The organism is Bradyrhizobium sp. SZCCHNRI20481 (assembly GCF_032485055.1).
Taxonomy (GTDB): domain Bacteria; phylum Pseudomonadota; class Alphaproteobacteria; order Rhizobiales; family Xanthobacteraceae; genus Bradyrhizobium.
The window spans coordinates 56287-98830 of the sequence record NZ_JAUEUE010000025.1 but is presented as its reverse complement, the minus strand read 5'-3'; the positions used below and the strand labels follow the sequence as shown (position 1 = coordinate 98830).

The 42544-nt window shown below is 65.2% G+C and carries 39 protein-coding genes (1 of these 39 cut by a window edge); 19 read left to right on the top strand and 20 right to left on the bottom strand.

From position 1 onward, the window contains the following. Positions 1-280 precede the first annotated feature (280 nt). Positions 281-2782, bottom strand: a complete 2502-nt coding sequence (gene bamA, locus QX132_RS31595) for an outer membrane protein assembly factor BamA (protein ID WP_316163706.1) — start codon at positions 2780-2782, stop codon at positions 281-283. On the opposite strand from bamA, the gene QX132_RS31590 reads away from it, so the two are divergent. From QX132_RS31590 to QX132_RS31575, 4 genes are all read left to right on the top strand, one after another. Further along, the gene (locus QX132_RS31590) at positions 2733-2921 is read left to right on the top strand and encodes a hypothetical protein (protein WP_315716967.1); all 189 of its coding nucleotides are present in this window, start codon (positions 2733-2735) and stop codon (positions 2919-2921) included. The two genes, bamA and QX132_RS31590, sit on opposite strands and share 50 nt — an antisense overlap. A 669-nt stretch (positions 2922-3590) precedes the next feature. Continuing rightward, positions 3591-4805 carry an aminotransferase class I/II-fold pyridoxal phosphate-dependent enzyme gene (locus tag QX132_RS31585; protein WP_316163705.1) on the top strand — a complete coding sequence of 405 codons (1215 nt, stop codon included), beginning with the start codon at positions 3591-3593 and terminating at the stop codon, positions 4803-4805. Positions 4806-4816: 11 nt separating this feature from the next. Next, positions 4817-7291 (top strand): DNA translocase FtsK, encoded by a 2475-nt coding sequence (locus QX132_RS31580; protein ID WP_316163704.1) that lies wholly within the window; start codon positions 4817-4819, stop codon positions 7289-7291. Positions 7292-7414: 123 nt separating this feature from the next. Then, complete coding sequence (locus QX132_RS31575; protein WP_410052925.1) at positions 7415-8248, top strand: outer membrane lipoprotein carrier protein LolA; 834 nt, start codon at positions 7415-7417, stop codon at positions 8246-8248. Between the two features lie 19 nt (positions 8249-8267). Here QX132_RS31575 and QX132_RS31570 read toward each other — a convergent pair whose 3' ends face one another. Continuing rightward, positions 8268-9338 carry a DUF2336 domain-containing protein gene (locus tag QX132_RS31570; protein ID WP_315798569.1) on the bottom strand — a complete coding sequence of 357 codons (1071 nt, stop codon included), beginning with the start codon at positions 9336-9338 and terminating at the stop codon, positions 8268-8270. A gap of 229 nt (positions 9339-9567) precedes the next feature. Here QX132_RS31570 and QX132_RS31565 point away from each other — a divergent pair, with 229 nt between their 5' ends. Then, complete coding sequence (locus QX132_RS31565) at positions 9568-11109, top strand: YifB family Mg chelatase-like AAA ATPase (protein ID WP_315813442.1); 1542 nt, start codon at positions 9568-9570, stop codon at positions 11107-11109. Between the two features lie 514 nt (positions 11110-11623). Here QX132_RS31565 and QX132_RS31560 read toward each other — a convergent pair. Further along, the gene (locus QX132_RS31560) at positions 11624-12190 is read right to left on the bottom strand and encodes a Panacea domain-containing protein (protein ID WP_315813443.1); all 567 of its coding nucleotides are present in this window, start codon (positions 12188-12190) and stop codon (positions 11624-11626) included. Between the two features lie 295 nt (positions 12191-12485). Here QX132_RS31560 and QX132_RS31555 point away from each other — a divergent pair, with 295 nt between their 5' ends. Together QX132_RS31555 and QX132_RS31550 are read left to right on the top strand one after the other, a co-directional pair. Beyond that, positions 12486-12713: a hypothetical protein gene (locus QX132_RS31555; protein ID WP_315813444.1), complete on the top strand. Its 228-nt coding sequence runs from the start codon at positions 12486-12488 to the stop codon at positions 12711-12713. Positions 12714-12840: 127 nt separating this feature from the next. Next, a complete protein-coding gene (locus tag QX132_RS31550; RefSeq protein ID WP_316163703.1) occupies positions 12841-15081 on the top strand; it encodes a PAS domain-containing hybrid sensor histidine kinase/response regulator in 2241 nt (746 codons plus the stop codon). Between the two features lie 48 nt (positions 15082-15129). Here the strand turns inward: QX132_RS31550 and coaA are convergent, their stop codons facing one another. The 7 genes from coaA to hisB all read right to left on the bottom strand — a co-directional run bounded on the left by coaA (position 15130) and on the right by hisB (position 19895). Beyond that, positions 15130-16086, bottom strand: coding sequence for a type I pantothenate kinase (gene coaA, locus QX132_RS31545; protein WP_315740433.1), 957 nt, complete (start codon positions 16084-16086; stop codon positions 15130-15132). Positions 16087-16119: 33 nt separating this feature from the next. After that, positions 16120-16443, bottom strand: coding sequence for a phosphoribosyl-ATP diphosphatase (locus QX132_RS31540; RefSeq protein ID WP_257167618.1), 324 nt, complete (start codon positions 16441-16443; stop codon positions 16120-16122). 78 nt (positions 16444-16521) lie between these two features. After that, positions 16522-17298: an imidazole glycerol phosphate synthase subunit HisF gene (gene hisF / locus QX132_RS31535; RefSeq protein ID WP_315813446.1), complete on the bottom strand. Its 777-nt coding sequence runs from the start codon at positions 17296-17298 to the stop codon at positions 16522-16524. Positions 17299-17309: 11 nt separating this feature from the next. Next, positions 17310-18044, bottom strand: a complete 735-nt coding sequence (gene hisA / locus QX132_RS31530; RefSeq protein ID WP_315813447.1) for a 1-(5-phosphoribosyl)-5-[(5-phosphoribosylamino)methylideneamino]imidazole-4-carboxamide isomerase — start codon at positions 18042-18044, stop codon at positions 17310-17312. A gap of 60 nt (positions 18045-18104) precedes the next feature. Then, entirely contained in the window at positions 18105-18755 is a 651-nt protein-coding gene (hisH, locus tag QX132_RS31525) for an imidazole glycerol phosphate synthase subunit HisH (RefSeq protein WP_315813448.1), read from the bottom strand. After that, positions 18752-19276 carry a DUF2628 domain-containing protein gene (locus QX132_RS31520; RefSeq protein ID WP_315813449.1) on the bottom strand — a complete coding sequence of 175 codons (525 nt, stop codon included), beginning with the start codon at positions 19274-19276 and terminating at the stop codon, positions 18752-18754. The genes hisH and QX132_RS31520 overlap by 4 nt, the downstream gene beginning before the upstream one ends. A gap of 25 nt (positions 19277-19301) precedes the next feature. Continuing rightward, positions 19302-19895, bottom strand: coding sequence for an imidazoleglycerol-phosphate dehydratase HisB (gene hisB, locus QX132_RS31515; protein ID WP_315740428.1), 594 nt, complete (start codon positions 19893-19895; stop codon positions 19302-19304). A 195-nt stretch (positions 19896-20090) separates the two neighbouring features. On the opposite strand from hisB, the gene hslV reads away from it, so the two are divergent. From hslV to QX132_RS31495, 4 genes are all read left to right on the top strand, one after another. After that, entirely contained in the window at positions 20091-20651 is a 561-nt protein-coding gene (hslV, locus tag QX132_RS31510; RefSeq protein WP_315778162.1) for an ATP-dependent protease subunit HslV, read from the top strand. 3 nt (positions 20652-20654) lie between these two features. After that, entirely contained in the window at positions 20655-21254 is a 600-nt protein-coding gene (locus tag QX132_RS31505) for a DUF2585 domain-containing protein (protein ID WP_316163702.1), read from the top strand. Between the two features lie 51 nt (positions 21255-21305). Further along, complete coding sequence (gene hslU / locus QX132_RS31500) at positions 21306-22610, top strand: ATP-dependent protease ATPase subunit HslU (RefSeq protein WP_316163701.1); 1305 nt, start codon at positions 21306-21308, stop codon at positions 22608-22610. 217 nt (positions 22611-22827) lie between these two features. Beyond that, entirely contained in the window at positions 22828-23949 is a 1122-nt protein-coding gene (locus QX132_RS31495; RefSeq protein ID WP_316163700.1) for a hypothetical protein, read from the top strand. Positions 23950-23952: 3 nt separating this feature from the next. On the opposite strand, the gene QX132_RS31490 is transcribed toward QX132_RS31495, so the two are convergent. The 3 genes from QX132_RS31490 to QX132_RS31480 all read right to left on the bottom strand — a co-directional run bounded on the left by QX132_RS31490 (position 23953) and on the right by QX132_RS31480 (position 27043). Further along, a complete protein-coding gene (locus tag QX132_RS31490; RefSeq protein ID WP_316163699.1) occupies positions 23953-24528 on the bottom strand; it encodes a Smr/MutS family protein in 576 nt (191 codons plus the stop codon). 12 nt (positions 24529-24540) lie between these two features. Then, the gene (locus QX132_RS31485) at positions 24541-26175 is read right to left on the bottom strand and encodes a murein transglycosylase A (protein WP_316163698.1); all 1635 of its coding nucleotides are present in this window, start codon (positions 26173-26175) and stop codon (positions 24541-24543) included. Positions 26176-26341: 166 nt separating this feature from the next. Next, positions 26342-27043, bottom strand: coding sequence for a Tim44/TimA family putative adaptor protein (locus QX132_RS31480; protein WP_315740421.1), 702 nt, complete (start codon positions 27041-27043; stop codon positions 26342-26344). Between the two features lie 385 nt (positions 27044-27428). Between QX132_RS31480 and secB the strand changes: the two genes are divergently transcribed. After that, on the top strand, positions 27429-27917 hold the full coding sequence (secB, locus tag QX132_RS31475; RefSeq protein WP_315740420.1) for a protein-export chaperone SecB: 489 nt from the start codon (positions 27429-27431) through the stop codon (positions 27915-27917). 58 nt (positions 27918-27975) lie between these two features. Here secB and dnaQ read toward each other — a convergent pair whose 3' ends face one another. Genes dnaQ through QX132_RS31455 form a run of 4 tightly spaced genes read right to left on the bottom strand, consistent with a single transcriptional unit; the run spans position 27976 to position 30814 of the window. Beyond that, on the bottom strand, positions 27976-28674 hold the full coding sequence (dnaQ, locus tag QX132_RS31470; RefSeq protein WP_315759081.1) for a DNA polymerase III subunit epsilon: 699 nt from the start codon (positions 28672-28674) through the stop codon (positions 27976-27978). A 42-nt stretch (positions 28675-28716) separates the two neighbouring features. Next, on the bottom strand, positions 28717-29316 hold the full coding sequence (gene coaE / locus QX132_RS31465; RefSeq protein ID WP_316163697.1) for a dephospho-CoA kinase: 600 nt from the start codon (positions 29314-29316) through the stop codon (positions 28717-28719). 38 nt (positions 29317-29354) lie between these two features. Continuing rightward, positions 29355-29963: a Maf family protein gene (locus QX132_RS31460; RefSeq protein WP_315740417.1), complete on the bottom strand. Its 609-nt coding sequence runs from the start codon at positions 29961-29963 to the stop codon at positions 29355-29357. 11 nt (positions 29964-29974) lie between these two features. Beyond that, positions 29975-30814 (bottom strand): pyruvate, water dikinase regulatory protein, encoded by an 840-nt coding sequence (locus tag QX132_RS31455; RefSeq protein WP_315740416.1) that lies wholly within the window; start codon positions 30812-30814, stop codon positions 29975-29977. A 414-nt stretch (positions 30815-31228) separates the two neighbouring features. Between QX132_RS31455 and hemJ the strand changes: the two genes are divergently transcribed. From hemJ to QX132_RS31420, 7 genes are all read left to right on the top strand, one after another. Beyond that, positions 31229-31651 carry a protoporphyrinogen oxidase HemJ gene (gene hemJ, locus QX132_RS31450; RefSeq protein ID WP_316163696.1) on the top strand — a complete coding sequence of 141 codons (423 nt, stop codon included), beginning with the start codon at positions 31229-31231 and terminating at the stop codon, positions 31649-31651. 240 nt (positions 31652-31891) lie between these two features. Further along, complete coding sequence (gene rho / locus QX132_RS31445) at positions 31892-33157, top strand: transcription termination factor Rho (RefSeq protein ID WP_315740414.1); 1266 nt, start codon at positions 31892-31894, stop codon at positions 33155-33157. A gap of 179 nt (positions 33158-33336) precedes the next feature. Further along, the gene (gene mnmE / locus QX132_RS31440) at positions 33337-34674 is read left to right on the top strand and encodes a tRNA uridine-5-carboxymethylaminomethyl(34) synthesis GTPase MnmE (RefSeq protein ID WP_316163695.1); all 1338 of its coding nucleotides are present in this window, start codon (positions 33337-33339) and stop codon (positions 34672-34674) included. Positions 34675-34903: 229 nt separating this feature from the next. Beyond that, positions 34904-36781 carry a tRNA uridine-5-carboxymethylaminomethyl(34) synthesis enzyme MnmG gene (gene mnmG / locus QX132_RS31435; RefSeq protein ID WP_316163694.1) on the top strand — a complete coding sequence of 626 codons (1878 nt, stop codon included), beginning with the start codon at positions 34904-34906 and terminating at the stop codon, positions 36779-36781. Positions 36782-36791: 10 nt separating this feature from the next. Next, positions 36792-37460, top strand: coding sequence for a 16S rRNA (guanine(527)-N(7))-methyltransferase RsmG (rsmG, locus tag QX132_RS31430; RefSeq protein ID WP_410052923.1), 669 nt, complete (start codon positions 36792-36794; stop codon positions 37458-37460). A 34-nt stretch (positions 37461-37494) separates the two neighbouring features. Beyond that, entirely contained in the window at positions 37495-38346 is an 852-nt protein-coding gene (locus tag QX132_RS31425; protein WP_315798580.1) for a ParA family protein, read from the top strand. A gap of 153 nt (positions 38347-38499) precedes the next feature. Beyond that, positions 38500-39396, top strand: coding sequence for a ParB/RepB/Spo0J family partition protein (locus QX132_RS31420; protein WP_315740410.1), 897 nt, complete (start codon positions 38500-38502; stop codon positions 39394-39396). A gap of 386 nt (positions 39397-39782) precedes the next feature. Here QX132_RS31420 and holA read toward each other — a convergent pair whose 3' ends face one another. The 3 genes in view from holA to leuS are tightly spaced (at most 18 nt apart) and all read right to left on the bottom strand, a layout consistent with a single transcriptional unit that may run on beyond the window. Beyond that, positions 39783-40811 carry a DNA polymerase III subunit delta gene (holA, locus tag QX132_RS31415; RefSeq protein WP_316163693.1) on the bottom strand — a complete coding sequence of 343 codons (1029 nt, stop codon included), beginning with the start codon at positions 40809-40811 and terminating at the stop codon, positions 39783-39785. An 18-nt stretch (positions 40812-40829) separates the two neighbouring features. Beyond that, positions 40830-41381, bottom strand: a complete 552-nt coding sequence (gene lptE / locus QX132_RS31410; RefSeq protein WP_315740408.1) for an LPS assembly lipoprotein LptE — start codon at positions 41379-41381, stop codon at positions 40830-40832. Beyond that, a protein-coding gene (gene leuS, locus QX132_RS31405; protein ID WP_315784989.1) for a leucine--tRNA ligase crosses the window boundary here: on the bottom strand, positions 41368-42544 show its 3' portion. Its footprint extends 1448 nt past the window's final position; only the last 1177 of its 2625 coding nucleotides appear in the window; the start codon falls outside the window, past its right edge — the gene reads right to left on this strand; the stop codon is at positions 41368-41370. Before leuS ends, lptE begins: the two co-directional genes overlap by 14 nt.

Sequence of the window (42544 nt, the reverse complement as noted above, 5' to 3'; positions counted from 1 at the left end):
AACACAGCAGTGATCGAATAGTGTCAGGGATCAGCCCGGTCCAAAATGTCAGGGATCAACCCGGTCGGTCAGGGCGCTGACTTCAGTGGCGTGAACGCCGGGCGAACAGCAAGCGGCGCTATCGCCGATATCAGGGCATGGGCTTTGACTCTCATGTCGAGCATGATTCGTGGACCCCCACCCCCGACCCCTCCCCGCAAGGGGGAGGGGAGCGCACCGCCGCTGGCGTCAAGGCGAGATTCCAACGCTCGCAGATCAATCAAGCCTGCTTCATCCGCACTCAGAACGACGTGCCGCCGCCGAACCTGAACTCCTGGACGGTGTCGTATTTGCCCTTGGACAGCGGCACCGCGTAGTCGAAGCGGAGCGGGCCGAAGGGCGAGGCCCAGATCAGGCCGACGCCGACGGAGGAGCGCACCACCTTGCTGTCATCGTACAGCAGGCCGCATTTGCAGGTCGCGGTGTTGACCTCGCCGGTCGCCGCCCAGGAGGTCGGGCCCTGATAGCCCCACAGCGAACCGGCATCGGCATAGACGGCGCCCTTCAAGCCCACTTCCTTCGGCAGGAACCAGAACGGCATCTGCAGCTCCGCCGAGGCGCCCCAATATTTGGTGCCCCCGAGCGCGTCGCCAGTCGCGCCGAGGCTCGCATAAGTGATGTCGCGCGCCCCGATTCCGTTCGAGGCGAAGCCACGCACCAGGCTCGGTCCCATCTGGAAGTGGTCGAGCATCCGCAGATCCTTGTCGCCGATCTTGTTCAGCATGCCGCCCTGCAGGTGGATGATGCCGACGATATCGGCCACCAGCGGCGAGTAATACTTCGCGTCGACCGCCGACTTGAGGTAGCTGACGTTGCCGCCGACGCCGGCGAAATCCTGCTTCCAGTCGATCAGCAGACCATCCGTCGGGTTCTTGTTGTTGTCGAGCGTGTTGTAGCTGAGCGTGTAGCCGAGCGCGGAGGTCAGCGCGGCGCCGTCGCTCAGCTCCTTGCGGACCGGCAGGCTCGATTCGCCATCGCCGTAGCAGCCCCAGCCATAATAGCCCGAGCTGGTCGAATTGGTCGGATCGACGCCGCCGAGCACGCTCTTGATGTAGGCCGGGGTCGGGTTGAAGGCGAGCAGGCTGTTGGCGGCGTTGTTGTTGCAGTTCTTGTAGTAGGACGGCAGCGATATCTCCTGGCGGTAGAGCGAGTATCGCAGCTGGAGCGAGAGGTCTTCGCGCAACTGGAAGCCGAGCCGCGGGCTGAAGCCGATCGTCGTCACGCCATAGCTCGTATAGCTGTTCGCCAGCTGCTGCTTGTAGTAGACATCCAGGCCGAGCGCGATCCGGTTGTCGAGCAGATAGGGCTCGACGAAGGACAGCGAGACGCCCCTGCTGTATTGGCCGTAGCTCACGGACGCCTTGGCGTACAGACCGCGGCCGAGGAAGTTGCGCTCCGAAATCGAGACCTCACCCAGCGCGCCATCGGTGGTCGAATAGCCGCCGGAAACGGAGAGGTCGCCGGTCGACTTCTCCTCCAGATTGACCACGAGGATGACGCGGTCGGAGGACGAGCCCGGCTCGGCGGTGATCTTCACCTCTTTGAAGAAGTCGAGGTTCTTCAGCCGGCGCTCGGCGCGGTCGACCAGCGCGCGGTTGTAGGCGTCGCCCTCGGACAGATCGAACTCGCGCCGGATCACGTAGTCGCGGGTGCGGGTGTTGCCGCGGATGGTGATGCGCTCGATATAGGTGCGCGGGCCCTCGTCGACCTGGAACACGATCGCGACCGTATGCGCTTCCAGATTGCGGTCGCCGCGCGGACGCACGACGGCGAAGGCAAAGCCGCGACGCGAGGCCTCGATCTGCATCTCCTCGACCGATTTCTCGAGCTGCTCGACGTTGTAGAGCGCGCCGACATTGACGCGCGAATAGCCGCGCAGCGTGTTGGCGTCGAGCGCCGCGACGCTCGACTGGAACTGCACCGAGCTGACGCGGTATTGCTGGCCTTCCTCGATCTGGAACGTGACCAGGAAGCCCTTCTGGTCCGGGTCATATTCGCTGAGCGCCGCGACGACCTGAACGTCGGCGTAGCCGTTCTTCAGATAGAAGCGGCGGATGAGGTCGCGGTCGGCCTCGACGCGATCGGGGTCATAGACGTCGTTGTTGCCGAGGAAGCTGAGCCAGTTCGTTGCGTGCGTCTTGATGACGTCGCGCAGGCGCGCGGCGGAATAGGTGTTGTTGCCGACGAAGCTGATCGACTTCACGCCCGTCTTGACGCCCTCTTCGATGGTGAAGACGAGGTCGACGCGGTTGTTGGGCTGCTCGATGATCTCGGGCGTGACGCGCACGTCGTAGCGGCCGGAGCGGCGATAGATCTCGGCGATGCGCTGCGCGTCCGACTGCACCATCGGACGGGACAGCGTGCCACGCGGCTTCGACTGCACTTCCGCCGTGAGCTGTTCGTCCTTGACCTTCTTGTTGCCCTCGAAGGCGACGCGGCCGATCACGGGATTCTCGACCACGCGCACGATCAGCCGGCCGCCCTGCCGGTCGATCTTCACGTCGGCGAACAGGCCGGTCTGGACCAGGGCCTTGAGGCCGTCGTCGACCTGGCCGGCATCGAGCGTGCCGGTGGGACCCGGCTTGAAATAGGAGCGGATGGTGTCGGATTCGACGCGCCTGTTACCCTCGACGGTGATCGCGCTGGCGACGGCGGGTGCCGCCGCGGCCATACGGGGCAGCGAGGAAACGGGCATGGCCAGCAGCATCAGGGCAAGCACGCCCGGCAGTCTCAGACGCATCATCGACGCTCTTTCGAAAGTCAGAGTCCTCGGCGCGCAGACGTTCGTCGGCACGCCACCGGAATCGCTGATGCCCGTCAAAGATGGTCGCGATGCGCCGATCTCGTTTCGTGAAATGTCTGATGATGCTGGATGTGACTGAATGTTTCCGGTCAGACAAGATTCTCGGGCCAACCGAGCGGCAGAGGGCATGAGCTGCTAATAAGTGCGTCGCCCGCGCTGCGACCAGAAAGCCACGGCTGAGACGGACATCTCCGTTAAGCAATCGGCCCGGCCGCGCCGCATTCGGTGGCTTCCGAAATCAAATTCTACAAATCTTCGGAAGTTGGCAATACGAGGGAAAAACGAGGGTGCTAATTGATCGTCATCCGAACTAAGCCCCCAAGTAGTTCGGCCAAGGCCCGGTGCGCGTAGATTCCCATTGATATTCCGGCGCACCGGGCCGCCCTTTTCCCTCGCGCGCGAGCCGATGGCCCGTAGGATGGGCGGAGGCGGTAGTGCCGCGGCTCCATCCGAGGTCGCGGCAGCGCCATGCCCACGGTCTGACCGCGAATGCGCTGCTCGGCGGTGTGCAGGCCACCGCCTTCGGCGGTCGCCTTGCCCTCCTACGGTTCCCGCCGCCCCACCCGAATCGCGACAATGTCCGCCGCTGTTGCGAAATTGCCTCTGGATCGGGCCGGAAAAACCGATCAAAACGGGCGGCAGCGCCGATGGTTAATCGCGTCTTAACCTCGCCCCACCTATGGTGACCACAAAGGCACCGGTTCATGGGCGATCGGCGGCTTCCACTGGTTTGGCGCGCGTTTTACGTATGGCAATGACCGCTTCATCCCCCGCGCCCGCTGGCGCCAGCCATTCGGAGAGCGAACGCTCGCCGTTTGCGCGGCTGAACGAGCTGCTCGCCCCCTACAAGCCGGGCAAGCCGATGATCACGCTCGCCGTCGGCGAGCCGCAGCATCCGGTGCCGGGCTTCGTCGGGCCGGTGCTGGCCCAGCACATCGCCGAGTTCGGCCGCTACCCGGCCGCCAAGGGCATCGAGCCGTTCCGCAAGGCGGCCGCCGGCTGGCTGGCGCGGCGATTCGCGCTGCCGCGCGCGATCGATCCCGAGCACGAGATTCTGGTCCTGAACGGCAGCCGCGAGGGCCTGTTCTTCGCCGCCCATGCGGCGCTCCGCCATGTCGGCCCGCGCCGCGGACGGCCCGCGATCCTGATGCCGAACCCGTTCTATCCGGTGTATGGCGTCGGCGCCCGCACCGCCGGCTGCGACTCCATCTATCTGCCGACCACGCGCGACAACGGCTTCCTGCCCGATCTCGATGCGATCGACGAGGCGACCTTGGCGCGCACCGTCGCCTTCTACATCGCCACGCCAGCCAACCCACAAGGCTCGGTGGCCAGCCCGGACTACATGCGCAAGCTGGTCCGGCTCGCCGACCGCTGGGGCTTTCTGATCTTCAGCGACGAGTGCTATTCGGAGATCTACACGCGACAGGCGCCCGGCAGCATGCTCGAGCATGCCGGCCCCGACTACGCCAACGTCGTCGCGTTCCAATCGCTGTCGAAGCGCTCCAACGTGCCGGGCATGCGCATCGGCTTCGCCGCCGGCGACCGCAGATTCCTCGCGGGCTTTCACGAGCTGCGCAACGTCGCGGCGCCGCAGGTGCCGGTGCCGCTGCAGCACGTCGCGGTGGCCGCCTATGGCGACGAGGCACATGTCGAGGACAACCGGCGGCTGTACCGCGCCAAGTTCGACCTCGCCGACCAGATCATCGGCAACCGTTATGGCTACAGGCGGCCCGATGGCGGCTTTTGCGTCTGGCTCGACGTCGCCGATCGCGGCGGCGACGAGGAGGTGACGCTGCGGCTGTATCGCGACGCCGGCGTGCGGGTAGTGCCCGGCAGCTACTTGGCGCGGCCGCAAGCCGACGGCTTCAATCCAGGCGTCGGCTATATCCGGCTGGCGCTGGTGGCCGATGCCGACTCCACCGGTGAGGCGTTGCACCGGCTGGTCGAGGTCCTGGGATAATCGCGGGGCTGATGCAGATGCCGGCGATCGAACGAGTCATTCCCCTGGTCAACCACCTGCCGACGTCGCTGCGCGACGCGCTGGTGCGGCGGCTGCGCGAGCTCGCGGGCCTCGCGCTGATTGGCCTGTCCGGCATCGCCGCGGCGGCGCTGATGACCTGGTCGGTGCAGGACCCGAGCCTGAGCCACGCCACCTCGCGCGCGATCCGCAACATCGTCGGCTATCCCGGCGCGATCGGCGCCGATCTCCTGATGCAGATCTTCGGCCTCGGCGCCATCATGGTCATCCTGCCGATCGCGATCCGCGGCTGGCGCATGATGACGCACCGGCCGTTCGATCGCGAGGCGCTGCGCTTCGGCGCCTGGGTGCTCGGCGCCGTCATCGCCGCCGGACTTGCCAGCTGCTGGCCGCGCTCGCACGCCTGGCCGCTGCCGACCGGTCTCGGCGGCGTGGTCGGCGACGCCCTGGTGCGCGCACCGGCCGTGGTGTTCGGGCCGCCCGGTGTGATCTATCGGCTGGTGCTCGGCGCCCTTCTTCTGGTTGCGATGATCGGCTGCCTGCTGGTGGCCGGCGGCATGGGCGCGAAGGAAGCCGATCCGAGCCTGCTCGCGGATGAGGACGACGACACGCCGCTGGCCGACCCCGAGGACGACGACGACCGCAAGGCGATCCGGCTCGGCTGGGTGTTCCACGCCATCATGAGCGCCAAGGCGCAGGTCGTCTGGTTCCTGAGCACGGCCTACCGCGCACTGGTGTCATCAGGCCCGCAGCCGCGCGCCGCCGCCGCAAGCCGGCAGGAGCCGAGCCTGGGCCGCGGCCAGGGCAAGCCGACGCTCGCGCCCGAGATGGACGAGAACGGCGGCGACGAGGAAGAGGCCGACGAGGGCGAGGACGACGAGGAGGAAGAGGAGCCCGCTCCCCGCGCCCGCAAGAAGCCCGCGGCCAAGACGCCGGCGCGCAAGTCCAACGACAAATACGACCTGCCCTCGGTCTCGATGCTGGCGGCGCCGAAATCGTCCGATCGCCAGCCGCTGTCGAAGAGCGAGCTGGAGGCCAATTCGCGCGCGCTGGAGGGCGTGCTGCAGGATTTCGGCGTGCGCGGCGAGATCGTCAAGGCGCATCCCGGTCCGGTCGTCACGCTGTACGAGCTGGAGCCGGCGCCGGGCATCAAATCGTCGCGCGTCATCGGCCTCGCCGACGACATCGCCCGCTCGATGAGCGCGCTGTCTGCGCGCGTCGCCGTCGTGCCCGGCCGCAATGCCATCGGCATCGAGCTGCCCAACGCGCATCGCGAGAAGGTGTACCTGCGCGAGTTGCTCGTCGCCAAGGAGGCCACCGAGAGCGTCGCCAAGCTGCCGCTGTGCCTCGGAAAGAACATCGGCGGCGAATCCATCATCATCGATCTCGCCCGCACCCCGCACATGCTGATCGCCGGCACCACCGGCTCGGGCAAGTCGGTCGCGATCAACACCATGATCCTGAGCCTGGTCTACCGGCTCCGGCCGGACCAGTGCCGGCTGATCATGGTCGATCCGAAGATGCTCGAATTGTCGGTCTATGACGGCATTCCGCATCTCCTCACGCCGGTCGTCACCGATCCGAAGAAGGCCGTCGTCGCGCTGAAATGGGCCGTGCGCGAGATGGAGGAGCGCTACAAGAAAATGGCCAAGCTCGGCGTGCGCAACATCGACGGCTACAATGCCCGTCTGGGCGAAGCGCGCGCCAAGGGCGAGGAGCTGACGCGCACCGTCCATACCGGCTTCGACAAGGAAACCGGCAAGGCGATCTACGAGGAGGAGAAGCTCGACCTCGATCCTCTGCCCTACATCGTCATCATCGTCGACGAGATGGCCGACCTGATGATGGTCGCCGGCAAGGACATCGAGGGCACGGTGCAGCGCCTCGCCCAGATGGCGCGCGCCGCCGGCCTGCACGTCATCCTGGCAACGCAGCGCCCGTCGGTCGACGTCATCACCGGCACCATCAAGGCGAACTTCCCGACCCGCATCTCCTTCCAGGTCACGTCCAAGATCGACAGCCGCACCATTCTCGGCGAGATGGGCGCCGAGCAGCTGCTCGGCCAGGGCGACATGCTCTACATGGCCGGCGGCGGCCGCATCAGCCGCGTGCACGGCCCGTTCTGCTCCGACGAGGAGGTCGAGAAGGTCGTCAAGCATCTGAAGGCACAGGGCTCGCCGGAATATCTCGAGGCGGTCACCGCCGAGGAGCCGAGCGAGGAGGATGGCGCCGTGTTCGATGCCACCGGCATGGGCGGCGGCGGTGGCGACGACCTGTTCTCCCAGGCGGTCGCCGTGGTCAAGCGCGACCGCAAGGCCTCCACCAGCTACATTCAACGCCGGCTGCAGATCGGCTATAACAAGGCCGCTTCGCTGATGGAGCGGATGGAACAGGAAGGCATCGTCGGCCAGGCCAACCACGCCGGCAAGCGCGAGATCCTGGTGCCCGAGGAGGAAGGCGGATTCTGACGGCCCCGATGGCCGCAGAAACGCCGCTTCGGTGCCCGATCTTCACGCGATTACGATCACGCTGCCCGCCCGATCCGGGATAGAACGCGTAAAACTCAGGACGTCGTTTTGAAAAGCTCCTTGTTGAACAGCACGTTTTCGTATCACGCAGCTTCGCGCGGGCGCCGGATCGGCGCCTGGCTGGTCGCCTGCGCCGTGGCGACATGCTCTGTCGCCGGTGCGTCCGGTCACGCCGCCGCGCAGGGCACGCCGGCTCCGAAATCAGGCCCGAAGAGCGGCTCCCAGCTCAGCGCCTCCGACCAGCAGCGGGCCGGCCAGAGCCCCTCGACCACCCAGACGGCCCCGCCCAATCCGGTCATTCCCGATCCCCGGCGCAATGTGCCGGCCAGCATCTTCACCTCGTTCGACGCCAACCAGAAGGCGCAGGCGGCCAAGGTCAGCGCCTATCTGTCGTCGCTGCAGACCCTGGTCGGGAACTTCGTCCAGGTCGGCCCGGACGGCAGCAAGACCAAGGGCGATTTCTACATCCAGAAGCCGGGCAAGGTCCGCTTCGAATACGAGCCGCCGACGCCGATCGACATCATCGCCGACGGCTCCTCGCTGGTCGTGCGCGACCGCAAGCTCGCGACCCAGGACGTCTATCCGCTGTCGCAGACGCCGCTGCGCTATCTGCTGTCGGACCGCATCGACCTGCTCAAGGACACCAACGTGATCGCGGTCGCGGCCGACGACCTCTACGTCACGATCACGATCGAGGAGAAGCAGGCGCTGATCGGCACCAGCCGGCTGATGCTGATGCTCGGCGTCAAGGACGGCCAGCTCAAGCAGTGGACCGTGACCGATCCGCAGGGCTACGACACCACCATCGCCGTCTACAATCTCGATACGACCAAGAAGCTCGATCCGGCGATGTTCAAGATCGACTTCACGGCCTATCCGAGCACGCCGCCGGGCTGACGCCGCCTCTCGCGCTCGCTCAGCGCGATTCGAGCCCGCGCACCTTCCATTGCGCTTCGGACAGTGCAAGCTTCTCGAAGCGCTTGCGCGCCTCCTCGAGGTCATCGGCCGGAAGCGCGTCGCAGCCGGGCCGGCCGCGCAGGATCATCGACGTCGTCGCCCAGCTCAGCCGCGCCGCCTTGCAGGCCAGCAGCAGATCCGTGAGACGGTCCTCCTCCAGCAGCGCTTCGATCGTCTCGATGGTGACGACGCAGAGCAGCGCCAGCGCTGCGATCACGGCAGGGAAATCGCCGGTGGCGCAGAAGCGGTTGACGGCGGAGTCGCCGAGCTTGCCGGTGCGGCTGAGGGCGGCAACCTCGGCCTTGACCTGCTGATAATCCCAGATCGCGCGCATTGCCGCGCCGGGCGAGCGGGTCGGCGTCGCCTGCAGGGTGGCGCGGGTCGCCGGCGGTGCGGCCTTGATGAAGCGGGCGCGGGCGCCCTCGCTCGCCGCGGCGACGAAGGCCCGCGACAGCTTGGCCGGCAGATCTGTGCGCAGCGCGAGCTTTTCGGCGAGATCCTCGTCGCGCTCGGCGATCTTGAACAGGCTGCGATAGCCATCCTCGGACAGCCGGGCGGAGAGGTTCTGTGCCAGCGCCATGCGCACCGCCGGAAAGCCGCGTGCAATCAGCTGCGTCGTGAGGCTGTCGCCAATGCCCCTGCGGCTGGCGAGCGCGACGAGATGCGCCGGGCTGCCGGTGCGGATGAACTCGGCGAGGTCGCGCTCGGTCAGCACCGCCGCCTTGGCCAGCATCGGCCCGGCGACGCGCAATTCGGGGTGAACGGCGAGCAGCCGCGCCGTGGCGTAAGGCGCGCGCTCGACGCCGGCGAGCGCCATGCTCAGCTCGGCCAGCAGCTCGGTCGCGACCTGCGGCATCAGCCGAGCGAACATCTGATCGTAGAGATCGAGCTGCTCGTCCGATGCGGGCCGCGGACCGGCCAGGAACAGGCTGGTCGTCCGGCGCAGCAAGTCGGTGGCGAGCTCGGACACCGTCCGCGCATCACCGGCGGGCGTCTTGGCGGTCGGAGCTGCCGCAGGCGCTGGAGGCATCGCACGTCCCTCGTTGGGCGCCTCTTGGCTATGACAGAGGCGCGGGTCGATCATCAATTGAGGAAGAATGCGAAGGCCGGACTAAAGGGGCGTTAAGCCCGGCGGACGGAGCTGCAACCCGCGCGGCTGTCGTTAATGGATTGCAACAGAGCGTGGCAACGACCGTGTTCCTGTATTGTTCTTGCGAACAATCCCTGCTTCCGCTAGCTTGGTCGCTGGGAGGGGCATCATGGTCCAGCGCGTTTCCACCGTCGCCTTCGAGGGGATCGAGGCCCGCGCGGTCGACGTGCAGGTCCAGGTCGCACCCGGCCTGCCGGCGTTTGCGATCGTCGGCCTGCCGGACAAGGCGGTGTCGGAAGCGCGCGAGCGGGTGCGCTCGGCGCTGATCGCCTCGGGCCTGGCGCTGCCGGCGCGGCGCATCACCGTGAACCTCGCGCCGGCCGACGTGCCCAAGGAAGGCAGCCATTACGACCTGCCGATCGCGCTGGGGCTGATGGCCGCGATCGGCGCCATTCCGCCGGATGCCCTCGGCGGCTTCACCGTGCTGGGCGAGCTCGGCCTCGACGGCTCGATCGCGCCAGTCGCCGGCGTGCTGCCCGCGGCCATCGGCGCCAATGCGCGCGAGGAAGGATTGATCTGCCCGGCCGCCTGCGGCGCCGAGGCGGCGTGGGCGAGCCCGGACCTGCAGATCATCGCGGCGAGCTCGCTGATCCAGATCGCCAACCATTTCAAGGGCACGCAGGTGCTGTCGCGGCCGCAGCCGAAGATCCAGGAGGCACCCGCAAGCCTGCTCGACCTGCGCGACATCAAGGGCCAGGAGAGCGGCAAGCGCGCGCTCGAGATCGCGGCCGCCGGCGGGCATCATCTGCTGATGATCGGCTCGCCCGGTGCCGGCAAGTCGATGCTGGCGGCGCGACTGCCGTCGATCCTGCCGCCGCTGTCGCCGGCAGAACTCTTGGAAGTTTCGATGATCGCCTCGGTCGCCGGCGAGATCGAGGGCGGCGCGCTGACGTCGCGGCGGCCGTTCCGCAGCCCGCATCATTCCGCCAGCATGGCGGCGCTGACCGGCGGCGGCCTGCGCGCCCGCCCCGGCGAGATCTCGCTGGCGCATCAGGGCGTGCTGTTCCTCGACGAGCTGCCGGAGTTCGATCCGCGCGTGCTCGATTCGCTGCGCCAGCCGCTGGAGAATGGCGAGGTCTCGATCTCGCGCGCCAATCACCGGGTCACCTACCCTGCCCGCTTCATGCTGGTCGCCGCGATGAATCCGTGCCGTTGCGGCAACGCCTTCGAGCCCGGCTATGCCTGCAAGCGCGGCCGCATCGACCGCTGCACCGCCGACTACCAGATGCGCATCTCCGGCCCGTTGATGGACCGCATCGACCTGCGCATCGAGGTGCCCGCGGTCACCGCCGCCGACCTGATCCTGCCGCCGTCCAAGGAAGGCTCGACCGAGGTCGCGGCCCGCGTCGCGGCCGCGCGCGACCTGCAGCGCGCCCGCTATGCCAAAGCCGGCCTGCCGCACATCCGGACCAACGCCGAGGCGCCGGCCGCCGTGCTCGACGAGATCGCCAGGCTCGATGCGCCCAGCCAGAAGCTGCTGCGCGAGGCCGCCGAGACGATGCGGCTGTCCGCCCGCGGCTATCACCGCGTGCTGCGCGTGGCGCGGACGCTCGCCGATCTCGATCATGCCGAGACCATCGGCCGGCTGCATCTGGCCGAGGCGCTGTCGTATCGCGCGCTGGCCGAGGACAGTCGCCATGCGGCCGCGTAGATTTACCGCTGAGCTCAAGACGCGATCAAGCTTACCCTGTCGCATCGATAGTCAGAGGAAACTCAATGGCAACCGAAGCGCCACTACAGGATATCCCGAATTGTGAGCGATTGTGCCGGAGTCAACAACCAGCGTAGTTTTTGACCTTTCGTGGCGTCTGGAGGGAAGCGCAGATTCCTTCTAGAATCTTTGCGACCAAAGCTTCCGAGGCTGGGTCACGTGGTACGAACAGGCCAGCAGCCACCCCGGCGGCAAGTGCCGCTCCACTCTCGATTCGAGCCTTTCGATAGAAAATGTAAGAATCCTTTGTGATGAACGGATGGTCCCCAACTCCAAGCCGTGTAGTTCCGTCGCACAGATGATTCTGCCATTCAGTTACGGAGACAATAATGTGATTACCAGCCTCGCACGCGTCCGTGCAGACTATGAAAAGGTGCTTTCGGTTGGGATCGTTGTAAGTGCCGGATGGTAACAGTAACGTCTGGCACCTGCAGGCAACGTACGTCGCCATGGCTCATCCACGAAGTGACTGAAAAACCTTGTCCAGATATCTGTTTTCCTCAATCAGTGAGGCTTGTACGTCCGCGTCCTTGAATCCAAGAGCAGTTAGTATGCGCTCTACCGGAATCGGCTTCGAACTCCCGTTAGGGTCCTCCCATTCGGGAATGTTGTTACGGTCATGGGTATAGTTGACCAGCTGCCATTTACCCATCTGCCCGAACTCATTCCATACCGCATCTAAGCACTGGATATCTGCATCGCTCAGCTCATCAAGCTCGCCAATATCAATTTGCTTCTTGGCTCCGATAAGATGATTGGCGCGGTCTTCCAAGAGTTCGGACCAGCCACAGGCCTCCAGATCATATTCACCATTTGCGTGGCTATACGTGGTGGAGTTTACGGGCCCATGCGGCATCGAAACTCGCGGCTCATCCAGTATCGGGAATCCGAATGCTTTTAGGCTTTGTCTATCAGACAGATAGACCAGCTTGATCGCCTTCAAAATGTTGAGGGCGTTCTGGCCATTTCTTGCAATAAAGAATGCGATGACCTGTGAGGCCTTTCTTGCATTAAAGGTCATAGGAAGAGCCCCTCTGCAAGAGGAAAAGAACGAAACAAGAACATAGTCTCTATGTAAACTATAGTTTTTCAGTGTCAACGGATATAGGCCGATTCTCCGTCAATAGTATTTTTGTCAATTTCTCGTTACTGTTGCGATTTTGCTACGGCGGCAGTGGCATCCGAGCGTACCGTTTCGTCTACTCGTTCAGGGGCCTCCGGACGCCCCCTCAACACTCTGGTAACGACTTCTCTTTACGCTCCGACAACCATAGGGTCCGCGTTCCGTCATCAGGCCTTCCGCGTCGGTGCGTATCATGTTGCGTTTCAAGGTCCTCGTTTCGGCCGTGCCGCTGATCGCGGCGGCGGTCATCGCCAGACTCGAACTGGCGCCCTCCCCGCAGCCCTGCATTGCCGTCGGTGCCGACGGCGTCTCGCTCGGCTCCGCGCCCTTTCACGCCGATCTCCATGTCGACTTCACCGACGATCCCGCGCGCGCAACCACGCCTCATCACCGACCGATCCGGTTCTGTGAGCCGGGCTAACGCCCGGTTCACCATCTCTGCACGGCAGAATCGCGCGTGCACGACCTTTCAAAGTCTCAGCAATACCGACGCCGCATGGTGCGGGCCGGCCATGACATTGGGATCGAAATCGTCGGGGGTGATCGAGATGGGACCGATTTTTCACGTCAGGCTGCGCCTGCGCCGGTTCATGCGCCGTCACCGCACCATCTTCGCCATCCTGCGCTCGCTGATGATCTTCTCCGCCGGCTTCGGCGGCGCGTACGGCTTCATCAGGGCCAGCATCTCCGAGAACTCCGGCTATAACCCGCACACGTTCGCGATCGGAGCCAGCTTCCTGTTCGCGCTCGCCTGCGTCGGCCTCGCCACGCTCAGCATGCGGCTGCGCTTCGTCGCCAGGAAGATGCACAAGATTGCGCTCCACAACGAGGTGCTGGCCGACCGGAACTGGGAGCTGCAGGAAGCCGAGCAGCGCGCCCGCAATCTGTTCGAGCAGCAGGGCGACCTCATCGTCATGCGCGCGCGCGACGGCAGCATCATCTTCGTCAACGACGCCTATTGCCGGATGGCCGGCCTCGATCGCGACAAGCTGCTCGGCAGCGCGTTCACCTTCGAGCTGATCGAGCAGGGCGACAGCGCGCTGGAGCCGAACGGCACGCGCGTCCACGACCAGCGCATCGAGAGCGCGATCGGGCCGCGCTGGATCGCATGGCGCGAGGCACTGGTGCGTTCCGACGCCGGCCAGCCCGCCGTGCTGCAATGTGTCGGCCGCGACGTCACCGACCGCACCGAGACCGAGCGCGCGCTGGCGGAGGCGCGCGACCAGGCCAATGCGGCGAACCGCGCCAAGTCGCGTTTCCTGGCGATGGCGAGCCACGAGATCCGCACACCGCTGAACGGCATCCTCGGCATGAGCGGCCTGCTGCTCGAGACGCAGCTGACGCCGGAGCAGACCACCTACGCCAAGGCGGTTCGCACCTCGGGTGAAGCCTTGATGTCGCTGATCGACGAGCTGCTCGACTATTCCAAGATCGAGGCCGGCAAGCTGGCGCTGGAGGCGCAGCCATTCTCGCTGGCGACGCTGATCGAGGAGGTCACCGAGCTGCTGGCGCCGCGGGCGCAGGCCAAGCAATTGGAGATCGCGGCCTATCTCGACGAGCGGCTGCCGACCTGGGTGACCGGCGACGCCGCGCGGCTGCGCCAGGTGCTGCTCAACCTCGCCGGCAACGCCATCAAGTTCACGGCTTCGGGCGGCGTCGCGCTGATCGCCGAGCCCGGGATCTGGCCGAACGAGATCAGCTTCCAGGTGCGCGATACCGGCATCGGCATCGCAGCCGACGCCCAGGAGCGCATCTTCCGCGAATTCGAGCAGGCCGACGACAGCGTGGCGCGCAGCTTCGGCGGCACCGGGCTTGGCCTGGCGATCTCCGACCGGATCGTCAAACGCATGGGCGGCCGCATCGCGCTGCAGAGCCAGCTCGGCGCCGGCTCGACCTTCGAGGTGTCGGTGCCGCTGCCGCCGGCGCTGGAGCGCGGCGAGCAGAACAGCTTCCGCGGCCCCGACCTCGCGGGACAGTCGGTCATGCTGGTCGCGCCGGCCGGGCTGCAGGCCGAGCTGATCGAACGGCGCCTGCAGAACTGGGGCGCGCAGACCTGCCTGGTCGCCGAGGCCGAGGTGGCGGAAGCCCTGCTGCCCGAACGCGCCTGGCACGCCGTGCTGGTCGACGACGCCATCGGCAGCGACGCGTCGCTCCGTCTGGGCGGGGCCGCGCAACATCACACGACACGGCTGATCGTGCTGGTCACGCCGGCGAGCCGCCACGAGCTGACACCCGCGGCGCCGTTCAACGGCTATCTGGTCAAGCCGCTGCGGGCCGCCTCGCTCGCCGCGCGCGTGAGCTTCGACACCGATGGCACGGTTCCGGCACTCGCTGACGATCCAATCCCGACGATCGCGCCGCCGATTGCGGTTCAGGCCGGCGGGAGCCTGTCCATCCTCGTCGCCGAGGACAATGACATCAACGCGCTGCTGATGCGCTCGCTGCTGACCAAGCTCGGCCACCACGCCGACATCGCCGTGCATGGCGAAGCCGCGCTGGACTCCTGGCTCGCGGCGCGCTCGGCCGGCGCGCCCTATGATCTGATCCTGATGGATGTGCAGATGCCGAAGCTCGACGGCATTGCTGCCGCCAAGCGCATCCGCGCCATCGAGGCCAGCGAGCCCGGCCGGCGCACGCCGATCCTGGCGCTCACGGCCAATGCCCTGGTCGAGGACCGCTACGCCTGCTTCGAGGCCGGCATGGATGGCTTCCTGGTCAAGCCGATCGATCGCGACAAGCTGGACGTGGCGCTGGCGAATCTGGCGGCGGCGCGACAGGTGGCGGCGTAAGTAATTAGTTGGAGCGGATCAGTTCAGCGCTGCGCTCGCGGGCCACGCTCACAACCGCCTGAGCGCCACCGTCTCGACCTCGTGGTCCGCGCCCTTCTTCAGGATCAGCGTCGCGCGCGGCCTCGTCGGCAGGATGTTGTCCTCGAGATTGGCCAGGTTGGTGCGCTCCCAGATGGCGATCGCAGTGGCGATGGCCTCCTCGTCCGACAGCAGCGCGTAGCGGTTAAAGTAGGACCGCGGATCATGGAACGCCGTGTCGCGCAGCGACAGGAAGCGCTTGACGTACCATTTGCGCAGGATCGCCTCGTCGGCATCGATATAAACCGAGAAGTCGAAGAAGTCGGAGACGACCGGCACGGCCTTGCCGTCGCGCGGCAGCGGCCCGGTCTGCAGCACGTTGACGCCTTCGACGATGAGGATGTCCGGCTGGTCGATCTCGACCCACTGATGGGGGACGATGTCGTAGGTGAGATGCGAGTAGACCGGCGCGCGCACCTGATGCCGGCCGGCCTTGATGTCGGAGAGGAAGCCCAGCAGCCGCGGCAGGTCGTAGCTTTCCGGAAAGCCCTTCTTCTGCATCAGGCCCTGCCGCTCCAGGACCGCGTTCGGATAGAGGAAACCGTCGGTGGTGATGAGATCGACCTTCGGCCGCGGCGACCAGCGCGCCAGCAGGGCCTGCAGCACGCGCGCGGTGGTGGACTTGCCGACCGACACCGAGCCGGCAACGCCGATGATGTAGGGCATCTTGCGGTCGCGGATGCCGAGGAACTGGCGCTGCGCGTAGTACAGCCGCTGCGCCGCGTCGACATACATCGACAGCAGTCGCGACAACGGCAGATAGATGTCCTCGACCTCCTTGAGATCGAGGCGATCGTGCATCGAACGCAGCTTGGAGAACTCGCCGGGCTCCAAGGTCATCGGCGTGTCGTTGCGCAGCTCGGCCCATTGTTCGCGGGTGAAGACGCGGTACGGATTATATTGTTGTTCGGTGGTGCGCATATCCATGACGCTGCCCTTCGTTTCCCCGGCCGACGCGCCCTACTCCGTCTTGCGCGACGCCTTTTCTTCCAGCCCCGACTGACCGGTGCGCTTGCCGAGCGCCGCCTCGACCTCCTCGAGCCGGACGTCGCGCGACTTCAACAACACCAACAGATGAAACAGCAGATCGGCGCTTTCGGAGATCAGATGCTCACGGTCGGTGCCAACAGCGGCGATGACCGTCTCGACCGCCTCCTCGCCCATCTTCTTGGCGCATTGCGCCGGGCCCTTGTCGAGCAGCTTGCGCGTATACGACGCCTCGCCGCCCGCCGCGGCGCGCGCGTCGATGATGGCAGCGAGATCGTGAAGCGTGAAACGGGACATCAGCCGGTACTCGGAACGCCTGCCCGAACCACGGCGGCCGGACCAGCGTTCATCTAACATTTTTGCGGCGCAATGTCGTCAGGGATCGAGCCGCATCGGCAGGCCCTGGCGCGCCATGTGCTCCTTGGCCTGCCGGATGGTAAATTCCCCGAAATGGAAGATCGAGGCGGCCAGAACCGCAGTCGCGCGGCCCTCGCGGATGCCGTCGACCAGATGGTCGAGATTGCCGACGCCGCCGGAGGCGATCACCGGCACCGGGACGCTGTCGGAGACCGCCCGGGTCAGCGGCAGGTCAAAGCCCTGGCGCGTGCCGTCGCGGTCCATCGACGTCAGCAGGATCTCGCCGGCACCGAGCGCGACCACCTCCTGGGCGTATTCCAGCGCGTCGATGCCGGTCGATTTGCGTCCGCCATGGGTGAAGATCTCCCAGCGGCTGCCGCCGCCCGGCCGCGACACGGACTTGGCGTCGATCGCGACCACGATGCACTGCTCGCCGAACTTCTCGGCCGCCTCCTTGACGAATTCGCGCCTGCTCACCGCGGCCGAATTGATCGAGACCTTGTCGGCGCCGGAGCGCAGCAGGGTCTTGATGTCGTCGATGGTGCGCACGCCGCCGCCAACCGTGACCGGCATGAAGCAGGCCTCCGCCGTGCGCCGGACGACGTCCAGCATGATGCCGCGGTTCTCATGGGTGGCGGTGATGTCGAGGAAGCAGAGCTCGTCGGCGCCGGCGGCGTCATAGGCGATCGCGGCCTCGACCGGATCGCCGGCGTCGCGCAGATTGACGAAGTTGACACCCTTGACGACCCGTCCGTCCTTGACGTCGAGGCAGGGAATGACACGGACCTTGAACATCCTGTTCTCTCCTACGCGCGCGCCGCGCGGATCAGCGCCAGCGCCTCTGCCGGGTCGAGCCGGCCGTCATAGAGCGCGCGGCCGGCGATGGCGCCTTCGAGCTTTTTCGCACGCGGTGTCAGCATCGCCCTGACGTCCTCGATCGAGGCAAGGCCGCCGGAGGCGATCACGGGAATCGAGATGGCATCGCCGAGCGCGATCGTAGCGTCGAGGTTGAGGCCCTTGAGCAGGCCGTCGCGGGCGATGTCGGTGAAGATGATCGCGGCGACGCCGGCGTCCTCGAAGCGTTTGGCGATGTCGAGCGCGGTGACCTCGGACGTCTCCGCCCAGCCTTCGACCGCGACCTTGCCGTCGCGGGCATCGAGGCCGACGGCGACGCGGCCGGGAAAGGCCTTCGCAGCGGCCTTCACCAGCTCGGGATCGCGCACCGCTGCGGTGCCGATGATGACGCGGGTGACGCCTTTGCCGAGCCAGGCCTCGACCGTCTTGAGATCGCGAATGCCGCCGCCGAGCTGCACCGGCATCTTGACGACCTCCAGCATTGCCTCGACGGCTTGCGCGTTCATCGGCTTGCCGGCGAAGGCACCGTCGAGGTCGACGACGTGGAGATATTCAAAGCCCTGGTCGGCGAAGCTCTTGGCCTGCGCGGCGGGATCGAGGTTGAACACGGTGGCGCGCGCCATGTCGCCCTGCTCCAGGCGCACGCACTGGCCGTTCTTCAGATCGATGGCGGGAAACAGGATCATATCAGTTGTCTTTCAAGAGCGCGCCCTGTCCGCCTCTTGCGGCGAACAGGACGGAAGCGCTCACGGCTTCCATTTCAGGAAGTTGGAAATGAGGGCGAGACCGAAACGCTGGCTCTTCTCGGGATGGAATTGGGTGCCGATCGCGGTGTCCTTGCCGACGATCGCCGTGATCGGACCGCCGTAATCGGCGCGCGCCAGCACATCGTTCTCGTTGACCGCATTCAAGTGATAGGAGTGCACGAAATAGGCGTGCAAGCCCTTCGGCCCGAGCGGCAGCCGCTCCAGGACCGGATGCTCCTGCACCAGGTCGAGCGTGTTCCAGCCCATGTGCGGGATCTTCAGGCTCTCGTCACGAGGGGCGATCTTCTCGACGTCGCCGGCGATCCAGTCGAAGCCGTCGGTGGCGACATGCTCCTTGCCGCGCGTTGCCATCAATTGCATGCCGACGCAGATGCCGAAGAACGGCCGCGCCTTGTGGCGGACGGCTTCGGTCATCGCCTCCAGCATGCCGTTGACGGAGTCGAGGCCGCGGCGGCAGTCGGCGAAGGCGCCGACGCCGGGCAGCACGATGCGGTCGGCGCGATACACGGTGTCGGGATCACGCGTGACGACGACCTTCTGCGGATCCGCCATGCCGCGCGCGGCGCGCTCGAACGCCTTGGCGGCGGAATGCAGATTGCCGGAGCCGTAATCGATGATTGCAACACTCATCGTCCACCTCCGGGTTCGGGAAACAAGCCAATGATGCTGGCGTGCGGCAGCGGCGGCGGGTGCAGGCCATTGCCGTTGTCGCGCGTCGGCGGCGCCGCGCCGCGATCGACGGTATGATTGTCGTAGCCGAGCGTGCTGCGCCGGGCGGCCCAGCGCTCGAAGAAGCGGCGCTCGGCGGCATCGAGATCGTCGGCGACGACGACGTCGATCTGGCGCCAATTGCCGCGCGAGTAGCTCCAGCGCTTCAGGCTCGAGGCTTCAAGCCCGAGCAGGATCGCGAACAACAAATCGACGCCGGCAATCGCACCGCCGTTGACGCCGACGCGCACCAGGATCACGTCGAGCGCGATCATCAGCACGGCCCAGACGAGCATCGCAAGCCAGAGGCGATGCCAGGCCAGCCAGACGGCGCCGAGCACCGCGGCCCAGAAATGGAAGCCGTCGCGGATGAAGACGAAGCGATCGGTCGAACGCAGATCGACCCCGGCGGCCAGGGGAGCGTGAACCGTATAGACAGGCATGTCGATGATCCCTTGAGGGAAGCGGTCAGCCGCCGAGCTGACCCTTGGTGGATGGCACTTCGCCCTGATTGCGCGGATCGATCGAAAGCGCTGTCCGCAGCGCCCGCGCCAGACCCTTGAAGCAGGATTCGGCGATATGATGGGCGTTCTCGCCGTACAGCGTCTCGACATGCAAGGTGATGCCGGCGTTCATGGCAAACGCATTGAACCACTCGCGCACCAGCTCGGTGTCGAACTCGCCGATCTTGTCGCGCGCGAAGGTCGTGCGGAACACCAGCATCGGCCGGCCCGACACGTCGATCACGACGCGCGTCAAGGTCTCGTCCATCGGCATGTGGATCGAGGCGTAGCGGGTGATGCCGGCCATGTCGCCGAGCGCCTGCCGCACCGCTTGGCCGAGCGCGATGCCGACATCCTCGGTGGTGTGGTGAAAGTCGATATGCAGGTCGCCGACCGCCTTGACCGTCATGTCGATGCGGGAATGCCGGGCAAGCAGATCCAGCATGTGATCGAAGAAGCCGATACCGGTCGCGATGTTCACGACGCCGGTCCCGTCGAGGTTCACGGACACCTCGATGTCGGTCTCTTTGGTCTTGCGCTTGATGGTCGCGCTACGCATCGGGTCAGCTTTCCCTTGAAAACGCGGCCCTTTTATCAGGCGGATGTCGGCTTAGCTACTGCGGGATAGCGCCCCGTACGCCTGATCTCGGGCCATGGTGAGCGGATTTCAAGACCGGGTCGGGCAGGGCAGGGACCCGGTAATTGTATCCCGACGCCTGAGCGCCTAAATCAGGGCATCAACCAGGGATCCCCCATGCACGCATCCTCGAACGAGCCCACCGTCTGGCACGGCACCACGATTCTGACCGTCCGCAAGGGGGGCAGGGTGGTGATCGGTGGCGACGGCCAGGTCTCGATCGGCCAGACCGTGATCAAGTCCAATGCCAAGAAGGTGCGCAAGCTCGGCAAGGGCGACGTTATCGGCGGCTTCGCCGGGGCCACCGCCGACGCCTTCACCCTGTTCGAGCGGTTGGAGAGCAAGCTGGAGCAGTATCCGGGGCAGCTGACCCGGGCGGCGGTCGAACTCGCCAAGGACTGGCGCACCGACCGCTATCTGCGGCGGCTCGAAGCCATGATGATCGTGGCCGACAAGGAGGTCTCGCTGGTGCTGACCGGGACGGGCGACGTCCTGGAACCGGAGTCCGGCGTGATGGCGATCGGCTCCGGCGGCAACTATGCGCTTGCGGCTGCGCGTGCGCTGATCGACACCGACAAGGACGCCGAGAGCATCGTCCGCCGCTCGCTCGACATCGCCGCCGACATCTGCGTCTACACCAACCGCAACATCACCATCGAAGCATTGTCGGCCGAGTAGACCATGACCGCGGACGAGATCGGCGCCCCGTCCCGGCAGTCGTCCGGACCCTGGCTCATCCCGGTGCTCGGTCTGCTGGCGCTGCAGGCCGCACTGTTGTTCGCGATGGGCCGGCTGCCGATCTGCGCCTGCGGCACCGTCAAGCTGTGGCACGGCGTGGTGCAGAGCTCGGAGAACTCCCAGCATCTCACCGACTGGTACACGTTCTCCCATGTCATTCACGGCTTCTTGTTCTATGCGCTGACCATGCTGGTGGTGCCGCGGCTGCCCTGGCAGGGGCGGCTGATCCTGGCGATGCTGATCGAGGGCACCTGGGAGCTGGTCGAGAACTCCAGCTTCATCATCGAGCGCTATCGTGCCGCCACGATCTCGCTGGACTATTTCGGCGACAGCATCGTGAACTCCGTCGGCGATACGCTGGCGATGATGACCGGCTTCCTGCTGGCGCGGGTGCTGCCGGTCTGGCTGACCGTCGTGATTGCAGTCGCGTTCGAGATCGGGGTGGGCCTGCACATCCGTGACAACCTGACCCTGAACATCTTGATGCTGATCTGTCCAACCGAGGCGATCCGGCAGTGGCAGGCCGGACCGCCGCTCCTGTGACGGCGGAAATCCGGCTTGCCCTCATCCCCGTCCGACCCTAGCTAGAGCCTCATGACAGACTTTTCACCCCGCGAAATCGTCTCCGAACTCGACCGCTACATCGTCGGCCAGGCCGACGCCAAGCGGGCGGTGTCCATTGCGTTGCGCAACCGCTGGCGCCGGTTGCAGCTCGATGCAGGCCTGCGCGAGGAGGTGCTGCCGAAGAACATCCTGATGATCGGGCCGACCGGCGTCGGCAAGACCGAGATCGCGCGGCGGCTGGCCAAGCTCGCGGGCGCGCCGTTCCTGAAGGTCGAGGCGACCAAGTTCACCGAGGTCGGCTATGTCGGCCGCGACGTCGAGCAGATCATCCGCGATCTCGTCGAGGTCGCGATCGTCCAGGTGCGCGAGCGCAAGCGCAAGGACGTCGCCGCCCGGGCCCAGCTTGCCGCCGAGGAGCGCGTGCTCGATGCGCTGGTCGGCGCCAGCTCCAGCGCCGCCACCCGCGACTCGTTCCGCCGCAAGCTGCGCGCCGGCGAGCTGAACGACAAGGAGATCGAGATCGAGACGCAGTCGTCCGGCGGCGGCCTTCCGATGTTCGAGATCCCGGGCATGCCGGGGGCGCAGATGGGCGCGATCTCCATCGGCGACATCTTCGGCAAACTCGGCGGCCGCACCAAGACGCGGCGCGTCACGGTCGAAGCCTCGCACGACATCCTGATCGCGGAAGAGTCCGACAAGCTGCTCGACGGCGACCAGCTGGTGCAGGAGGCGATCAGCGTGGTCGAGAACAACGGCATCGTGTTCCTCGACGAGATCGACAAGATCTGTGTGCGCGAGAACCGCGCAGGCGGCGACGTGTCCCGCGAGGGCGTGCAGCGCGACCTGCTGCCGCTGATCGAGGGCACCACGGTCTCGACCAAGCATGGCGCTGTGAAGACCGATCACATCCTGTTCATCGCGTCGGGCGCGTTCCACATCGCCAAGCCATCGGACCTCTTGCCGGAGTTGCAGGGCCGGCTGCCGATCCGCGTCGAGCTGCAGGCGCTGACGCGCGACGACATGCGCCGCATCCTGACCGAGCCGGAGGCGTCGCTGATCAAGCAATATGTCGCGCTGATGAAGACCGAGGGCGTGACGCTCGACATCACCGACGATGCGATCGACGCGCTCGCCGACATCGCGGTCGCGGTCAACTCCACGGTCGAGAACATCGGCGCGCGTCGGCTGCAGACCGTGATGGAGCGCGTCCTCGACGACATCTCCTTCACGGCCTCCGACCGCAGCGGCGAGACCATGCGGGTCGACGCCGCCTTCGTGCAGCAGCACATTGGCGATCTCGCCAAGAACACTGATCTCAGCCGGTTCATTTTGTAGCGGCTACCCGTATGGGTCGAGGCCGAGCTACAAATTCCGCCGTCGTCCCCGCGAAAGCGGGGACCCATGACCACCAAAGCCAATTGTGACTCTCGATGGCGGCTCCAGCCTTGCCTCAGCATGGACGGCGGTGGCTATGGGTCCCGGCTCAAGGCCGGGACGACAGTGGTGGATGTGGCGGCGACCTCGTCTCCGCCAGCCATCGCTCGGTCATGGCATGACCGGCGCCTACAACAAACACTGGCGGGCGATGCTCGCCGTCAACGCCACCGTGATGCTCGGCGTGGTCCTGCACAAGATCACGCTGCCGCCCTACATCCCCTACATCCACCTGCTGGTCGACTATCACCACGGCTTCATCAAGCGCGCGCTGGTCGGTGCCATCGTCGGACTGTTCACGGCGAAGGTGCCGGTGTGGCTGGTGTTCGCAATCGGCGGCAGCGTCTGGCTGATCACGCTCGCTCTGTACCTGAAGCTGTTCCGACGCACCTTTGGTTTTGATCGCGCGCAGCTGCCGCTGTTCGTCTTCACGGCGGGGTCGCCGTTCGTCTTCAAGAACTTCCTGTTCACGCTCGGTCATTTCGACATCTATGGCTGTCTCGGCGTCATCATCCTGTTGCTGGTCCCGGCGAGCTCACTCGGCTACGTCCTGCTCGCCACGCTCATCTCGGCGGTGCTGGTGCTGATCCATCACATCCATCTGCTGATGTATGTGCCCACCATCGTCGCCATCGTCGTGCTGCGCTGCTATCTGGCCCGCCCCATCGCCCGGCTCGACCTTGCCGTGGGCGCAAGCGCGCTGCTCGGCCTCGGCATCCTGTTCCTGGCCGCGCAATTCCTCGGAACCATGCCGCTGCCCGAAGCCGATTTCGTAAGTTATTTGCAGACACGAATGGCCGATCCATCGCGCACCGAGCTGCTTCAGTTCGCCTATGTCTGGTACCAGCCGCTGTCCAAGGAAGTGCAGGACACCTGGGCGCGCATGCCGTCCAATCTGCTCGGCGTGCCCGTATATGCGCTGCTGCTCTGGCTGCATGCACCGCTATGGAGCTACTACAGAGATCTTGTCGGCGCATTGGAAGAGCGGCGCCATCGCCAGATCGTCATCGCCGCGCTGATCTTCATCAGCCTTGCCTACGTCGTGATGTTCGCGATGGTGTTCGACTATTCGCGCTGGATCTCGAGCTGGGTCGTTTGCATGGTGATGATGCTGCACGCGGTGAAGACGCTTCCCGCGACCAAGCCGATTGCACCGATTGATCCCGACGATCGCAGGACCACGATCCTGGGCTGGATCGTCGCCGCCGTGCCGCGCGTCGGCATCATCCGGCCGTTCTGAGCCTCAGCCTCTTGGGCGCCTGATACGGACGTAGAGCGCGCCGGCGCCGCCGTGTCCGACATGGGCCTCCTCGAAGCCGACGATCAGCGAGCGGAATTCCGGCAGGCTCAGCCAATGTGGCACTTGGCGCCGGAGCACGCCGCGTTCAGGGTCCGCGCCGATGGTGCCCTTGCCGGTGATGACGAGCACGAAGGTCAGCCCATCATGCTGGGCGCGATGCAGGAAATGATGCAGCGCTTGGTGCGCCCGGCTCTGGGTCATGCCGTGCAAATCGAGCCGCGCATCGATCTCATTGCGGCCGCGCGACAGTTTCGAACGCTCCTTCCGGCCGAGCGAAACCAGCGGCGGAATCGCTGGCCGGACAGGTTTCGGAGCGGCAACCGGCGCGACCGGCCGCTGCGTCATCGCGGGTTTGTCTGGCTGCGGTTCGGACGTCGTCATCGGCGGATGCAGCCGCACCGGACGCTGTGTCTTGCGCAGCGGCCTGACTTGTCGCGCGACCGTTTCCCACAGCGTGCGCTCGTCCTCGGAAAGGCCGCGCTTGCGACGGCCGCGCGGCGGCTCGGGATCATGCGACATGGAAACGGCTTGTCATCGGTGGTTGCGGTGGCGTCTGCCATAGCGCAATCGGCGGATATTGCGATCACTTTCGAGTCGCGGTCGGGCCTCCGGCAGGGGCACTGGCTGTGGGGCCACCACGTTCTGCGCCACCGTGGTCGCGGATTTTGCAACGGCGATCGCGGAGCTAGCTGCGACGGGAGCAGCGGCCTTTGAATCCTTGGCCGCGGAGGGCGCCGCCGCCGTCTTGGCCTGGTCCTGCTCCTTCGCTTGATCTTTGGCAGGCTCCTTCGCTGCCTGCTTCGGCAGCGCTTGCGGAAACAGCTTGGCGATCTTCTCCGACGGACGCGCATCCGGCAGCGGCATCTTGCGGCCACGCGCGACCGGATCGAGGCTCTTCGGCACCAGCATCACGAACTGGATGCTGTGCTTGAGGCGGCCGGAGACCTTGCCGGCGTCCGGTCCCGCGCCGAAGTAGAGATCGGCGCGCGCAGGTCCGACGATCGCCGAGCCCGTATCCTGGGCAATCATCAGCCGGTGGAAAGCCGTCTTCGACTTCTCGGATTCGATCGGCAACTCGCCGGTGATGAAGAACGGCGTGCCATAGACGTGCAGCGACTTGTCGACCGCGATCGAGCGGCCCGGAGTCAGCGGGATGCCCTGGGCGCCGACGGCCTCGTCCTTCTCCGACAGTTGCACCTCGCGGAAGAAGATGTAGGAGCGGTTGGTCCGTCGCAGTTCGTTGGCACCTTCCGGGTTCTGCTCCATCCAGTCGCGGATGCGCTGCATCGACATCTGCTCGCGCGGAATGATGCCGCGCTCGATCAGGACACGGCCGACCGGCGTATAGGGATGGCCATTATAGGCATCGTAGTTGATGCGGACGGTCGAGCCATCGTCGAGACTGATGCGCGCGGATCCCTGGATCTGGGCAAACAGCAGGTCCGTCTGGTTCCTCAGCCACGCGATCTCCAGGCCGCGGCCCTCGATGGCGCCGTCCTCGATCTCCGCGCGGTCGTAATAGGGGACCAGCTTGCGCCGTCCGATCTTCCGGTAGACGGGACCCTTGTTGGGCAGACTCGTCGCGTCCTGCTTGAAGCCGCGAACGAACAGATTGGAGGGGCGGCGATAGACCGGAACGTTGTAGACCTCGTTCTGGGTCCGCGAGCCGTCGATCACGGGTTCGTAGTAGCCGGTGACAAAGCCGTCGGCATCGCCGAGCTTAGAGATCTTCAGCGGCTCGAAGTGCCGTTCGAAGAACGCCCTTGCCGCGGCATTGTCGGCGAGATCGGCGGCCCGGGCGTCGCGACAGGGGTCGCGCAGGGAATCGCCCAGCGCCTTGGCGTCCGGCGTGACATCCGTCTTGGCGGCGATCGGCTTGCAACTGGCGCGGAACGTCCGGTACGCCGCGAGTTGATCGTCGTCGTTCCAGCCGGGCACGTCGTTCCAGGCCAATGGCAGGTACTGGCTGTTGTTGATTTCGAGCGGCCAGTCGAGCTGGGGGTAGGGCAGGTGGCGCACCGGTGCCGCCGGGGTCCGGTGGCGTGAGCGCACTGCCTCGGCCGCGTAAGGGGCGAGCGCCACTGCAACGACGCTCAAGGCGAGTGCCGATGTCCAGTACTTCACGCGATGAGCGGTGAAACCCCGCTTCCAAATTTCGCGAACCATGCTTGCACCATCAAAGTACCACTCAACGCGAAATTCGGAGAAAATGGCATGTTCAAAAGATCAATCTCAAAAACCCGAGGATGCGGCTCGTCGTGCTCCTTACGCAGCCGGCCGACACCGAGAGCGGTGGCCTCCAACGTAACACCGCCGACGGCAACCTATTCCATCAATGGCTGCCGGTGCCGACCAGCTTCCAGTTCGGATCGCGCGAGCCGGTGTCGCGGGCGAAGGTCCAGATGTCGGTGATGTCGGCCACCTTGTCCGGATTGCCGTCGACGATGTTGCCCATCTTGTCGCGTGTCACCGAGATCATCTGCGAGACGAAGCGCACCGTGACCTGCGCGGTGCGGTCGCGCAGCTCGGCACCGACCAGCTCGGCGGTATCGATGGAGACGAAGCGCGTTTCGGTCTTCTGCTCCTGCTTCTCACGCTCCTTGATGACGGCGTCGAAGCTCTCATAGACCTCGGACGACAGCAGGTCGCGCAACGCGCGGCGATCGCCATTGGCAAACGCCAGCACGATCATCTCGTAGGCGCTGCGCGCACCGGTCAGGAAATGGCGCGGGTCAAACGAGGAGTCGTCGGCGACGATCGCGTCGAGGCCGCGCGCGAGCGGCGTGCCCGGCTCGGCCAAGCCGCGCCAGCGATCGCCCGCCGCCGGCATCTCGCCGCCGGGGACCGAAGCCGAGGGGTCGACGGGCTTGTTGGGAACCGGCATGACGTGGTTGTCCGGCGCACCCTGGACCGCGTTTCTGGCGGCGTGATCGAACGGCGTCCGCTCGCTTCCGGTGCGCTGCCCGAGCACGGCGCGCAGGCGCACGAAGATGAAGACCGCCAACGCCAGGAAGATGATGGTATAAATGTCCACGTCGTGTTCGCTTTCTGACCTGTCGAGCCGAACGCGGAGCCCGGCCACCGGACACCCGTTCTACAGGATCCAGGTAAAGACCCGTGAATCCCTCGGTCGACCCGGATGTAGTCATCGAATTGGGCCCGGCCAATGGCACATTGTGGCGTAGCGATCCTAACCCTTTTCCCTCTCAAGGGGAAATCCGATCGACCCCTGATTGGAACGGGGTAGGCCGGTCGCTGGTTCCGCCCGGGGGCCGATGCGACAAATAGAGGCATGCCGGCCGGATCAATCCTTTGCCTCGGCCTTTTGCGGCGTCCGTGGCTCGTCCTTGTGGAACAAGCCGGCCCTATGGTAGCCACGCGCCGCAACGACCCGCCCTTTTTGCCTGGAGAACACTGCGATGACCAACGGTAACGGCGCCACTCCCGAGGCGGCTGCTCCTCCTCAACTGAACGTGCTGGCCCAATACATCAAGGATCTCTCGTTCGAGAATCCGAACGCTCCGCAGTCCCTGGCACCGCAGGGCCAGCCGCCGCAGATCAACATCCAGATCAATGTCGGCGCCAACGCGCTGAATGACACGGAATACGAGGTGACGCTGACGATCGAGGGCAAGGCCGAGAGCGGCAGCCAGGTGATGTTCAGCTTCGAGCTGGTCTATGGCGGCGTGTTCCGGCTGGTCAACATTCCGCGCGAGAACCTGTCGCCGATGCTGCTGATCGAATGCCCGCGCCTCTTGTTCCCGTTCGCCCGCGAGATCGTCGCCAACTCGGTGCGCGACGGCGGCTTCCCGCCGCTGATGCTGGACCCGGTCGATTTCGTTGGCCTGTACCGCCAGAACATGGAGCGCCAGGCAGCGGCCCAGGGCGGCCAAGTGCTGTCGAGCTGATCTGGTTCAGCTTTACGATTGATGTTTGCAGGGCGTGATCCGCTGCCGATCCGGCGGATCACGTGCCGGCGAGAAACTCCATCCAGATCGGCTTGTCGCCGAGGGTGGCGATGAAGGCCCGATGCGCCTCTCGCTCCGCATCCGTGACACGTGGCAGAAGCGGCTGCTCGCGCTGACGGCGCGGCGTATCGCCGGCCCCCCCGATGCGGATCTCCTGGCTGTCCTGGGTCAGGATCAGCTGCGACTGCCGCGCCCCGACGAGATCGACATAGACCTCCGCCAGCAGTTCGGCGTCGAGCAACGCGCCGTGCTTGGTGCGGCGTGAGTTGTCGATCGCATAGCGTGAGCAGAGGTCGTCGAGGCGGTTCGACACGCCAGGATGCTTGCGACGTGCGAGCAGCAGCGTATCGACCAGACGATCCCTGGGAATGGCCGCGCGCTTGACCCGGTCGAGCTCGGCATTGATGAAGCCGATGTCAAACGAGGCGTTGTGGATCACCAGCGGGGCATCGCCGATGAATTCCAGGAACTCCTCCACGATCTCGTGAAACAGCGGCTTGTCCGCCAGGAACTCGCTCGACAGTCCGTGAACCGCGAACGCCTCCGCCGGCATGTCGCGTTCGGGATTGATGTAGCGGTGGTAGACTTGGCCGGTGGGCATGCGGTTGATGATCTCGACACAGCCGATCTCGACCAGGCGGTCGCCGCGCAGAGCGTCGAGGCCGGTGGTTTCGGTGTCGAGAACGATCTCACGCATCTGATCTGATCCGTCGAATTCCGCGCCGCCGGCGTTCGCGAATCAGCCCCGGCGCTGCGGCATTCTAACGACCTCCGCCAGGATGTCGCGGATGCGTGCCCGCACCGGATCGAGCCCGTGCGAGGTATCCACGACGAAATCGGCGCGCTTGCGCTTCTCGGCATCCGGCATCTGCCGTGCGAGCAGCGCATCGAGCGCTTCTTCCGTCATCGTGCCGCGCGCCAGGATGCGTTGGCGCTGGATCTCGGGCGACGTCGACACCACCACCACGGCATCGACGCGCTTGTCGCCGCCGGTCTCGAACAGCAAGGGGACATCGACGACGGCAACCGGCACGCCGGACTGCTCGGCGTCATCGAGAAACTTCTGGTGGTAGGAGCGCAGCATCGGATGCACGATCGCTTCGAGCCGGCGGATCGCGGCGGGATCGCCGACGACCTTGGCGGAGAGCCTGGCCCGATCCACCTTGCCGTCCACCGTCGTCCCAGGAAATTCGGCTTCGATCGCCGGCGCGGCTTCGCTCTCATAGACCTTATGAACGGTCGCGTCGGCGTCGTAGACCGGTACACCGGCTTCGGCGAACAGCTTTGCGGTCGTCGACTTGCCCATGCCCATCGAGCCGGTTAGACCCAGCACTCTCATCCGCGGTCACTCCCCCTTACGCGTGGCTGCGGTCGGCATCAGATCCTGAGCAGCTTCGCTTCGCGAAAATAGGCGAGCAGCGGCAACAGCGGCAGGCCGAGTATGGTGAAGTGATCGCCGTCGATCCGGTCGAACAGGTGCACACCGAGCCCTTCCAGCTGATAGGCGCCGACGCTGGATGTGACGGCTTCGCCGGCGACATCGAGATAGGCTGCGATCTCGGTTTCGGTGAGGGCGCGCATCGTCATCCAGGCAATTGCGACGTGCGAGAACAGCACCTCGCCGTTGCGGACCACGGCAATGGCCGAGTGCAGCGCATGGGTGCGCCCGCCCAGCGCCAACAGTTGCTGCATGGCATGCTGGCGGCCGGCTGGCTTGTTGAACATGCGCTCACCCAATGCGAGCGTCTGATCCGCGCCCACCACATATGAATTGGGCCTGCTTGCCGAGACCGCAGCGGCCTTTGCGTTGGCAAGGTGTAACGCGATCTCGTAGGGCGCCACCAGGCCGGCTTCGGCCTGCACCGCGCGTTCGTCGATATCGGCCGGAAGGGCCTCGCACGCGAGGCCTGCGTTCGCGAGCAGCATCCGCCGCGCGCGGCTTTGCGATGCTAGAATGAGAGGCTCGTCACTGCACCAGATGGACATTGATCCGCTCACTAGTCCGGAAGCCGCTGCCGCTGCCGGTCGGTATAGAGTTTCAGGATCGCGGCGGCCGTCTCCTCGATCGAGCGCCGCGTCACGTCGAGCATGACCCAGTTGAACTTCGCACTCAGCTTGCGTGCATAGGCGACCTCGTCCGTCACCGACTGCTTGTCGACATAATTCTCATTGCCGGATTCCGCACCCATACTGAGCAGGCGATTCTGCCGCACCTGGATCAGCCGCTCCGGGGTCGCATGCAGGCTGACGACCAGCGGCTTCTTCAATGTCTCGAGCTGATGCGGGATCGGAATGCCCGGGACCAGCGGCACGTTGGCGGTGCGCACGCCGCGGTTGGCGAGATAGATCGAGGTCGGAGTCTTCGACGTCCGGCTGACGCCCACCAGCACCACTTCGGCGTCTTCGAGGCCGTCGACCATCTGCCCGTCATCGTGGAGCATCGTGTAGTTCAGCGCATCGATGCGGGCGAAATATTCGGCATTGAGCACATGCTGCGCACCGACGCGGCCGGCGGTCGATGCGCCGAGATAGGCCTCAAACAGCTGCATCACCGGACCGATGATCGACAGGCTCGGGATGTTGATCTGCTGGCACTTGCCTTCGAGCCGGCTGACCAGGTCCTTCTCGAGCAGGGTGAACAGCACGATGCCGGGGGCTTCCTCGATCTCGTCGAGCACACGGTCGAGCTGCTTCTGGCTGCGAACCAGCGGGTACACGTGCTCGACGGGGGTCACGTTGGTGTACTGCGCGGCGACCGCTCGCGCGACCGTGATCAAGGTTTCGCCCGTCGAATCGGAAACCAGATGCAGGTGAAAGTAATTGCCGGTGGTGGGCATCAAATCCTTAACGATCTGTGAATCCCTGTGAAGGATGGGACCAAAAAGCAGCCTCGGACCGCTCCCTTTGTATAACCCCGATAGTTCTGCACATGGTCGCCGTCCGGGACAGCGCCAGACAGCAGCGCGATGATATCGGGACGAGGTCGGTTTGTCTCTGGATAAGCTGTCGAAGGATTTCGGCAAGCGTTTGAATCACATTGAACTCTGCGGCGATCCGGCGTGTGCAGCTCACATGTTGAGGGATGTGAACAAGCTGCGGGCACACTGCGGATGACATTGCATGAGTCCAATCCACCGCTACCTAGACTCAAACCTTAAGATTCTAAAATTATTTGGTTTGGAGGGGACTGAGCGAGCGGATATGTCTCGGCACGCAAGCTGATCACCAGCCGAGAGGATCACGCGTCTCCGATGTATGAGTGGATCAAGGCCCTGCACGTCATCGCCGTCATCGCGTGGATGGCCGGCATGCTGTATCTGCCGCGGCTGTTCGTCTATCATTGCGACACCGAGATCGGCTCGAAGCAGTCCGAGACGTTCAAGGTCATGGAGCGGCGCCTGCTCAAGGCGATCATCAATCCGGCGATGACCGTGACGTGGCTTGCCGGGCTCTATCTGGTCTGGGCCGGCCACTGGTATACCAGCGGTTGGTTTCATGCCAAGTTTCTGCTGGTGCTGATCATGTCCGGAGTCCACGGACTGTTCACCCGCTGGGTCAGGGAATTCGGCGCCGACAAGAACACCCGCAGCCAGAAATTCTACCGTTACATCAACGAGGTACCAACGGTACTGATGATAGGCATCGTGATTCTCGTGATCGTCAAGCCGTTCTGACCGTTTCCCTCGGAATACCGCTGCGCTGCAGACGCCTTGCAGACGCCGGCGCGATTTTCTATATTGTAGATATCCCACCCCACGCAGGCGGATGTGGTTGCGTTCCGGCTTGACCGGCCGCCGCATCAGGTCTGGTGCCTCATCGGCGCCAACCTTGCTCAGACCTGCGGACCTCATTTTCGTCCGCCTTCCCACAGCCACCTCGCATCCCTCCCAAGTCGCTTCCACAGGACCACCCCAATGCGGGAAATCAAACTACAGGACCTCAAGTCAAAGACGCCGGCCGAGCTCGTCTCCTTCGCGGAGGAAAACGGGGTCGAGAACGCCAGCACGATGCGCAAGCAGGAGCTGATGTTCGCCATCCTCAAGCAGCTCGCGATCCAGGAAATCGACATCATCGGCGAGGGCGTCGTCGAGGTGCTCTCCGATGGCTTCGGCTTCCTCCGCTCGCCCGATGCCAACTACCTGCCGGGTCCCGATGACATCTACGTCTCGCCCTCGCAGATCCGCCGCTTCGGGCTGCGCACCGGTGACACCATCGAGGGACACATCCGCAGCCCGAAAGAGGGCGAGCGCTATTTCGCGCTGCTCAAGGTCAACACGCTGAACTTCGAGGATCCCGAGAAGTCCAAGCACAAGGTCAATTTCGACAACCTCACGCCGCTGTTTCCGGACGAGCGCTTCCGGCTCGAGCTCGAGGATCCGACCCGCAAGGATCTGTCGCCACGCGTGATCGACATCGTCGCGCCAATCGGCAAGGGCCAGCGTGCGCTGATCGTCGCGCCGCCGCGCACCGGCAAGACGGTGCTGATGCAGAACATCGCGCACTCGATCACGGCCAATCATCCCGAGTGCTACCTGATCGTGCTGCTGATCGACGAGCGTCCGGAAGAAGTCACGGACATGCAGCGCTCGGTGAAGGGCGAGGTCGTGTCCTCGACCTTCGACGAGCCGGCGGCGCGTCACGTCCAGGTCGCGGAGATGGTGATCGAGAAGGCCAAGCGCCTGGTCGAGCACGGCCGCGACGTCGTCATCCTGCTGGACTCGATCACCCGCCTCGGCCGCGCCTACAACACGGTCGTGCCGTCCTCCGGCAAGGTGCTGACCGGCGGTGTCGACGCCAACGCGTTGCAGCGGCCGAAGCGCTTCTTCGGTGCCGCGCGAAACATCGAGGAAGGCGGCTCGTTGACCATCATCGCGACCGCTCTGGTCGACACCGGCAGCCGCATGGATGAGGTCATCTTCGAGGAATTCAAGGGCACCGGCAACTCCGAGCTCATCCTCGACCGCAAGGTCGCGGACAAGCGGACCTTCCCGGCGATCGACATCGCCCGCTCCGGCACCCGCAAGGAAGAGCTCATCACCGAGCCGCAGAACCTCAAGAAGATGTACGTGCTCCGCCGCATCCTCAATCCGATGGGCACGATGGACGCGATCGACTTCCTGCTCGACAAGCTCCGCAGCACCAAGAGCAATGCCGAGTTCTTCGAATCCATGAACACCTGATCGGCCCACGGTCTTGATTTGGAAAGGGCGCTCTTTGGAGCGCCCTTTTTGTTTGACTTGTTTGTCGCTGCGCCCGGCGAGAAGTCCTCGATGCTTATCCGCCCGCCCAGGTTCGTCGGCGTAAAGCATGCCGCTGCAAACCGATTGTCTTTCGCTGCCGGTGAGCCCAACTGAGGATCATGCATCCTCACGACCAGACCATCTTCGCGCTGTCCTCCGGACGCCTGCCGAGTGCGATTGCGATCGTCAGACTCTCCGGGTCTCACGCCGGCATCGCCCTTCAGATGCTTGCGGGGAAACTGCCGCTGCCGAGGATGGCGACGCGCGCCTTGCTGCGGGATGGCAATGGCGAACCGATCGACGATGCCGTCGTGCTGTGGTTTCCCGGCCCGGCCAGTGCCACCGGCGAAGATGTTGCCGAGCTGCATGTCCATGGCAGCCGTGCCGTCATCGCGGCGGTGTTCTCGGTCCTGTCGGCGATGCCGCAGATGCGCCCTGCCGAGCCGGGCGAGTTCACGCGGCGCGCGTTCGAGAATGGCAAGATCGATCTAACCGAAGCCGAGGGGCTCGACGATCTCATTCATGCCGACACGGATCGCCAGCGGCGCCAGGCGTTGCGGCAGCTGAAGGGCCTGCTGGGCGACAAGGCGCGGAGCTGGCGTGAGCAGATCATCGAAGCGGCGGCGCTGATCGAGGCCGGGATCGATTTCGCCGATGAAGGCGACGTGCCAACCGAGCTGATGGCGTCGGCGCTATCGCGGATTGAGCAGCTCCTGGCGGAGATCGAGGCCGTGTTGTCGGCGCAGGGTCGGGCCGAGCGGCTGCGCGATGGCCTGATTGTCGTCATCGCCGGACCTCCAAACGCCGGCAAGTCGACATTGATGAACCTGCTGGCCCGACGTGAGGTGGCGATCGTCTCGCCTCATGCCGGCACCACGCGCGACGTCATCGAGATCCAGCTCGATCTCCAGGGCTATCCCGTCACGGTGATCGACACCGCTGGGATCCGGGAGACGGACGACCCCGTGGAGCAGGAGGGGGTGCGCCGAGCCCGGGATCGGGCTGCGCAAGCCGATCTCGTGCTGTGGCTGTCCGAGGATAGTCAGCCGGAGGCAGAGCGTCGAAGCGGGGTGCCTGTCTGGCTGGTCCGGAACAAGATCGATCTGCCGAGACCGCAGGAGACAGCCACGGCGACGGTGCAGGGAGATGCTCCGGTCTTTGCGATCTCGGCCAGAACCGGAGCAGGGGTGGCCGGCCTGTTGGAGGCTCTGATAGGCTTTGCCCGTGACTTCTTCGGATCGACCGAGAATGGCCTGATCACCCGGGAGCGGCAACGAGCCCTGCTCAATGAGACCGTGTCGGCGCTTCGTCGGAGCGTTACGGCTGTTGATCTCGGTGAGGAGCTCGCCGCGGAGGAGCTGCGGATCGCCGCACTGGCGCTTGGGCGTCTGTTGGGGCGGGTCGATGTCGAGGATGTGCTGGACGTGATCTTCCGCGAGTTCTGTATCGGAAAGTAGCAGCGTCAAGAACCTCGGCGGACGCAGATATGCTTAATGAAATGTTGCTTGGTTAACTGATCGTCAATCGTTTCACGTGAAACAGGGGTAGAGCCCTCGTTGGACGTTTCACGTGAAACAAGCCCCGATGCTGTTTCACGTGAAACATCTCCCTCCCTGCCTGACGGGGTAGCGAATGTTTCACGTGAAACGTCTTCCGAGCGTTATCCGCACGCGCTAGATAAGCCTCATGAGCGAGCATCTGACATCCTACGACGTCATCGTCATCGGTGGCGGCCACGCTGGCTGTGAAGCTGCGGCGGGCGCGGCACGCATGGGTGCCCGAACTGCCCTGATCACGCATCAGTTCGCGACCATCGGCGCCATGTCCTGCAATCCGGCCATAGGTGGGCTGGGGAAGGGACATCTGGTTCGCGAGGTTGATGCTCTCGACGGGCTGATGGGTCGCGTCGCCGATGCCGGCGGTATCCAGTTTCGGGTTCTGAATCGCCGGAAGGGGCCGGCCGTTCGAGGTCCACGCGCCCAGGCCGACCGCAAGCTCTACGCTGCCGCGATGCAGTCGGCGATCCGGGAGACCGCGAACCTCGCCGTCATTGAAGGCGAGGCGGACGAACTGATCGTTGCCGGCGGGCGGGTGGCGGGGTTGCGGCTGGCTGACGGCCGGACCTTCATCTCTGGCGCTGTCGTCATCACGACCGGTACGTTCCTGCGTGGTCTGATCCACCTGGGTGAGAGGACTTGGCCAGCCGGCCGGGTCGGCGAAGCGCCGGCGCTGGGGCTGTCCCGGTCTCTCGAAGCCATCGGATTTCGGCTCGGCCGGCTCAAGACCGGCACGCCGCCGCGCCTGGATGGATCGACGATCGACTGGACAGCGGTCGAGATGCAGCCCGGCGACAATCCACCGGAGCCGTTCTCCGTCCTGACCGACAGGATCACCACCCCGCAGATCCAGTGCGGGATTACCCGAACGACGACCGCGACCCATGAGGTGATCCGCGCCAACGTCCATCGCTCGCCGATGTACTCCGGCCAGATCAAGTCGACCGGGCCGCGCTACTGTCCGTCGGTTGAGGACAAGATCGTACGCTTCGGTGATCGCGACGGTCACCAGATCTTCCTGGAGCCGGAAGGGCTCGACGACACCACCGTCTACCCGAACGGTATCTCGACCTCGTTGCCCGAGGAGGTCCAGCTCGCGCTGCTGCCGACCATCCCGGGCCTCGAGCGCGTCCGGATGATCCGACCGGGCTATGCGATCGAGTACGACCACGTCGATCCACGCGAGCTGGAGCCAACGCTCCAGACCAAGCGGATGAGGGGCCTGTTCCTGGCGGGTCAGATCAACGGCACGACCGGCTACGAAGAGGCTGCCGCCCAGGGTCTGGTAGCCGGGCTCAATGCGGCGCTCGCGGCGGGCGGCGGCGAGTCGATCGTGTTCGATCGTGCCGACGGCTATCTCGGCGTGATGATCGATGATCTCGTCACGCGAGGGATCACCGAGCCGTATCGGATGTTCACCTCGCGCGCGGAGTATCGGCTAACCCTCCGGGCGGACAATGGGGACCAGCGACTGACCGACAAGGGCATCGCGCTCGGCTGTGTCGGCAATGATCGCGCGCGTTTCCATCGAACCAAGATGGATGCGTTGGAGGCTGCCCGTTCGATGGCGAGGTCGCTGACGATCACGCCCAACGAGGCGGCGAAGCATGGCCTCACGCTCAACAAGGATGGCCAGCGCCGTTCGGCCTTCGATCTGATGGCCTATCCGGAGATCGGCTTCTCCGAGGTGGGAGCGATCTGGCCGGAGCTCGGTGCGATCGATCCCGCCATCGCCGTCCATCTGGAGATCGATGCCAAATATGATGTCTATGTCCGCCGCCAGAGCGAGGACGTGGATGCCTTCCGGCGCGATGAGGGCTTGGTGCTCGGTGGGGTCGATTATGCGCTCGTCCCGGGTCTTTCGAATGAGGCGCGGGCGAAGCTGACTGCAGCCAGGCCGTGGACGATCGGACAGGCGGGCCGGATCGATGGGATGACTCCCGCGGCGCTCGGGATCCTTGCGGCCTATCTCCGTCGAGAAGCGCGTCGCAGCAAGGCCACCGGCTGAGGCGTTTCACGTGAAACAGGCATCGCCAGCGGCGGCATCCAAGATGATCGAATCGGACAAGGCGGCAGCGCTCGCGCTGACTCCCGTTTCACGTGAAACGGAGCAACGCCTCGATCGCTATGTCGCATTGCTGCTGGAGTGGCAGGCGAAGACCAATCTGGTCGCGCCGTCGACCTTGCCCCATCTCTGGACGCGCCACATCGCCGACTCGTTGCAGCTTCTCGATCTCGCGCCCGACGCCAGGATCTGGGTTGATCTGGGCAGCGGCGGCGGCTTTCCCGGCGTCGTGCTTGCTTGCGCTTTGGCCGATCGGCCGGGTGCACAGATTCACTTGGTCGAGCGCAACGCCAAGAAGGCAGCGTTCCTGCGCGAAGCAATTCGTGTCACCGGCGCTCCGGGGATCGTGCATTTGTCAGAGATCGGGGATATCGTGGAGAAGTGGAGCGGGCGAGTCGATTGCGTGACCGCACGCGCGCTGGCTCCGCTACATCAGCTCATCGGCTTTGCGGAGCCCTTGGTGAAAAAAGGCGCGAAGGCGCTGTTTCTCAAGGGTCAAGATGTAGAAGCGGAATTGACCGAATCTACTAAGTATTGGAAAATTGAGTCGAAACTTCACTCCAGCCGGACGGGCGGGCAGGGCTGGATCGTCGCAATCGATTGCATCGAGCGACAGAGCTGAATTCCGTCAAGACGACAACCAATGGCGATCGCGCATGGCCGTAATTGATCAGATTTATCAAGAAGATAGAGCCCAACACCCGGAGGGGCATCCGCGCATCCTGGCGCTCGCCAATCAGAAGGGCGGGGTCGGCAAGACCACGACCGCGATCAACCTCGGCACGGCGCTGGCAGCGATCGGCGAGCGGGTGCTGATCGTCGACCTCGATCCGCAGGGCAACGCCTCGACCGGGCTCGGCATCGACCGCGGCAGCCGCAACTGCTCGACCTATGACGTGCTGATCGGCGAGGCCTCGCTGCGCGACGCCATCGTTGCGACGGCCGTGCCGCGGCTGCACATCGCCTCCTCGACGATGGACTTGTCGGGTCTTGAGCTCGAGCTCGGCTCCACCGCCAACCGCGCCTTCCGTCTGCGCGATGCGATCGCCGGCCTCAACAACAACGTCTCGCCGGAGAACGACTACACCTACGTGCTGGTCGATTGTCCGCCGTCGCTGAACCTGCTGACGGTCAATGCAATGGCCGCGTCCGACGCGATCCTGGTGCCGCTGCAGTGCGAGTTCTTCGCGCTCGAAGGTCTGTCGCAGCTGCTGCAGACTGTGGAGCAGGTGCGCTCGACCCTGAACCCGAACCTCTCGATCCACGGCATCGTGCTGACGATGTTCGACTCGCGCAACAACCTGTCGAACCAGGTCGTCGCCGACGTCCGCCAGTTCATGGGATCGAAGGTCTACAACACGATGATCCCGCGCAACGTGCGCATCTCGGAAGCGCCGTCCTACGGCAAGCCGGTGCTGGTCTACGACTTGAAGTGCGTCGGCAGCGAGGCCTATCTCAAGCTCGCGACCGAAGTCATTCAGCGCGAGCGTGACCTGCGCACGAACTGACTTTGCCTCTGCTCCGGGGGACCTCGTCGTCCGGATCTCATTCGAGGACGGCAGCGGGTTTCGAAATGAATCCGCTCCCTCGTTCATTGTGCCGACGGGACCGATCGGCAGCAGACGCAAGCGGAGCGTGACGTGAATCCAAAGGAGAAGGCGATGGCCGACGAGTCGCGATCGCGATTGGGCCGGGGTCTCGCAAGTCTGATCGGTGACGTCGGGCGCGAGGCGGGGGCGCCGCCGGAGCGGCCGCGCAACCAGCGCAAGGTGCCCATCGAGTTTCTGAAGCCCAACCCGCGCAATCCGCGCAAGACGTTTTCCGACGGCGAGCTCGCCGAGCTCTCGGCCTCGATCAAGCAGCATGGCGTGATCCAGCCGATCGTGGTGCGTCCGGTGAAGGGCCAGCACGACCGCTACGAGATCATCGCCGGCGAGCGGCGCTGGCGCGCCTCGCAGGCCGCCGGCCTGCACGAGGTGCCGATCGTTCCGGTCGATGTCAGCGACAGCGATGCGCTGGAGCTGGCGATCATCGAGAACGTGCAGCGCGAGGATCTCAATCCGATGGAGGAGGCGCAGGGCTATCACGCGCTCGCCAACGAGTTCAAACGCAACCAGGAAGACATCGCCAAGATCGTCGGCAAGAGCCGCAGCCACGTCGCCAACATGATGCGGCTGACCAAACTGCCGGCCGAGGTGCAGGGCTTCATCGCGACCGGACAGATCTCGGCCGGTCATGCGCGTGCGCTGATCAACCTGCCGGATCCGATGTCGGCGGCGAAGAAGATCATCGCGGAAGGATTGAACGTCCGCCAGACCGAGGCGCTCGCGCACGAGGAGGGCGTGCCGGAACGCAAGCCGCAGAAGCCACGCAGCTCTGGGGGCAGTGCGCCGGCGGAGAAGAAGGACGCCGACACCATCGCGCTGGAGAAGCGCGTCGGCGATGCGCTCGGCCTTTCGGTGTCGATCAGCCACCGCGACCCCGGCGGCACGGTGCAGATCACCTACCGCAGCCTCGAGCAGCTCGACGAGGTGATGCGGCGGCTGGAGCAGGGTTAGGCTGTTAGGTCGTAATTGCGGTCCCGTTGTCGAGATACTTCCGACGAACTCCCGTCAGCTTTGTTGTGACGTCCTCACCACATCGTCATGGCCGGGCTTGACCCGGTCATCCATCTTTCGATGGTACTCGCTCCAAGAGGATGGCTGCCCGGGTCAAGCCCGGGCACGACGAGTTACTCATTAGGCGACGGGTACGACCAGTGCGTCCTGGTCACGGTTGCCTCTGGTGATCTCGAAACTCTTCTCCGTCATTCCGGGGAGTGCGCAGCACGAACCCGGAATCCATCTCTCGGCAGATCGCTTGGCCCGATGGATTCCGGGCTCGCCGCGCTGGCGCGCGTCGCCCCGGAATGACGTCGGAGATTGGAGCAAGGCCGCAGGCCCACTCATCCCTTGCGCCGCGCGTTCACCGCGATCGACAGCAGCGTTCGCTGCGCGATGGCTGCGGCGAGGCCCGGCTGCTTGCGCATGTCGAGGGCGGCGGTGGCGAGCTGATCGATGATCGGCAGCAGCCGCGCCGGAGAGAAATTGCGCAGCGCCGTCTCGGCGCTCGGCTTTCGTGAGAAATGCAGCCGCGGAAAACCGCCTTCGAGAATGGCCGACACGGGCGTGCCGGATGCGACGGCAAGGGCCGATTTGTGCAGCCATGCCGCATGTCGCTGCGCAGCGGAGATGATGACACCGGGATAGGTGCCGGCGATCATGGCCTTGCCGAACTCGGTCTCGACCATTTCGGGCTTGCCGCCGAAGGCGCCGTCGACGATCGGGTCGAGCTTCATCTCCGAGGCATCGGCGACCACCGCCATCACATGGTCGAGCGTCACCTCGCCCTCGCCATGGGCGAACAAGGTCAGCTTGCGCAGCTCGTTGCGCGAGGCCTGGCGGTCGCCGCCCAGCAGGGCCATCAGCGAGGCGCGAGCGTCGGGCGCGATGCGCAGGGCCGCGATGCGCAATTCGTCGTCGATCAGCTTGGCGAGATCGCGCTCGGTGTCCGGGTAGCAGCCGATCGCGACCGCCGTTTTGGCCTTCTCGCAAATCTTGCGCAGTGGCGAATCGGGGCGGATGTCGCCGGCCTCGATGACGATGCGGCAGTCCCGTACATTCATCTCGCAGAGCGTCTCGACGCCGCTGGCGAAATTGCGCGAGCCGGCGCGCACCCGGATGGCCCGCCGGCCGCCGAACAGCGGCACCGTCATGGCTTCGTCGACGAGGCGCGACGGTTCCGCGGAGAGCTCGTCACCGTCGAGCCTGACCACGGAGAAGGGATCATCGGGGTTGTCGACGGCCGACGCGATAAGGGCCTCGGCACGCTCGCGGACCAGGCCCGTATCCGGGCCGTACAACAGGATCAGCGGCCGGGCGGCGTCCGGTTTGGCCAGGAAGGCATCGATGTCTCGTCCGCGCAACGCGACCACGGCGATGTCAGCCGTGCGTCAGGTGCCGGCGGTGAAATAGGCCGCGAGCCGCGTCTTGATCTTCTCGGCGACTTCCTCGGAGGCGCGATCCTCGGCATCACGGAAGGCGCGCTGGCGGGCGAAGCGCTGGTACGAGCCGGGGATGTCGTAGGAGGTACGCGCGAAGGTCGTACCGGTCATGACCGACTTGTTGGTCGCCAGCTCGACCAGATTGTACTGCACGTCGACGCCGACATTCTCGGTGGTCGGCAGACCGGTCGTCTGCGAGACGATCAGCGAGGATCGGCTGGTCTGCAACCGCAGCACCAGCTTGTGGGTCGGGGCCGTGCCGGTCGCGGTGCCGTAGAGCTTGAATGCGAGCGCGTTGCGGATACCGACGCCAATGCGCGCCTCGGGGGAGGCGTTCGGCTTGTCGACCGGCGGCAGCTCGATGCCCATCAGCTTGTCGCGCAGGGCAGGGGTGCCGTCGGCGTGCTCCGCGTACATCGGCTGGAAGCAGCCGGCCGTCAGCCCGGCCAAGGCGGCCACGGCAACGAGGCGTGCAGCGATCCGAAACCTAGCCGACGACATTCACGATCCTCTTGGGAACAATGATCACCTTGCGAACGGCCTTGCCGTCCAGCGCCAGTTTTACTGCATCGAGGGCCAAAACGGCAGACTCAATTTCCGGATTCTGCGCGTTGCTGGCGACTGTGACTTCTCCGCGCTTCTTGCCGTTGACCTGGACAACCAGGGTCATGCTGTCCTCAACCAGCAAATCGCGTTCGATTTGCGGCCAGGAGGCCTCCGAGATCAGGCCAGTCTGGCCCAGCACCTGCCAGCATTCTTCGGCCAGATGCGGCATCATCGGCGAGATCAGCTGCACCAGGATGCCAGCGGCCTCGCGAATCGCCCAGGCCAGGTCCGGCGCCGGCGTCGCCGGCCGGCCCAGCACCTCGGCCAGCGCGTTGGCGAATTCGCGGATGTGCGCCAGGCAGACGTTGAAATGCAGCCGCTCGATGCCGCCGGTCACCTTGTCGAGAGCGCCATGCGCGGCCTTGCGCAGCGCCAGCGCGTCTGCGCCGAAGTCGGAGGGACGGGAGGAGGCGGCCTCCTGGCCTGCTGCGACCGATTCGTTGACCAGCCGCCACAGCCGCTGGACGAAGCGCGCCGCGCCCTGCACCCGTTCGTCGCTCCAGATCACGTCGCGATCCGGCGGCGAGTCCGACAGCATGAACCAGCGCGCGACGTCGGCGCCGTAGCTCTCGATGATGTCGTCGGGGTCGACGGTGTTCTTCTTCGACTTCGACATCTTCTCGATCGGACCGATCGTGATGTCCTCGCCGGTGGCGGCCAGCACCGCGCGGCGGCCGTTGCCGCCGACCTCGATCTTGACCTCGGCCGGATTGACGTAGGTGCCATCGGCCTTCTGGTAGGTCTCGTGGACCACCATGCCCTGCGTGAACATGCCGGCGAACGGCTCGTCCATGGCGACGTGGCCGGTGGCCTTCATCGCGCGGGTGAAGAATCGGCTGTAGAGCAGATGCAGGATCGCGTGCTCGACGCCGCCGATATACTGATCCACCGGCATCATCCGGTTGGCGACCGCAGGTGTCGTCGGCGAGGTCTCGTTCCACGGATCGGTGAAGCGCGCGAAGTACCAGGACGAATCGACGAAGGTGTCCATCGTGTCGGTTTCGCGGGTCGCCTTGGCCCCGCATGTCGGGCAGGTGACGTGCCTCCAGCTCGGATGG

Excerpts from the sequence above, each read along its gene's own strand:
- QX132_RS31570 (WP_315798569.1), bottom strand. The coding sequence starts at position 9,338 with ATGCCTCCAGCGCCTGCGGCAGCTCCGACCGCCAAGACGCCCGCCGGT.
- hslV (WP_315778162.1), top strand. The coding sequence starts at position 20,091 with ATGCACGCATCCTCGAACGAGCCCACCGTCTGGCACGGCACCACGATT.
- hisB (WP_315740428.1), bottom strand. The coding sequence starts at position 19,895 with ATGCGTAGCGCGACCATCAAGCGCAAGACCAAAGAGACCGACATCGAG.
- dnaQ (WP_315759081.1), bottom strand. The coding sequence starts at position 28,674 with ATGCGTGAGATCGTTCTCGACACCGAAACCACCGGCCTCGACGCTCTG.
- QX132_RS31550 (WP_316163703.1), top strand. The coding sequence starts at position 12,841 with ATGGGACCGATTTTTCACGTCAGGCTGCGCCTGCGCCGGTTCATGCGC.
- QX132_RS31490 (WP_316163699.1), bottom strand. The coding sequence starts at position 24,528 with ATGTCGCATGATCCCGAGCCGCCGCGCGGCCGTCGCAAGCGCGGCCTT.
- QX132_RS31590 (WP_315716967.1), top strand. The coding sequence starts at position 2,733 with ATGGCCAGCAGCATCAGGGCAAGCACGCCCGGCAGTCTCAGACGCATC.
- lptE (WP_315740408.1), bottom strand. The coding sequence starts at position 41,381 with ATGTCGTCGGCTAGGTTTCGGATCGCTGCACGCCTCGTTGCCGTGGCC.
- hemJ (WP_316163696.1), top strand. The coding sequence starts at position 31,229 with ATGTATGAGTGGATCAAGGCCCTGCACGTCATCGCCGTCATCGCGTGG.
- QX132_RS31455 (WP_315740416.1), bottom strand. The coding sequence starts at position 30,814 with ATGCCCACCACCGGCAATTACTTTCACCTGCATCTGGTTTCCGATTCG.
- QX132_RS31555 (WP_315813444.1), top strand. The coding sequence starts at position 12,486 with ATGTTGCGTTTCAAGGTCCTCGTTTCGGCCGTGCCGCTGATCGCGGCG.
- QX132_RS31565 (WP_315813442.1), top strand. The coding sequence starts at position 9,568 with ATGGTCCAGCGCGTTTCCACCGTCGCCTTCGAGGGGATCGAGGCCCGC.
- secB (WP_315740420.1), top strand. The coding sequence starts at position 27,429 with ATGACCAACGGTAACGGCGCCACTCCCGAGGCGGCTGCTCCTCCTCAA.
- hisA (WP_315813447.1), bottom strand. The coding sequence starts at position 18,044 with ATGATCCTGTTTCCCGCCATCGATCTGAAGAACGGCCAGTGCGTGCGC.
- hslU (WP_316163701.1), top strand. The coding sequence starts at position 21,306 with ATGACAGACTTTTCACCCCGCGAAATCGTCTCCGAACTCGACCGCTAC.
- QX132_RS31505 (WP_316163702.1), top strand. The coding sequence starts at position 20,655 with ATGACCGCGGACGAGATCGGCGCCCCGTCCCGGCAGTCGTCCGGACCC.
- hisF (WP_315813446.1), bottom strand. The coding sequence starts at position 17,298 with ATGTTCAAGGTCCGTGTCATTCCCTGCCTCGACGTCAAGGACGGACGG.
- rho (WP_315740414.1), top strand. The coding sequence starts at position 31,892 with ATGCGGGAAATCAAACTACAGGACCTCAAGTCAAAGACGCCGGCCGAG.
- QX132_RS31425 (WP_315798580.1), top strand. The coding sequence starts at position 37,495 with ATGGCCGTAATTGATCAGATTTATCAAGAAGATAGAGCCCAACACCCG.
- QX132_RS31560 (WP_315813443.1), bottom strand. The coding sequence starts at position 12,190 with ATGACCTTTAATGCAAGAAAGGCCTCACAGGTCATCGCATTCTTTATT.
- QX132_RS31420 (WP_315740410.1), top strand. The coding sequence starts at position 38,500 with ATGGCCGACGAGTCGCGATCGCGATTGGGCCGGGGTCTCGCAAGTCTG.
- coaE (WP_316163697.1), bottom strand. The coding sequence starts at position 29,316 with ATGAGAGTGCTGGGTCTAACCGGCTCGATGGGCATGGGCAAGTCGACG.
- QX132_RS31495 (WP_316163700.1), top strand. The coding sequence starts at position 22,828 with ATGACCGGCGCCTACAACAAACACTGGCGGGCGATGCTCGCCGTCAAC.
- hisH (WP_315813448.1), bottom strand. The coding sequence starts at position 18,755 with ATGAGTGTTGCAATCATCGATTACGGCTCCGGCAATCTGCATTCCGCC.
- coaA (WP_315740433.1), bottom strand. The coding sequence starts at position 16,086 with ATGGATATGCGCACCACCGAACAACAATATAATCCGTACCGCGTCTTC.
- QX132_RS31485 (WP_316163698.1), bottom strand. The coding sequence starts at position 26,175 with ATGGTTCGCGAAATTTGGAAGCGGGGTTTCACCGCTCATCGCGTGAAG.
- QX132_RS31520 (WP_315813449.1), bottom strand. The coding sequence starts at position 19,276 with ATGCCTGTCTATACGGTTCACGCTCCCCTGGCCGCCGGGGTCGATCTG.
- bamA (WP_316163706.1), bottom strand. The coding sequence starts at position 2,782 with ATGATGCGTCTGAGACTGCCGGGCGTGCTTGCCCTGATGCTGCTGGCC.
- QX132_RS31580 (WP_316163704.1), top strand. The coding sequence starts at position 4,817 with ATGCAGATGCCGGCGATCGAACGAGTCATTCCCCTGGTCAACCACCTG.
- QX132_RS31460 (WP_315740417.1), bottom strand. The coding sequence starts at position 29,963 with ATGTCCATCTGGTGCAGTGACGAGCCTCTCATTCTAGCATCGCAAAGC.
- QX132_RS31540 (WP_257167618.1), bottom strand. The coding sequence starts at position 16,443 with ATGTCCCGTTTCACGCTTCACGATCTCGCTGCCATCATCGACGCGCGC.
- mnmE (WP_316163695.1), top strand. The coding sequence starts at position 33,337 with ATGCATCCTCACGACCAGACCATCTTCGCGCTGTCCTCCGGACGCCTG.
- mnmG (WP_316163694.1), top strand. The coding sequence starts at position 34,904 with ATGAGCGAGCATCTGACATCCTACGACGTCATCGTCATCGGTGGCGGC.
- QX132_RS31585 (WP_316163705.1), top strand. The coding sequence starts at position 3,591 with ATGGCAATGACCGCTTCATCCCCCGCGCCCGCTGGCGCCAGCCATTCG.